This window comes from Pseudomonas sp. NPDC086278, assembly GCF_050280905.1.
In the GTDB taxonomy this organism is placed as follows: domain Bacteria; phylum Pseudomonadota; class Gammaproteobacteria; order Pseudomonadales; family Pseudomonadaceae; genus Aquipseudomonas.
The window spans coordinates 1-57272 of the sequence record NZ_JBNNWE010000033.1 but is presented as its reverse complement, the minus strand read 5'-3'; the positions used below and the strand labels follow the sequence as shown (position 1 = coordinate 57272).

45 protein-coding genes and 1 pseudogene are annotated in these 57272 nt (G+C 59.6%); 30 read left to right on the top strand and 16 right to left on the bottom strand.

The genetic code is table 11. The features are described 5' to 3' along the window. Positions 1-1474: maltose alpha-D-glucosyltransferase (gene treS / locus ACQKP4_RS12960; RefSeq protein WP_427633655.1), on the bottom strand; the 1474-nt coding region annotated here is incomplete at its 3' end. Positions 1475-1658: 184 nt separating this feature from the next. Next, positions 1659-3653, bottom strand: a complete 1995-nt coding sequence (locus ACQKP4_RS12955) for an alpha-1,4-glucan--maltose-1-phosphate maltosyltransferase (RefSeq protein ID WP_427633654.1) — start codon at positions 3651-3653, stop codon at positions 1659-1661. Between the two features lie 206 nt (positions 3654-3859). On the opposite strand from ACQKP4_RS12955, the gene ACQKP4_RS12950 reads away from it, so the two are divergent. The 6 genes from ACQKP4_RS12950 (at position 3860) to ACQKP4_RS12925 (ending at position 9162) form a co-directional block, all read left to right on the top strand. Beyond that, positions 3860-4036 (top strand): hypothetical protein, encoded by a 177-nt coding sequence (locus ACQKP4_RS12950; RefSeq protein ID WP_427633652.1) that lies wholly within the window; start codon positions 3860-3862, stop codon positions 4034-4036. A gap of 792 nt (positions 4037-4828) precedes the next feature. Further along, complete coding sequence (locus tag ACQKP4_RS12945) at positions 4829-5689, top strand: McbB family protein (RefSeq protein ID WP_427633650.1); 861 nt, start codon at positions 4829-4831, stop codon at positions 5687-5689. Further along, positions 5686-6480, top strand: a complete 795-nt coding sequence (locus ACQKP4_RS12940) for a SagB/ThcOx family dehydrogenase (protein WP_427633648.1) — start codon at positions 5686-5688, stop codon at positions 6478-6480. The genes ACQKP4_RS12945 and ACQKP4_RS12940 overlap by 4 nt, the downstream gene beginning before the upstream one ends. Beyond that, complete coding sequence (locus ACQKP4_RS12935) at positions 6477-7676, top strand: YcaO-like family protein (protein ID WP_427633647.1); 1200 nt, start codon at positions 6477-6479, stop codon at positions 7674-7676. Before ACQKP4_RS12940 ends, ACQKP4_RS12935 begins: the two co-directional genes overlap by 4 nt. Positions 7677-7687: 11 nt before the next feature. Next, complete coding sequence (locus ACQKP4_RS12930; RefSeq protein WP_427633645.1) at positions 7688-8431, top strand: ABC transporter permease; 744 nt, start codon at positions 7688-7690, stop codon at positions 8429-8431. After that, positions 8431-9162 carry an ATP-binding cassette domain-containing protein gene (locus ACQKP4_RS12925; RefSeq protein WP_427633644.1) on the top strand — a complete coding sequence of 244 codons (732 nt, stop codon included), beginning with the start codon at positions 8431-8433 and terminating at the stop codon, positions 9160-9162. Before ACQKP4_RS12930 ends, ACQKP4_RS12925 begins: the two co-directional genes overlap by 1 nt. Here the strand turns inward: ACQKP4_RS12925 and ACQKP4_RS12920 are convergent. Beyond that, positions 9140-9637 carry an MgtC/SapB family protein gene (locus ACQKP4_RS12920; RefSeq protein ID WP_427633642.1) on the bottom strand — a complete coding sequence of 166 codons (498 nt, stop codon included), beginning with the start codon at positions 9635-9637 and terminating at the stop codon, positions 9140-9142. The genes ACQKP4_RS12925 and ACQKP4_RS12920 overlap by 23 nt on opposite strands. Before the next feature lie 135 nt (positions 9638-9772). Here ACQKP4_RS12920 and ACQKP4_RS12915 point away from each other — a divergent pair, with 135 nt between their 5' ends. The 3 genes and pseudogenes from ACQKP4_RS12915 to mapR all read left to right on the top strand — a co-directional run bounded on the left by ACQKP4_RS12915 (position 9773) and on the right by mapR (position 13243). Further along, the gene (locus ACQKP4_RS12915; protein WP_427633640.1) at positions 9773-10006 is read left to right on the top strand and encodes a DUF3203 family protein; all 234 of its coding nucleotides are present in this window, start codon (positions 9773-9775) and stop codon (positions 10004-10006) included. A 196-nt stretch (positions 10007-10202) separates the two neighbouring features. Next, positions 10203-11642, top strand: coding sequence for a cytochrome c oxidase accessory protein CcoG (ccoG, locus tag ACQKP4_RS12910; RefSeq protein ID WP_427633639.1), 1440 nt, complete (start codon positions 10203-10205; stop codon positions 11640-11642). Between the two features lie 190 nt (positions 11643-11832). Beyond that, a pseudogene (gene mapR / locus ACQKP4_RS12905) lies at positions 11833-13243 on the top strand (GntR family transcriptional regulator MpaR). A gap of 164 nt (positions 13244-13407) precedes the next feature. On the opposite strand, the gene ACQKP4_RS12900 reads toward mapR, so the two are convergent. The 7 genes from ACQKP4_RS12900 to tpx form a co-directional block, all read right to left on the bottom strand. Next, positions 13408-14154 carry an SDR family oxidoreductase gene (locus ACQKP4_RS12900; RefSeq protein WP_427633637.1) on the bottom strand — a complete coding sequence of 249 codons (747 nt, stop codon included), beginning with the start codon at positions 14152-14154 and terminating at the stop codon, positions 13408-13410. Between the two features lie 105 nt (positions 14155-14259). Continuing rightward, a complete protein-coding gene (locus tag ACQKP4_RS12895) occupies positions 14260-16341 on the bottom strand; it encodes a putative bifunctional diguanylate cyclase/phosphodiesterase (protein WP_427633635.1) in 2082 nt (693 codons plus the stop codon). Positions 16342-16514: 173 nt separating this feature from the next. Then, entirely contained in the window at positions 16515-17996 is a 1482-nt protein-coding gene (locus ACQKP4_RS12890) for an efflux transporter outer membrane subunit (protein WP_427633634.1), read from the bottom strand. Beyond that, entirely contained in the window at positions 17993-21100 is a 3108-nt protein-coding gene (locus ACQKP4_RS12885) for an efflux RND transporter permease subunit (protein ID WP_427633632.1), read from the bottom strand. Before ACQKP4_RS12885 ends, ACQKP4_RS12890 begins: the two co-directional genes overlap by 4 nt. Before the next feature lie 226 nt (positions 21101-21326). Then, a complete protein-coding gene (locus ACQKP4_RS12880; protein ID WP_427633630.1) occupies positions 21327-24422 on the bottom strand; it encodes an MdtB/MuxB family multidrug efflux RND transporter permease subunit in 3096 nt (1031 codons plus the stop codon). After that, a complete protein-coding gene (locus ACQKP4_RS12875) occupies positions 24419-25732 on the bottom strand; it encodes an MdtA/MuxA family multidrug efflux RND transporter periplasmic adaptor subunit (RefSeq protein WP_427633628.1) in 1314 nt (437 codons plus the stop codon). The genes ACQKP4_RS12880 and ACQKP4_RS12875 overlap by 4 nt, the downstream gene beginning before the upstream one ends. Positions 25733-25910: 178 nt before the next feature. Further along, positions 25911-26411 carry a thiol peroxidase gene (gene tpx, locus ACQKP4_RS12870; RefSeq protein WP_258696018.1) on the bottom strand — a complete coding sequence of 167 codons (501 nt, stop codon included), beginning with the start codon at positions 26409-26411 and terminating at the stop codon, positions 25911-25913. Positions 26412-26592: 181 nt separating this feature from the next. Between tpx and ACQKP4_RS12865 the strand changes: the two genes are divergently transcribed. The 17 genes from ACQKP4_RS12865 (at position 26593) to ACQKP4_RS12785 (ending at position 48485) form a co-directional block, all read left to right on the top strand. Then, positions 26593-27018: a YciI family protein gene (locus ACQKP4_RS12865; RefSeq protein WP_427633626.1), complete on the top strand. Its 426-nt coding sequence runs from the start codon at positions 26593-26595 to the stop codon at positions 27016-27018. 287 nt (positions 27019-27305) lie between these two features. Further along, positions 27306-28097: a hypothetical protein gene (locus ACQKP4_RS12860; RefSeq protein ID WP_427633625.1), complete on the top strand. Its 792-nt coding sequence runs from the start codon at positions 27306-27308 to the stop codon at positions 28095-28097. 9 nt (positions 28098-28106) lie between these two features. Beyond that, positions 28107-29546, top strand: coding sequence for a DUF1254 domain-containing protein (locus ACQKP4_RS12855; RefSeq protein ID WP_427633624.1), 1440 nt, complete (start codon positions 28107-28109; stop codon positions 29544-29546). A gap of 12 nt (positions 29547-29558) precedes the next feature. Further along, on the top strand, positions 29559-30512 hold the full coding sequence (locus ACQKP4_RS12850) for a SphA family protein (protein WP_427633623.1): 954 nt from the start codon (positions 29559-29561) through the stop codon (positions 30510-30512). Between the two features lie 13 nt (positions 30513-30525). Then, the gene (locus ACQKP4_RS12845; RefSeq protein ID WP_427633622.1) at positions 30526-31566 is read left to right on the top strand and encodes a hypothetical protein; all 1041 of its coding nucleotides are present in this window, start codon (positions 30526-30528) and stop codon (positions 31564-31566) included. Between the two features lie 29 nt (positions 31567-31595). Further along, complete coding sequence (locus ACQKP4_RS12840; protein ID WP_427633620.1) at positions 31596-32576, top strand: AAA family ATPase; 981 nt, start codon at positions 31596-31598, stop codon at positions 32574-32576. Beyond that, positions 32573-33499: a DUF58 domain-containing protein gene (locus ACQKP4_RS12835; protein ID WP_427633618.1), complete on the top strand. Its 927-nt coding sequence runs from the start codon at positions 32573-32575 to the stop codon at positions 33497-33499. Before ACQKP4_RS12840 ends, ACQKP4_RS12835 begins: the two co-directional genes overlap by 4 nt. Further along, positions 33496-34023, top strand: coding sequence for a DUF4381 domain-containing protein (locus ACQKP4_RS12830; protein ID WP_427633616.1), 528 nt, complete (start codon positions 33496-33498; stop codon positions 34021-34023). Before ACQKP4_RS12835 ends, ACQKP4_RS12830 begins: the two co-directional genes overlap by 4 nt. After that, positions 34010-35002 carry a vWA domain-containing protein gene (locus ACQKP4_RS12825; protein ID WP_427633614.1) on the top strand — a complete coding sequence of 331 codons (993 nt, stop codon included), beginning with the start codon at positions 34010-34012 and terminating at the stop codon, positions 35000-35002. Before ACQKP4_RS12830 ends, ACQKP4_RS12825 begins: the two co-directional genes overlap by 14 nt. A gap of 1 nt (position 35003) precedes the next feature. Then, on the top strand, positions 35004-36584 hold the full coding sequence (locus ACQKP4_RS12820; protein WP_427633612.1) for a VWA domain-containing protein: 1581 nt from the start codon (positions 35004-35006) through the stop codon (positions 36582-36584). Further along, positions 36581-38017 (top strand): hypothetical protein, encoded by a 1437-nt coding sequence (locus ACQKP4_RS12815; protein WP_427633610.1) that lies wholly within the window; start codon positions 36581-36583, stop codon positions 38015-38017. Before ACQKP4_RS12820 ends, ACQKP4_RS12815 begins: the two co-directional genes overlap by 4 nt. After that, on the top strand, positions 38014-39036 hold the full coding sequence (locus tag ACQKP4_RS12810) for an HAD family hydrolase (RefSeq protein WP_427633608.1): 1023 nt from the start codon (positions 38014-38016) through the stop codon (positions 39034-39036). The genes ACQKP4_RS12815 and ACQKP4_RS12810 overlap by 4 nt, the downstream gene beginning before the upstream one ends. Positions 39037-39110: 74 nt before the next feature. Then, positions 39111-40700 carry an arylsulfatase gene (locus tag ACQKP4_RS12805; RefSeq protein ID WP_427633606.1) on the top strand — a complete coding sequence of 530 codons (1590 nt, stop codon included), beginning with the start codon at positions 39111-39113 and terminating at the stop codon, positions 40698-40700. A gap of 196 nt (positions 40701-40896) precedes the next feature. Beyond that, entirely contained in the window at positions 40897-43416 is a 2520-nt protein-coding gene (locus ACQKP4_RS12800; protein WP_427633604.1) for a fused MFS/spermidine synthase, read from the top strand. Between the two features lie 117 nt (positions 43417-43533). Continuing rightward, complete coding sequence (locus ACQKP4_RS12795; protein ID WP_427633602.1) at positions 43534-44904, top strand: J domain-containing protein; 1371 nt, start codon at positions 43534-43536, stop codon at positions 44902-44904. Further along, complete coding sequence (locus tag ACQKP4_RS12790; protein WP_427633601.1) at positions 44901-45878, top strand: DUF3829 domain-containing protein; 978 nt, start codon at positions 44901-44903, stop codon at positions 45876-45878. The genes ACQKP4_RS12795 and ACQKP4_RS12790 overlap by 4 nt, the downstream gene beginning before the upstream one ends. Before the next feature lie 243 nt (positions 45879-46121). After that, positions 46122-48485 carry a tetratricopeptide repeat protein gene (locus tag ACQKP4_RS12785; protein WP_427633599.1) on the top strand — a complete coding sequence of 788 codons (2364 nt, stop codon included), beginning with the start codon at positions 46122-46124 and terminating at the stop codon, positions 48483-48485. A 230-nt stretch (positions 48486-48715) separates the two neighbouring features. On the opposite strand, the gene ACQKP4_RS12780 is transcribed toward ACQKP4_RS12785, so the two are convergent. From ACQKP4_RS12780 to ACQKP4_RS12770, 3 genes are all read right to left on the bottom strand, one after another. After that, positions 48716-49684, bottom strand: a complete 969-nt coding sequence (locus tag ACQKP4_RS12780; protein WP_427633598.1) for a hypothetical protein — start codon at positions 49682-49684, stop codon at positions 48716-48718. A gap of 73 nt (positions 49685-49757) precedes the next feature. Further along, positions 49758-50567 (bottom strand): DUF6694 family lipoprotein, encoded by an 810-nt coding sequence (locus ACQKP4_RS12775; RefSeq protein ID WP_427633596.1) that lies wholly within the window; start codon positions 50565-50567, stop codon positions 49758-49760. A 127-nt stretch (positions 50568-50694) separates the two neighbouring features. Beyond that, positions 50695-51189 (bottom strand): hypothetical protein, encoded by a 495-nt coding sequence (locus ACQKP4_RS12770; RefSeq protein WP_427633594.1) that lies wholly within the window; start codon positions 51187-51189, stop codon positions 50695-50697. 247 nt (positions 51190-51436) lie between these two features. Between ACQKP4_RS12770 and ACQKP4_RS12765 the strand changes: the two genes are divergently transcribed. The 3 genes from ACQKP4_RS12765 to ACQKP4_RS12755 all read left to right on the top strand — a co-directional run bounded on the left by ACQKP4_RS12765 (position 51437) and on the right by ACQKP4_RS12755 (position 54647). Next, entirely contained in the window at positions 51437-52831 is a 1395-nt protein-coding gene (locus ACQKP4_RS12765) for a hypothetical protein (RefSeq protein WP_427633592.1), read from the top strand. 79 nt (positions 52832-52910) lie between these two features. Continuing rightward, positions 52911-53843, top strand: a complete 933-nt coding sequence (locus ACQKP4_RS12760) for a halovibrin HvnC (protein ID WP_427633590.1) — start codon at positions 52911-52913, stop codon at positions 53841-53843. A 111-nt stretch (positions 53844-53954) separates the two neighbouring features. Beyond that, positions 53955-54647 (top strand): aspartate/glutamate racemase family protein, encoded by a 693-nt coding sequence (locus ACQKP4_RS12755; protein ID WP_427633588.1) that lies wholly within the window; start codon positions 53955-53957, stop codon positions 54645-54647. Position 54648: 1 nt separating this feature from the next. Here ACQKP4_RS12755 and ACQKP4_RS12750 read toward each other — a convergent pair whose 3' ends face one another. The 3 genes from ACQKP4_RS12750 to ACQKP4_RS12740 form a co-directional block, all read right to left on the bottom strand. Next, on the bottom strand, positions 54649-55170 hold the full coding sequence (locus tag ACQKP4_RS12750) for a GNAT family N-acetyltransferase (RefSeq protein ID WP_427633586.1): 522 nt from the start codon (positions 55168-55170) through the stop codon (positions 54649-54651). A 177-nt stretch (positions 55171-55347) separates the two neighbouring features. Then, positions 55348-56268 (bottom strand): LysR substrate-binding domain-containing protein, encoded by a 921-nt coding sequence (locus ACQKP4_RS12745; RefSeq protein ID WP_427633584.1) that lies wholly within the window; start codon positions 56266-56268, stop codon positions 55348-55350. 86 nt (positions 56269-56354) lie between these two features. Further along, on the bottom strand, positions 56355-56795 hold the full coding sequence (locus ACQKP4_RS12740; RefSeq protein ID WP_427633582.1) for a carboxymuconolactone decarboxylase family protein: 441 nt from the start codon (positions 56793-56795) through the stop codon (positions 56355-56357). Positions 56796-57000: 205 nt separating this feature from the next. Between ACQKP4_RS12740 and ACQKP4_RS12735 the strand changes: the two genes are divergently transcribed. Continuing rightward, on the top strand, positions 57001-57272 hold a 272-nt coding region (locus ACQKP4_RS12735), incomplete at its 3' end, for a GntR family transcriptional regulator (protein ID WP_427633580.1).

Sequence of the window (57272 nt, the reverse complement as noted above, 5' to 3'; positions counted from 1 at the left end):
CCAGAATCCGTCGGTTACTCGGCGACAGCATCTTCAGGGTGCCGCGCCCAAAGGCCTTGGACTGGCTGCGCACCGCGAGCATCCGCCGCGTCCAGTTGAGCAGCGAGTGCGGATCGCCGGCCTGGGTTTCGACGTTGACCGACAGGTAACCGTATTGCGGGTCCATGATCGGCGGCAGCACCAGGCTGGCCGGGTCGGCGCGGGAGAAACCGCCGTTGCGGTCAATCGACCACTGCATCGGCGTGCGCACACCGTCGCGGTCGCCCAGGTAGATGTTGTCGCCCATACCGATCTCGTCGCCGTAATACATGGTGGGCGTGCCCGGCATCGACAGCAGCAAACTGTTGAGCAACTCCACCCGACGGCGATCACGCTCCATCAACGGTGCGAGACGACGGCGAATACCGAGGTTGATCCGCGCCCGACGGTCGGCCGCGTAGTAATTCCACAGGTAATCGCGCTCCTTGTCGGTGACCATTTCCAGCGTCAGTTCATCGTGGTTGCGCAGGAAGATTGCCCACTGGCAGTTGGCTGGAATCTCCGGGGTCTGGCGCAGGATGTCGGTGATCGGAAAGCGGTCTTCCTGAGCCAGCGCCATGTACATGCGCGGCATCAACGGGAAGTGGAACGCCATGTGGCATTCGTCGCCGTTCTGGCCCTTGGCGTCGGTGTCACCGAAATACAGCTGAGTGTCTTCCGGCCATTGGTTGGCTTCGGCCAGCAGCATGCGGTCCGGGTAATTGGCGTCGATCTCGGCCCGGATCTGCTTGAGGACATCGTGGGTCTCGGGCAGGTTCTCGTTGTTGGTGCCGTCGCGCTCGATCAAATAAGGAATCGCGTCGAGCCGCAGGCCATCGATGCCCATGTCCAGCCAGTAGCGCATCACCGACAGCACGGCTTTCATGACTTGCGGGTTGTCGAAGTTCAGGTCTGGCTGGTGCGAATAGAAGCGGTGCCAGAAGTACTGGCCGGCGACCGGGTCCCAGGTCCAGTTGGATTTTTCGGTGTCGAGAAAGATGATGCGGGTTTGGTCGTACTTCTGATCGTCATCGGACCAGACGTAAAAGTCCCGCGCCGCCGAACCGGGTTTGGCTTTACGCGCGCGCTGGAACCAGGCGTGCTGATCCGAGGTGTGGTTGATGACCAGTTCAGTGATCACCCGCAGCCCGCGTTTATGGGCTTCGGCGATAAAGCGCTTGGCGTCGGCCAATGTCCCGTAATCCGGGTGCACGCCACGGTATTCGGCGATGTCGTAGCCGTCGTCACGCCGTGGCGAGGGATAGAACGGCAACAGCCAGATGGTGTTGACGCCGAGGTCGGCAATGTAATCGAGTTTGGCGATAAGGCCGGGAAAGTCGCCGATCCCGTCATTGTTGGAGTCGAAAAAAGACTTAACGTGAACCTGGTAGATCACCGCATCCTTGTACCAGAGCGGGTCCTTGATGAATGTGGCTGCCTTGGGTTTCTTCGCCATTTGAAACTCCTGTTGAATTTGGTATAGCCCTGGGCCAGGCGCAGGGTCTCGTGGCGAGGGGGCTTGCCCCCGTTGGGCTGCGAAGCGGCCCCGCTTTTCCTTCAGTCACATCAAATTTGCCAGAGTACGACTGCTTCGCAGCCGAACGGGGGCAAGCCCCCTCGCCACAAAAGCCTGTTTGCATCTAGACAGTGATGCGCCAGATACCGAATGGCTGATGCGCCGGGTCGATCCGCATGAACTGGTACTTGCCGTGCCAGTCCCAGCGGTGGCCACTCATCAAGTCCTCGCCATGGGTAATGGCGTCGTCCGGGAGGCCCATTTCCCACAATGGCAACTCGAAATTCGCTTCCTGCACGTTATGCGGATCGAGGCTGACGGCCACCAGAATGAAGTTGCTGCCATCGGCGCTGCGCTTGCCGAAATACAGAATGTTGTCGTTCCAGGCGTTGTAGAGCTTCAAGCCCAAGTGGGTTTGCAACGCCGGGTTCTGCCGGCGGATACGGTTGAGCTGCGCTATCTCGGCAATGATGTTGCCGGGCGCGGTGAAATCCCGTGGGCGGATCTCGTACTTCTCGGAATTGAGGTATTCCTCCTTGCCCGGCACCGGCGCGGCTTCGCACAGTTCGAACCCGGAATACATGCCCCACAGCCCCGAACCCATGGTCGCCAGCGCCGCGCGAATGAGAAACCCGGCGCGACCGGACTCATGCAGAAACGCCGGGTTGATGTCGGGGGTGTTTACGAAAAAGTTGGGGCGGAAGCACTCGCGCCACGGCGACTCGTTAAGTTCGCTGAAATAAGTCGACAGCTCGTATTTGGTGTTACGCCAAGTGAAATAGGTATAGCTCTGGGAGTAACCGACCTTGCCCAGGCGCGCCATCATCGCCGGCGTGGTGAAGGCTTCGGCAAGGAAGATCACCTCCGGGTACAGCGCTCGCACATCCGCAATCAGCCATTGCCAAAACGGCAGCGGTTTGGTGTGCGGGTTATCGACGCGGAAGATCTTCACGCCCTCCTCGACCCAGCCGACCACAATGTCGCGCAACTCGACCCACAGGCTCGGAATCGCATCGGCGGCATAAAAGTCGACGTTGACAATGTCCTGGTATTTTTTCGGCGGGTTCTCGGCGTATTTGATCGTGCCGTCCGGACGCCAGTTGAACCACCCCGGATGTTGCTGCAGCCACGGGTGATCCTGAGAGCACTGGATCGCGAAATCGAGGGCGATTTCCAGCCCGTGGTCTGCCGCCGCCGCCACCAATCGACGGAAGTCTTCGCGCGAGCCGAGTTGCGAGTGAATCGCCTCGTGCCCGCCCTCTGCACTGCCGATGGCATACGGGCTGCCCGGATCTTCGGGGCCGGCAGTCAACGAGTTGTTCGGGCCTTTGCGGTGGCTGCGGCCGATCGGGTGGATCGGCGGGAAATACAACACGTCGAAGCCCATGTCCTGAATCATCGCCAGCCGCGAGTGCACGTCGCTGAAGGTGCCGTGGCGGGCGGGGTCGTCAGTGATCGAACGTGGAAACAGTTCATACCAACTGGCGAATTCAGCCAGGGGCCGTTCGACGTCCAACGGGTATTCGGCGCTGAGACTCAGGTAGGCACGGTGATCGGCCTGGGTCATCAGGTCGGCGCTACGCTGGTGCATAAACAGTGCAACCTGCTCGGTTTCGAGCAGGCCGGACAATTCGTGGTGCAACGCCGCGAGCGCTTCGCTCAGTTGACCGTCCGAGCGTTCGGCGGCCTGCTGCACCTGATTGCGCCCTTCCTGCAATTCCAGGCTGATCGGCACACCAGCCATGTGTTTCTTCTCGATTTCATACAAGAAACTGGCGAACTGATCGATCCACGCCTCGATGAGAAACACGTAACGGCCCTGATCCTCAACACGGAACTGGCCTTGCCAGCCGTTGTTACCCAATTCGCCCATCACGGCGCTCTGCCAGGTGTCTGCACCTTCGGCGCGCCAACGAATGCGCACGGCGAGTTTGTCATGGCCATCGGCAAACACTTTGCTGGTCACCACGACATCGCGCCCCACGACGCCCTTGACGGCAAACTGCCCGCCGTCGAGGGTCGGCATGACGTCTTCAATCGCGATGCGTGGCAGCAACAAGGCCTGTGACAGCGGCATGTGAGGGTTGTAGTTCAGCTCTGTCGGTTTTGCAGCAGTCATCGAGCATCTCTCCTTAACGCCCCAAGGACGCTCATGTGTCTGGTCAGCGTTCACATGAGGCGGTCTGCCCCGTCATGAACTCACTTAGGTTCCGAGCGACCGGCCCGGCGAAAAGTTCACGCCCATTTGCCGGGAATCAAATCTCGCGCGCAGCGGTCAACAGACTTAAGCACGAGTTACGCCATGTGCCACAAGGAGGCTTCACCATGAGTATTCCCATCCCCGCCGAGACGCCGGACCCGAACATCGACCAGCCGACCATCCCGCCTACCGACCCGCAACCAGTGCCGGAGCAAGAGCCACCGGGAACCACCCCGCCACCACGGGAAGAACCACCGACGACCATGCCGCCGGTGATTGTGCAGCCCTCCGATCAACTGTGAATCGAACAATGCGCCGACTGTGGGTTCTCCCTTTCGGCGCAATTGCTCACTACCAACCAGATCGGCTCAACGTCGAGGGTTTTAGAGACGCACCCAGAGACAACTGAAGCATCCTCTTCTTGCAACACCCTATAAAAAATTACCGTTCGTCGGCTCGCTCGCATTTATGCGAGGCGAATAATCAAACACGACTTACAAAAGATCAGGAAAAGGACTACGCCCCCCTCCCAACATCCCCAAAACAAAAAACCGCACAGTTGAATCTGGAATACGACACGAACAGGCTAAATATAGGAACCGTCTCAATATTCTTAAAAAAAATTGATGTTTATGCTATTTACAACAACTTAAGAAATACGCCATCGACTCGACAGACAAATCACATTTCGTCGAAGGAAACATCCTACGCGCAAATATAAAGCAAACTTGCAACCACACATACAAACACCTACAACAGGAGTGCCACCTAACTAAGGTGGCCAATTTCCAAGAAGGAGAATCACCATGAAAAATGGAAGTCTTACGGAAACTCTATTCAGCTTGAAAAATGACTTTGGCACCGGCTCATGCCCTCAAATTGCTGGAGGGTCTGGGGGCGCAGGTGGCTGCGGAGGTAGCGGAGGTTGTGGCGGCGGTGGCGGTTGCAGTGGTGGCAGTGGAGGGTCTGGCGGATCGGGAGGCAATGCCGTTTCACGTAACGTAGAGAGTGAAAAATCAAAATAAAAATCTGATCCATTCAATTGGAAACGAGGTTTTTTTGGTGTTGCCGAAAAAACCTCGACAAGGACGCCAATGAAGCTAAGCATACAAAATTACGAAATACTTAATTTTAATCAAGACCACATCGTTGTTTCCGACAAAGGTGTATCGCGGATCAAGTCCCCTTCTCTGCTTGAAGTACTTAAAAAACTCAAAGACAGGTCCAGCATCACCGACGACGAACTCTACAACTTATTCAATGAACATGATCTGAATAAAGAGGAAGCTTATTCATCACTTGAAGAAACCATTAATCTACGAGTGGAAAATCAGAGTAAATATTTTGACCATGTGATAGTGGCTCACGACTGGGACGACCCCTCAGGGTTTGAAAGGATGCTCAACAGCGAGTTAACAACCGACTCTCTCGTTTGCCCGTTGTCAGAACTGCAACAACAAATCGTCAAAAACAGCAGGCAGTTCATTGCCATCGTATGCAATAACTACAATTACAACACGTTAAAAGCACTCTATTTCCGGATTGCATCAGATGCACCTGAAAGCGCTATAAATGTCAGTTATGTCAATGGCCAGCACTATATTATTGGACAACCGTTTATTCCTGTTACGGGAAGCCCCTGTCATTTCTGCACCATTGATAGACTTGTCAGCCATGAAATGTATAAATCAAGTCAAAATACTTGGTCACGGTTGCTAAATTTTTGCCGAGAGCGATACATGCCGATACCGGCCTCTCCACTCAACTTATATCAAAAATCGTTGGTAATCGGAGTCTTGGCACAGAAAATCAAGCTAATGACCGGCACCAGCGACAGTTATCGCTACCAGGATAATATACTTCACCAGACCACTATTTCTCTGAGCAATGGACAAATCGCAGAGTCTACGATTTCGCATTGGAGTATGTGTGACTGTCTGAGGGCAGGCACATGAAAAACATCCCTCATGATTACTATCTTAGATTCATTGATCCGGTCGCTTACGACGAGGTACTCGATTTTCACACAAAAGGTAATTTTCTGATTCATGAGGCATTCAAGGATTCTACCGCCTTATACTTCCTTAACCCCAAGGATCTGGCCTGTCTAACAGGAAACGAACTGCACCTGTATCCGGACATGCAAAGGTGCCTGCCGCTGAACTACACCAAAAAAGCGCAAGGCGATTTGAATCGCAACGAATCATGCGAGCGTTTCTCAGAAAGCGTCATATCGTTTGATGTGGTCGAAAGACTCATGACCCCCCTCATTTCAAAAAGCAAAAAAACCTATAAACGTGGCTACCCTAGTGGCGGTGCGCTGTATCCAATTGAGGTGTTTGTCTGTTCACTCATGCAAGACCACCAAACATGGCCGTGCCCCGAAAAAATCTTGCACCTGCTGCCTCAAACCGCCCAATTCGAAATCATTCAAGGGTCGGAGAATACTGACGGATTACGTTCTGCAATTTTAGCGGCACCCGCGGATATCGGATCGCCGAGTGTGGCCATTGTTTATGCAGCCTATCTACCTAAAACATTTTTCAAGTATCGATACCGCGGTTATCGCCTGGCGTTAATGGAGGTTGGCTCTATCTACATGCTGATAGAACTTCAGGCTAAAAAATTAAAACTTCGAAGCCGGCTGTGGTCCGCGTACAGTGACACAATGTTATGCAAGGCAATAGGATTAAACCCGACGCTTTTCTTACCTTTATGCGTGCACTTTTTAGGGGGATCGGAATGAACATTCTCCATCAACACAACACAGCTGCCTTACCTACAAAAATCGTCTATCAACCGGCGTGCATCGGCCCCATGCCCCTCTCAGTGGAAATCGGAGACCTCTGGAACAATGGAGGTTCTGGTATTGGTTATGGTTCGGAGGCAGCCAAGTCAGCTTTAGGTGAATATTTTGAACGGCGTCATTTCTATATGGAAATACTACCCGATAAGACCGGAACCCTTGATACCCACCTCTCCAACGATGAAACAGGCGATTTTATCAACGCCTTTGCACAAACACGGGACAACAACATTCCGGCCAATGATATTGCTCAGCACAACTACCACCTGACAAAAGTTTGTCGCACCACAGACTTTTCCATCTGCCATGTTCCAACCGTCTGCATATCCCTCAGCGCCCATCACATCGAAAGTGATTGTGCCATATACCCAAGAAGAGACACTTGTGGGTGCAGCTTTCACTGGGATCCCATGTTGGCTATATTTGGATCCTTAAAAGAACAACTGGAACGACAATTTCTTTTAAGATTCTGGCTGACAAAAAAGTGTCGCAAGGTAGTCGAGTCCGCTGAGGTGCTTGAACAGTTAAAAAGCAGCAAAACATTGAAACTCTATACCGCGCTTACGCAAGCAGGAGAACTTACCGTCATTGATATTTTGGACCGCGACTTTCCAGGCACCTGCTTACTCACGGTCTACGGAAGCGACGATTGCACAAGGCGCGTAAAGTATTGCGCAGGCATGGCATATGCCGAAACAACTGAAGCGGCGTTAACCAAATCAATACTTGAGCTTTGGCAGACTTATCGATTCATGGACCTCCATCACGCAACGCTATGTGATACTGATGAAATAGAAGATCCTTACCTTGTTCATTTTTTAAATTGTAATACTCACCAGACCTATCAAGACATCTGTAACACCCATGTTTCACATACACCGAAAGCCAATCAAACAACACCCTTTACTACAAATGGTCTGTTAGACGTTCTAAGCAAACTAAATATCCACGGATTCGTGTACATCAAGATGATCACGTTCGACAGCGACCATTATTTTGCCAGCAAATACTTTTCGCCCCATTTGTTCTTGCACATGAACAACTCACAAAATATAAATTTCAATAATACGTATTCCGCACAATTCAGCCATGAGGTTTACGTCGAACGCCGAAACATGATGGTTCCGTTTCCCTAAGGAGCAAAACGATGCAAAGACATATAACTCGTCGCGCCATCATTCTTGCGTGGGTTTTCATCAAAGAGCAGGCAAAAGAACCTTCTACTTTTTTCTGGACCCTCCTATCGCCCGCCGCGCTATTTTATCTATTGGCTTACTCCAGAGGACAAACGCCACCCTATCAATCAAGCTATGGTGAACTGACGTCCTGGTTCTACGCGTACATTTCTTCAAGCGTTGCTTTTTTTGGTTTCTCGTTTTATATCATTGGGCGCAGAGAAAGCGGCTTTACACGCTCATTCATTTACAGGTTCGAGGCACGGTGCATCTTTCTGCTTGCTCAGTTTTTCGCCTACTCGATAATTGCTCTGGCTTATTGTTTGATTTTCTACGGGCTGACCAGACCTGCCTTCGGACCGGTCCTCTTGAGCGAAGTATTTATTATCATGGGCCGATTCTATGTATGCTTTTTGCTGTTCAGCATTCCCGGTCTCTTATTAACACTCCCCCCCCTGACATTTCAGAACGCCAACACAGGTTATTCAATTATCTCCTTCATAATGCTTGTCTTTGGAATTTACGACATGAATACGTCATCGACAGAGGTGGATTTCCATCAAATTTTTAATCCCTTATGGTTAGCCAACAGAATTATTTATCACGGACTTGAAAACAACTGCATGTTGGCGCTCTGCACGGCAGCATTGTTTGTTGGCATTTTTCTACTGACGCTCCGTTATCTCAGAGTCAACCCGGTATGGAGTCGTTATTAATGAGCGTGTTACAAGTCAAAAACCTGTCCTTTAAATACGAAACCAAGCCCCTGTTCATTAATGCATCAATGCGCATTGAGTCAGGCTCGATTGTGGGGTTGCTAGGACCAAACGGCAGCGGTAAAACGACATTTTTCGATATAGTATGCGGGCTTACAAAAGAAAAGAACTCAGACATTACCAACTCCTTTAAATACCCACTCTATTTATCACAACACCTCACCACCCCGCACACGCTTCGCATGTTTGATATTTTTCGGATAACAACTTTGCTTTGTTCGTCCGAGCGTACAACCCAACAGCGCGCCGTGGAAAAACTGGCTCGCTGGAGCCCTGAAATCATTGAACGCTACAAGGCCATCTGGAATAAAAAATCATCGATTTGCAGTTACGGTGAAAAACGCTGGTTCTTCACATTAACATTGCTGACTCTGAATTCAGAGTTAGTCATCCTTGACGAACCCAGTGCAGGTGTTGATCCAGAGTTTCGTCATTATATCTGGAAGTGTTTGAACGGCGCGGCAAGGGACGGTGCAGCCATTCTTGTGTCATCGCACAACATAGAAGAAATCTCCACTAACTGTGATTACTTTTACATGATAAGCAACCACATGTTTAAGCTGTTTCATTCAGGCAGTGAGTTTATTCAACACTATCAAGCCGACAGTCTCGACCAGGCATTTATCAGTGCGGCGTCATCGTCAGCCATTAGTCTTTCCCCTTCTCCATAAGCCTGACAATCCTCGGCATCACGCTAAACACCGCCAGGGCCAGCAGCGTGCTGAGCACCGCCGTCGATTCACGGCCCATGCCCGCCGCGACACCAATCGCGGCGGTCATCCACAATCCGGCGGCGGTGGTCAGGCCTTTTACGTGGCCTTCATCGCCCTCGTTGTTTTTCAGGATCGTGCCGGCGCCAAGGAAGCCGATCCCGGCAATGACGCCCTGCACCACCCGGCTCATCGCATCGGCTTGCGAACCCGACATCTGTGGCACCAGCACAAACAGCGCCGCGCCGAGCGCCACCAGCATGTGGGTCCGCACCCCGGCGGCTTTGCCTTTGTGCTCGCGCTCGAAACCGAGAATCGCGCCGAGAAGCGCCGCAATCAGCAGCCTTACAGTAATTCGTGTCACTTGTGCGGCGTCGCCGATGTCGGCGAACTCCGCTTGCAGCGTTACCCAGACTTCATGCCACCACGCGTTCATGCTGCGGTCCTTATGAGTGTTGTCAGAGGATGGACCGCGCCGACCATTAATCGGTTGCATCGAACGATGGCCGTGGAATGCGCCCTAACGCTCAGTACCGAAGAAAAACAGCAGCCGCAAAAAAAGGATCAGCCCATGACCGTGCGTATCGAAAACCAGACCTGCTTTTTCACCATCGAAAACGGCGAGGAAATTCTCCTGTGCCCCGACGTGACCATCATCACCGACTCGGACAAAGCCATGTCGGCGGTAGAAATCAACGGCGAGCGCATTTACATCACCGAAGCGGAAGCCGACGCATTGACCGTAGCAGGCGCTGTCGACGGTCGTAAGCATTTGAAGGCAACCGACAGTGATTCGGTGATTTGACCGAGCTGGGTCGGCACCTCCCGCGCACCGCTGCGATAGCGGCGGCCACCGTGCTTTGACGGGGTGCTTCAACCTGTCGCAGGCAGCGGATCAGCGCCCATCTGATCCGCTTTTTATTGCAATACCTGAGTCTGTTATGCAAACAGATCGACGCTCATAGTGCTCCGGCCTGATGGAGGCTGATGAGCGACAGACCATGAGCGAAAGAATCCCCGTCCGAACCGTAGATGAACTACTGGAAGCGCCGCTGGTTAAAACCTATGAGCCTTTGCGTCCCAAGACAAAGGCCAAGTCCAGCGACCACCTGATCCACACCCGCAGCTTTACCGGCCTGTTCCGCACCTTGCGCCTGAGCGGTGCAGGGTTTCTGTTTCTGCTGTTTTTCGGCACCGTGTGGCTGAACTGGGGCGACCGTCAGGCGGTGCTCTGGGATCTTTCCGAAAGCAAATTCCACATCTTCGGCGCGACCTTCTGGCCGCAGGACTTCATCCTGCTTTCGGCGCTGCTGATCATCGCCGCGTTCGGCCTGTTTGCGATCACCGTGTTCGCAGGCCGAGTCTGGTGCGGCTACACCTGCCCGCAGAGTTCCTGGACCTGGATCTTCATGTGGTGCGAGAAGATCACCGAGGGCGAGCGCAACCAGCGGATCAAACTCGACGCGGCACCCTGGGGGCTGAACAAACTGGTCCGGCGCTCGGCCAAGCACACGCTGTGGCTGGCGATCAGCCTGCTCACCGGGCTGACCTTTGTCGGCTACTTCACGCCGATAAGACCGCTGGCCGAAGAACTGCTGACCTGGCAAATGGGCGGCGTCAGTTTGTTTTGGGTGCTGTTTTTCACCGGTGCGACGTACATCAACGCCGGTTGGCTGCGCGAAGCGGTGTGCATGCACATGTGCCCGTATGCGCGGTTCCAGAGCGTGATGTTCGACAAGGACACCCTGACCATTTCCTACGACGCCGCCCGAGGCGAAAACCGCGGCCCGCGCAAGCGCGAGGTGATACCGGCCGATGTCGGCCTCGGCGATTGCATCGACTGCCAGGTGTGCGTGCAAGTTTGCCCGACCGGCATCGACATCCGCGACGGCTTGCAAATGGAATGCATCGGCTGCGCGGCGTGCATCGACGCCTGTGATTCGATCATGGACAAAATGGGCTACGCCCGTGGCCTGATCAGCTACACCTCGGAGCGTGAATTGCAGGGCGGCAAAACCCGCCTGCTACGGCCACGGCTGATCGGTTACACCGCCGTGTTGCTGCTGATGATCGGTGCGCTCGTCCTCGCGCTGGTCGACCGGCCGATGGTGTCGCTGGACGTCAGCAAGGACCGTGGGCTGTTCCGCGAAAACAGCCTGGGGCAGATCGAAAACATCTACAGCCTGAAAGTCATCAACAAGACCCAATTGCGCCAGGACTACCGCCTGACGCTAGTGGACGCCGATGGCTTCCAGTTGCAGGGCAAGACGGCACTGAGCCTGGCGCCGGGCGAGATTGTCGATGTGCCGGTGTCAGTGGCAATGACCGCCGAACGGCCGAGCAGCAGCTCGCAGACGATCAGTTTCAAGGTTGAAAACCGCGATGAGCCGGACATCTATAGCGTGGCCGACAGCCGCTTTGTTGCGCCGATGAATCGTTGATCCCTTAGACTGCGGTCCTGTGGCGAGGGGGCTTGCCCCCGTTGGGTTGCGAAGCAGCCCCGCTTTCCCCAATCGGCACCCGTTATCCGGATTTACAGACTTACAGACTTACGACTGCTGCGCAGCCGAACGGGGCAAGCCCCCTCGCCACAAAAGCGCATCATATGAACTCTTTTGATCCAGGCACTCGATGAAACGCTACGAAAAATTCGCCGACGACATCGCTGAACTGATCCGCTCCGGCGTGCTCGGCCCCGGTCAGCGTGTGCCGTCGGTGCGCTACGCCAGCCAGACGTATGGTGTCAGCCCGTCCACGGTGTTCCAGGCTTACTACCTGCTCGAACGCCGAGGCCTGATCCGCGCCCGGCCGCGCTCCGGCTATTTCGTCAACGCCCATACACCGAGCCCTTTCTCGGAGCCGGTGATCAGCAGCCAGGTCAACGAGACCACCGAAGTCGACGTCAGCGAACTGGTGTTTTCGGTGCTCGACTCGATCAAAGACCCGAACACCGTGCCTTTCGGCTCGGCGTTCCCCAGCCCGATGCTGTTTCCATTGCAGCGTCTGTCGCGGTCACTCGCCAGCGCAGCCCGGGAGATGGACCCGCGCATGGTCGTCACCGACATGTCGCCAGGCAACCCGCAACTGCGCCGGCAGATTGCCCTGCGCTATATGGTCGGCGGCTTGATGCTGCCGATGGAAGAACTGCTGATCACCAACGGCGCGCTGGAAGCGCTGAACCTGTGCCTGCAAGCCGTCACCGAACCTGGCGACCTGGTGGCCATCGAAGCCCCGGCGTTTTACGCCTGCCTGCAAATTCTCGAACGCTTGAAGCTCAAAGCCGTGGAAATCCCCGTGCACCCGCGCGACGGCATCGACCTGGGCGTGCTCGCGCAAACCCTGGAGCGATACCCGATCAAAGTCTGCTGGTGCATGACCAGTTTCCAGAATCCGATGGGCGCAACCATGCCCGAGGCCAAGAAGCAGGCGTTGGTCGAGCTGCTGCGCAGCCATCGGGTGCCGCTGATCGAGGACGACGTCTACGCCGAGCTTTATTACGGCCAGCAGGCGCCGAAACCGGCCAAGGCGTTTGATACCGAAGGCTGGGTGATGCATTGCGGCTCGTTCGCCAAGAGCCTCGCCCCCGGTTACCGCATCGGTTGGGTCGCCGCCGGGCGTTTCGCGCAGAAGATCGAGCGGCTGAAACTGATGACCTCGCTGTGCGCCTCGATGCCGGCCCAGGCCGCCATTGCCGATTATCTGCAACACGGCGGCTACGACCGACACCTGCGCAAATTGCGCTACGCGCTGGAAGAACAGCAAAACGCGATGCTCGCGGCCATCGCGCGCTACTTCCCGGCGCAAACGCGTGTCAGCCAACCGGCCGGCGGCTACTTTTTTATGGCTGGAGCTGCCGCCACAGATGGATTCGTTGAAGTTGTTTCAGATGGCGCTGGCGCAAGGCATCAGCATCGCACCGGGGCCGATCTTTTCACCGGCGCAGCGGTTCAGGAACTGTATCCGGCTTAATTACGGCAGCCCGTGGGATGAGGCTTCGGAAAAAGCGATGGAGACGTTGGGGCGGATCATTCGGTCGTTCTGATGGTTCGATGGCGTCTGGCCTGGCGCCTTCGCGAGCAAGCCCGCTCCCACAGGAAAGATGGTGTTCACAAATAATGTGATCACACTCAAGCCAATGTGGGAGCGGCGGTGCGACGATTCGACTTGCTCGCGAAGAGGCCCGCACCAACAAAGAACATCCGGAGGCTATCGCCCGCCACCCAAGTCGACAAACGTCCCGGTCGCATACGAAGCCTTGTCCGACAGCAACCAGACGATCGCCTCGGCCACTTCATCCGGCCGCCCGCCCCGGGCCATCGGGATCGCCGATTCCAGTTTGCTCACCCGATCCGGATCGCCGCTCAGCGCATGGAAATCGGTGTAGATGAACCCCGGCCGCACCGCGTTGACGCGAATCCCCTCGCCCGCCACTTCCTTGGACAGACCGATGGTGAAGCTGTCCAGCGCGCCTTTCGAGGCCGCGTAGTCCACGTATTCGTTGGGCGAGCCCAGACGCGAAGCCACCGAGGACACGTTGACGATGCTGCCGCCCTGCCCGCCGTGTTTGGGCGACATGCGCAGGATCGCGTGCTTGGCGCAGAGGATCGGTGCCAACACGTTGGTTTTAAGAATTTTGAGAATGCGGAATTCGGACATTTCGTCGACCCGGGACTTGTGCCCCACGGTGCCCGCGTTGTTCACCAGCGCGGTGACCCGGCCCAGTTCGGTGTCGACCCGGTGAAACATCGCGACGACTTCGTCTTCGATGCTGACGTCGGCGCGTACGGCGATGGCCGTGGCGCCCAGTGCGCGAACCTGTTCCAGCACACCTTGTGCCGCCGCTTCGTCGGACTGGTAGTTGATGCAGATCCGATAGCCAAGCTCGGCGGCCAACAGCGCTGTCGCGGCGCCGATGCCACGGCCGCCCCCGGTGATGACGATGACTTTGTCCATGCTGACTCTCCCCATTTCACGCGTAAGCCGTCGGGGGCAAGAATAACCGCCATCTCCATTTTTTGCATGGGGTCTGTGGTGCGTGGGAAACGCCTTCGCGGTCTGTCAGGCCGTGGTTTGCTGCTCGGCGCGCAGGATATCCCGCATGAAGCGCTCCGCCGGCAATGGGTGGCCGAGCAGGTAGCCTTGCAGCGAGTCGCACCCGAGCTGGGTCAGGAAGTCTTGCTGCACATCGGTTTCCACGCCTTCGGCAACGATGCGCAAACCGAGTGCCTGGCCAAGGGCGACGATGGCCGACACAATGGCCGCGTCGTCGCTGTCGCGCTCCAGATCACGGACAAAACCACGGTCGATTTTCAGCTCGTTGGCCGGCAAGCGCTTGAGGTACATCAAGCTCGAATAGCCGGTGCCGAAGTCATCGATGGACAAGTCCACGCCCATGGCGGAGAGCTCTTTCAACACCGTCATGCTCGCGTCGGCGTCGCTCATGGCGGTGGTTTCGGTGATTTCCAGGGTCAGGCTGTTAGCCGGCAACTGATGCGTTCGCAGCGCAGTGGCGACACTCTGCACCAGGCCCACATGGCAGAACTGCAACGCCGACAGGTTCACCGCCATGCGCCAATCGGTGTAGCCAAGCAGGTACCACTCGCGCATCTGCCGGCAGGCTTCGTTGAGCACCCATTCGCCGATGGGAATGATCAACCCGGTCTTCTCGGCGAGGTCGATGAACTTGTCCGGCAGCAGCATGCCCTGGCTCGGGTGCATCCAGCGCAGCAACGCTTCGGCACCGACCGGCCGACCATTGCTCGCGTCGAACTTGGGTTGGTAGTACAGGCTGAACTCCTGCTGATCCAGCGCATTGCGCAGGTCTTGCAGCAGTTGCAGCTGTTTGCGCGCGTTGCTGTTCATCGAGGCGTCGAAGAAGCTGTAGCCGTTTTTGCCAGCCCCCTTGGCGTGGTACATCGCCGCGTCGGCGTTCATCAGCAGTTCCTGGGCGGTCTGGCCGTTGCCCGGATACAGCGCGATGCCGACGCTGGCGGAAATCTGCAACTCATGCTCGCCGACCCGGAACGAACGCCCGATCAGCCCGACCTGGCGCGCGGCCAGCCCCATCGCATCATTGGGCTCGATCAAGCGCACCAGCAGGACAAATTCATCGCCGCCGATGCGCGCCAGGGTGTCCCGACTGCGCAAATCCTCGCGCAGGCGCATACCGACTTCGCGCAACAGCTGATCGCCCATATGGTGACCAAACGCGTCGTTGACCGGTTTAAAGCCATCGAGGTCAATGAACATCAGCGCGAAACACCCGCCCTGCTCCTTGACCTTGGACATGGCCTGCTCGATCCGGTCCGCCAGCAACGTGCGATTCGGCAGGCCCGTGAGGGTGTCGTGCAGCGCCAGTTGCGTCAGTTCGCGGTTGGCTTCGGTCAGCGAGCGTGCGAGGTCGGCGGTGCGCGCTTCGAGGCGCGCATCCAGCACCGACGTCAGCAAGGCGATGCTCAACACCGCCAGCGTGGTGATCAACACCAGATTATCCAGGCCTTTGCCGTTCAGGCCTGTCAGGGCGGCGCCGCAGAAACTGCCGTCGGGGAAACGCGCAGCCGCCATGCCGGTGTAATGCATACCGACAATGGCGACGCCCATGATCACCGCCGCGCCACCCCGGAACAGGCCCACGTACGGCGTGTGTTGGCGCAGGCGGAAGGCAATCCATAACGCCGCGCCGGATGCGCCGACGGCAATGAACAGGGAGGCACTGAACAGCGTCGGGTCGTAATCGATGCCCGGTTGCATGCGCATCGCGGCCATGCCGGTGTAGTGCATGGCACTGATGCCGGCACCCATCACCAGCGCGCCGAAGCCCAATTGCCACGCCGGCAACCGGGCCTGGCTGACCAGCCACAGGGCGAAACCGCAGGACAATACCGCGATCAGCAGCGACAGCAGGGTGATGTGGAGGTCGTAACCGAGGTCGATGGGCAAGTCGAACGCGAGCATGCCGATAAAGTGCATCGACCACACGCCAACCCCCATCGCAAACGCGCCGCCGGCCGTCCACAAATGCACCGCGCGGCCCCTGGCGGTGGCGATGCGTCCGGTCAGATCAAGCGCGGTGTATGACGCGAGAATGGCCACACACAGCGAGATAAAAACCAGGGTGGAGGAATAGCTACCGATGAGCATGGGACTTCTCGCGAGCGCCCGCCGCAGAGCGTTCGTAGTCGGGGGAAAATGCGAGCGATTGTACTGATTCCCGCAACGAACGCACTGACAAAATAATCAAATAGCCATCAACCCGATGAAACGCTTGTTTGCCGATGCAGCCACCCTCTCGGCCACTGCATCGGGCGTGACAATCATTGGTTTTCGCTGACCTGGACCTGTCCATTCCAGCCACCGCCCAGCGCGGCAATCAGTTGCACACTGGCAATCAATCGGCTCTGCAACAAACTCAGGACGCTGCGCTCATTGCTCAACGCGGTGGCCTGCACCACCACCACATCGATGTAGGCGATCAGGCCGGCCTTGTACTGATTCTGTGTCAGGCGCAACGACTCACGCGCCGCGTCCAGGGCTTCCTGACGCACGCCCGCTTCGTCCTCCAGCACCTTCAGCTGCACCATGTAGTTTTCCACTTCGCGCAAGCCATCGAGCACGGTCTGGCGGTACTTGGCCACGGTTTCGTCGTACGCCGCTTCGCTGCGGTCCACTTCCGCCGAGCGCTGGCCACCGTCGAACAAGGTCATGGCCAGTTGCGGGCCGACCGACCAGAAGCGGTTCGGCACGCTGATCCAGTTGGCGTAGGTGCTGCTGCTGTAACCGCCGTTCAGGCTCAAGGTGAAGTCCGGGTAATAGGCCGCTTTGGCGACGCCGATATTGGCGTTGGCCGCCATCACCGAACGCTCGGCCGAGGCGATGTCCGGGCGCCGCTCGAGCAATTGCGAAGGCACGCCCAACGGCACCGCCGGCAATGCCGGAATGTTTTGGCTTTCGGCGAGGCTGAACTGCGCCGGCGGCAAGCCGATCAGCACCGCAATCGCATTTTCAAACTGCGCGCGCTGCCAGATCAGATCGACCATGTCCGCCTGGGTGCTTTTGAGCTGGGTCTGCGCCTGAGCCACCGCGTCCTTGCCCGACACGCCGGCGCGGTACTGGTTTTCGGTCATTTTCAGCGAACGCTGATAGGCCTCGACCGTCGCTTCCAGCAAGCGTTTCTGCTCGTCGATCACGCGCAATTGCAGGTAGTTCTGCACCAGCTCGGATTGCTGGCTCAGGCGCATCGCCGCCAGGTCGGCAAAACTCGCTTCGGCATTGGCGCTATCGGCTTCCAGCCCCCGACGCAGCTTGCCCCAGACGTCCGCTTCCCAACTCACGCCCGCCTGCGCGGTGTACGTGTCACGAATCCCGCTGGAGGAACTGGTCAGGCTCGAACTGCTGCTGCCGGTGCCCTGGCTGGAGCGGTTTTTGCCGACGGTCAGGTCCACCGTCGGGAAGAATGCACCGCGTGCGCTGCGCACCAAGGCCTGGGCCTGACGGTACTGCGCTTCCGACTGGGCGACGGTCTGGTTGGCGCTATTGAGTTTCTCGATCAGGCCATTGAGTTGCTGATCGCCATACAGCTCCCACCACGCGCCGCGTGCCAGCGAATCGCTCGGGCTGGCCTGGCGCCAACCTGCCGCTTCCTTGTATTGCGCCGGCGCGGCGGCGGGCGGACGCTGATAGTCCGGGCCGACGGCGCACGCGCTGAGCATCGCCACGCACAACGCCAGACTCAACAAACGCGAGCCCCGGGCCGCGGCCAACGGTGTGGCCAGATTGATAAGCGAACGGTCAGTCATAGCGGAGTTTCCAGAGCAGCATCGGTACGCACTCCACGCCATTTGTTGAAGCGATGGCGCAGTTTGTCGAGATAGAGATAAACCACCGGGGTGGTGTAAAGGGTCAGCACCTGGCTGAAAATCAGCCCGCCGATGATGGTCAGGCCCAGCGGCTGGCGCATTTCCGCGCCTTCGGCCCGGCTCAGCAGCAGCGGCAACGCGCCGAGGATCGCCGCCAGCGTCGTCATGAGAATCGGCCGCAGACGTTGCAGGCAGGCGCTGCGGATCGACTCCAGCGGCGCCATGCCGTGATGGCGTTCGAGTTGCAGCGCCAGGTCGATCATCAGAATCGCGTTTTTCTTCACCACCCCGATCAGCAGGAACAAGCCAAGCAACGAGATCAGGCTGAATTCACCGCCCAGCGCGTAAATCGACAGCAACGCGCCCACCCCGGCTGACGGCAACGTCGAGAGAATGGTCAGCGGATGCACGTAACTTTCATACAGCACGCCCAGCACCAGATACACCGCCACCAGCGCGCCCAGAATCATCCACGGCTGGCTCTTTTGCGTCGCGGCAAAGGCGTCGGCGGTGCCGGCCATTTTCACGATCACGTCTTCGGGCATACCCAGTCTGGCAATCGCCCGCTCGATGGCGGCCGTGCCCTGCTCCACGGTGACGCCTTCGGCCATGTCGAACGAAATGCTTTCGGAGGCGAACTGGCCTTCGTGACTGACGCGGTCGTCTTCCAGGCTGTTTTCGTAATGGGCGATGGCCGACAGGGGAATCCGCGCGCCGTCAGCGGTAATGACCTGCACTTGCTTGAGCGTGATCGGGTCCTGGGCGTATTTCGGGTTGACCTCCATCACCACCTGATACTGGTTGAGGCTGTCGTAGATCGTCGAAATCTGCCGCTGGCTGTAGGCGTTGTTCAACACGGCGGTGACCATGTCCATGTCGACGCCCAGGCGCTTGGCCTGGTCGCGGTCGACAATCAACGTCACCTGCTGCGCGCCGCGCCCTTCGCGGGCGTCGATGGCAGTCAGTTCCGGCAAGGCCTTGAGCGCCGCCACCACTTTTGGGTACCACACGCGCAATTCGCCAAGGTCGGCGCTTTGCAGGATGTAGGAATATTGCGAGGTGGTCTGCTCACGGCCGCCACCGAATTGCAGGTCCTGATCGGCCATCAACATCAGTTGCGCACCGGCGACCTTGGGCATTTCCTTGCGCAGGCGTTCGATGACCTTTTGCGCGGAAATATTGCGTTCCTTGATCGGTTTCAGCCGCACCAGCATGAAGGCATTGTTGGTGCCGTTGGTGCCGCCAATGAAGCCGGCAACGCTTTCCACCGCTTCGTCCTTGAGGACCGCGCGGCGGAAGGTTTCCATTTTCGGCTGCATCACGCTGAATGACAGACCGTCGTCCCCGCGCACGAAACCGATCAGTTGGCCGGTGTCCTGCTGCGGCATGAATGTTTTAGGAACAACCACATACAGCGCAACGTTGACGCCAATTGTCAGGAACAGACTGAACAACGTCAGTCGACGGTGACGCAGCACCCAGTCGAGGCTGGTGGCGTATTTGCCGACCATCCAGTCGTTGGCGCGTCGGCTCCAGCGCTGCAAACGGTTCTCCTGCCCCGGCGTGTGCGGCTTCAGCCAACGCGCGCAGAGCATCGGCGTCAGGGTCAGCGACACCACCAGCGAGACCACGATGGACGCTGCCAGCGTGATCGAAAACTCGCGGAACAGGCTTTCGATGATGCCGCCCATGAACAGGATCGACAGGAACACCGCCACCAGCGACACGTTCATCGACAGCAAGGTAAAGCCGACTTCCTGGGCGCCGAGGTACGCCGCTTTCATCGGCGGCACGCCTTCGTCGATGTGCCGGGAAATGTTCTCCAGCACCACGATGGCATCGTCGACCACCAGCCCTGTGGCCAGGATCAGCGCCATCAGCGACAGATTGTTCAGGGAAAAACCATAGAGGTACATCACGGCAAAGGTGCCGACCAGCGACACCGGCACCGCCAGCGTCGGAATCAGCGAGGCGCGGAAGTTACCGAGAAACAGGAACACCACCAGAATCACCAGCGCCACGGCGATCAGCAAGGTCATTTCCGCTTCGTGCAGCGTGGCCTTGATCACTGGTGAGCGGTCCATCGCCAGGTTCAGTTTGACGCTGGCCGGCAGCACGGCTTGCAGCGCCGGCAACTGCGCCTTGATCTCGTTGACCGTCTCGATGATGTTGGCGCCGGCCTGGCGGTTGATCACCAGCAAGACCGCCGCGTCGTCGTTGAAGAAACCGCTGTTGTAGCGGTCTTCGACGCCATCGCTGACCTTGGCCACGTCTTTCAGGCGCAGTGCCGCACCACCGTTGTAGTGGATGATCAGCGACTCGTAATCCTTGGCCTTTTCCAGCTGATCGTTGGCCTGCACCTGCCACAAACGCTGTCCGTCCTCGACTGAGCCTTTTGGCCGGCGCACGTTGGCGTTGGCGATGGTGTTGCGCACATCGTCCAGCGCCACGCCGTACTGGTTCAGCGCCTGGGGTTCGAGTTCGATGCGCACCGCCGGCAATGAACTGCCGCCAATCTGCACTTCGCCGACGCCTTGCACCTGGGACAGGCTCTGGGACAGGATCGTCGATGCCAGATCGTAGAGCTGGCCTTTCTCCAATACGTCGGACGTCAGCGACAGCACCATGATCGGCGCCTGCGACGGGTTGACCTTCTTATAGGTCGGCATGCTGCGCATCCCGCTCGGCAGCAGGTTGCGCGAGGCGTTGATCGCCGCTTGCACTTCCCGCGCCGCACCGTTGATGTCGCGGTCGAGGTCGAACTGCAAAATTACCCGGGTCGAACCCTGACTGGAGCGGCTGCTCATGGTGTTGACGCCGGCGATGGCGCCGAACGAGCGCTCCAGCGGCGTGGCCACGGTCGAGGCCATGACTTCAGGGCTCGCCCCCGGCAGGCTGGCCTGGACCACGATCACCGGGAAATCCATCTGCGGCAGCGGCGACACCGGCAACAGACCGAAGCACACGCCGCCCAGCAGCATGATTGCCAGGCTGAGCAACATGGTCGCGACCGGGCGCTTGATGAAAGGTCCGGAGAGGTTCATCGACGACCGCTCCGCACATCAAAACCTGTGAGAGCCACCTGTGGTGAGGGGACTTGTGGTGAGGGGGCCTGTGCTGAAGGGACTTGTGGCGAGGGGGCTTGCCCCCGTTGGGTTGCGAAGCAGCCCCCAAATCTCGGATATACCCACAATTTTGTGAGTGCTACGCACTCAAACGGGGGCAAGCCCCCTCGCCACGGGGAGCTCACATTTCCGTCGATGCGAGGCGTCATACCGCCACCTCTTGAGCGTCTTTCTTGCCGAAGCGGCGCCCCATCCGATCGAAATACAGGTAGATCACCGGCGTGGTGAACAGCGTCAGCACCTGGCTCACCAGCAGCCCGCCGACCATCACCAGACCCAATGGCTGACGCAATTCGGCGCCGGAACCGGTGGCGAGCATCAACGGTACCGCGCCGAACAACGCCGCCAGCGTGGTCATCAGAATCGGCCGGAAACGCAGCAGCGCCGCCTGATAGATCGCGGTTTCCGGGTCCATGCCCTGGTTGCGTTCAGCGTCGAGGGCAAAGTCGATCATCATGATCGCGTTTTTCTTGACGATACCGATCAACAAGATGATGCCGATGATCGCGATCATCCCCAGGTCGTTGCCGCTCAACAGCAGCGCCAGCAAGGCACCGACGGCCGCCGACGGCAAGGTCGAGAGAATGGTGATCGGGTGGATGTAACTCTCGTAGAGCACGCCAAGCACGATGTACATGGTCACCACCGCCGCCAGAATCAGCAGCAGCGTGCTCGACAGCGATGCCTGGAACGCTTCGGCCGCGCCCTGGAACTGGGTCTGCACTCCAATCGGCATGCCGATGTCCTTCTGCACCTGATCGATGATGTCCACCGCGTGCCCCAGCGCCACGCCGGGCGCCAGGTTGAACGACATCATCACCGCCGGGAACTGGCCGATGTGGGTGATCGCCAATTGCGCCTGACGCTCCTCAATGTGCGCCAGGCTCGACAGCCGCACCTGGCCGCCGTCGGTGGTCTTGACGTGAATCTGGTTCAGCGCATCCGGGCCGATCTTCTCACCGGACTGCGCTTGCAGGACCACCCGGTATTGGCTGGCCTGGGTGTAGATGGTCGAAATCTGCCGCTGGCCGAAAGCGTCATACAACGCATCGGTGATGTTGGAAACCGACACCCCGACCCGTGACGCCGCATCGCGGTCGATCACCAGGTAAACCTGCAACCCTTTGTCCTGCAAGTCACTGGCGACGTCCGTCAGTTCCGGCCGTTGTGCCAGCGCTTCCACCAGGCGCCCGCTCCACAGGCTGAGCAGCTCGGAATCCGGCGAGGACATGCTGAACTGGTATTGCGTGCGGCTGACACGGTCTTCGATGGTCAAGTCCTGCACCGGCTGCATGAACAGGCGGATACCGACCAGTTTGTTCAATTGCGGTTGCAGCCGCGCAATCACCTCGGTCGCACTCAAATCGCGCTGGCTGTGGGATTTGAGGTTGATCAACAGACGCCCGCTGTTCAACGTCGAGTTGTCGCCGTCGACGCCAATGTAGGACGACAGACTCTCCACCGCCGGGTCTGCCAGGATCACCTTGGCCAGCTCCTGCTGCCGCTCGCTCATCGCGGCGAAGGAAATCGACTGCGGCGCTTCGGAAATACCCTGGATCACTCCGGTGTCCTGCACCGGGAAAAAGCCCTTGGGCACGATCACGTAGAGGAAAACGGTCAGCGCCAGGGTGCCGACCGCGACCAGCAGGGTCAGCGGCTGATGTTTGAGCACCCACTGCAATTTGCGCCCGTAGGCGGCGATCATCCAGTCGATGGTCGCGCCACTGGCCCGGTAAAAACGGCCCTGCTCTTCTTCCTTTGGCTCACGCTTGAGCAATCGCGCGCACATCATCGGCGTCAGGGTCAGCGAGACCACCAGCGAAATCAGGATCGCCACCGCCAAGGTGATCGCAAACTCGCGAAACAGGCGCCCGACCACGTCGGCCATGAACAACAGCGGAATCAGCACCGCGATCAGCGACAGGGTCAGGGAAATCAGGGTGAAACCGATCTGCTTGGCCCCCTTGAGTGCCGCATTCAGCGGCGTTTCGCCCTCCTCGATATACCGGGAAATGTTCTCCAGCATCACGATCGCATCGTCCACCACAAAACCGGTGGCGATGGTCAGGGCCATCAAGGTCAGGTTGTTGACCGAAAAGCCCGCCAGGTACATCACGCCGAACGTGCCGATCAGCGACAGCGGCACCGCCACCGAAGGAATGATCGTCGCGCTGGCCCGGCGCAGGAACAGGAACGTCACCATCACCACCAGCGCGATGGCGATCAACAGTTCGTGTTGCACGTCGGTGACGGAGGCGCGGATGGTCTGGGTGCGGTCGGTCAGGACGGTGACGTCGAGGCCGGCCGGCAGGTTATCGGTGATGCTCGGCAGCAACGCCTTGATCCGGTCGACCACTTCGATGACATTCGCGCCGGGCTGGCGCTGAATATTCAGCAGCACGGCCTGGTTTTCATTGGCCCACGCCGCCAGCCGTTCGTTCTCGGCGCCATCGACGATTTCCGCCACGTCCTTGAGCCGCAACGGTGCGCCGTTGGCGTAGGCGAGGATCAGGTTGGCGTAGTCCTTGGGCGACGTCAGTTGATCGTTGGCGTCGAGCATCGAGACCCGGGTCGGGCCGTCGAAGTTGCCTTTGGGCTGGTTGACGTTGGAAGCGCCGATCAAGGTGCGCACGTCCGACAGGTTCAAACCATTGGCCGCCAAGGCCTCCGGGTTGACCTTGATCCGCACGGCCTGACGCTGACCGCCGGCAATGCTGACCATGCCGACGCCGCTGATCTGGGCAATCTTTTGCGCCATGCGCGTATCGACCAGGTCATTGAGCTTGGGCAGCAGCATGGTTTTGGAGGTGATGGCCAGGGTCAGCACCGGGGTGTCCGCCGGGTTGACCTTGTTGTACACCGGCGGTGCCGGCAAATCCTTGGGCAGCAAATTGGTCGCGGCGTTGATCGCGGCCTGCACCTGCTGCTCGGCCACGTCCATGTTGATGTCGAGGCTGAAACGCAGGGTCAGCACCGAGGCGCCGCCGGAGCTGGTCGAGGCCATTTGGGTCAGGCCGGGCATCTGCCCGAACTGGCGCTCAAGCGGTGCGGTCACGGCGCTGGTCATCACGTCCGGGCTGGCGCCGGGATAGAGCGTCATGACGCGGATGGTCGGGTAATCGACCTGAGGCAAGGCCGACACCGGCAGCAGTCGATACGCGATCAGGCCGGCCAACACGATGGCCAGCATGCTCAGGGTCGTGGCGACCGGGCGAAGGATGAACAGCCGCGAGATGTTCATGCGCCGCCCTTTTTCGCCTTGTCGGTGGTCGCCGGCTCAGTGGTGCTGGCCGCCGATTTGCCTTGCAGGTGCCCGGTCGGCGTGGTCGGCACGTCCTGAGCGTCGTTGACCACTTCCACTTCGCTGCCTTCCTTGAGGCGGTCGGTGCCTTCCAGCACCACGCGATCACCGGGGGCCAGGCCTTCGGTAATCACCGTGTTGTCGCCATCGCTGGCGCCGACTTTCAGCTGTTTGATCGTGACTTTCTTGTCACCGTCCAGCGCATAGACGAACGTGCCGTTGGTGCCGAACTGAATCGCCGCCGAGGGCGCGAGCACCACGTCTTTGAGGGTGTCGGCCAACAGGTGCACGTTGACGAACTGATTGGGGAACAGCGTTTGATCGCGATTGTCGTAGCGCGCCTTGAATTTCAGGGTGCCGGTGGTCACGTCGATCTGGTTGTCGAGGCTCTGCAATACCCCGGTGGCCTGCAATTTGCTGTCGCCGCGGTCCCAGGCTTCCGCCGGCAGCTTGGCGCCGCTGCGGTAGCGCGCCAATACGACGTCGAGGCTGTTTTCCGGCAAGGTGAAGGCGACGCTGATGGGTTGGGTCTGGGTAATGATCGCCAGCGCCGTGGTGTCGTTGGCCGCCACCAGGTTGCCGACGTCGAGTTGACGCAGGCCTACGCGGCCAGCAATCGGCGCGCGGATTTTAGTGAATTCAAGGTTGAGCTTGGCGTCGTTGACCGCTGCCTGGTTGGTCTTGACCGTGCCCAGATACTGGCCGACCAGCGCTTCGGCGGTGTCCAGCGTCTGCTTGGCGATACTGTCTTCCTTGAACAGCCCGCGATAACGCTCGACATCGACCTGAGCGTTTTTCAGTTGCGCCTGATTCTGCAGCAAGGTGCCTTCAGCCTGGAGCAAGGCGTTCTGGTACGGACGCGGATCGATTTCCGCCAGCAGGTCGCCGGCCTTGACCATCTGCCCTTCTTCGAAGGAGATCTTCACCAACTCGCCGCCGACACGGCTGCGCACATTGATGGTGTTCAGCGCCGTCACCGTCCCCAGCGCCTTGTAATACAGCGGGAAGTCACCCTTGACCGCTGGCGCCACGCGCACCGGAATCGGCCCGGTAGCGCCGCCAAAACCGGGACGCATGCCACCGGCCTTGCCCGTATGCCCGGCGACGGCTTTCGGTTTTTCGCCTGCTTTGTGCTCAGTGCCGGCGGGCCAGAATTTCCAGCACAGGCCGGCGATGACCAACAGGACAAGCAGGCCGAACAGCCAGCGACGGGGACTACGGGAGGAGGCTTGCATTGAATGATCAACCATTGGGCGCGTGGGCTTCTTTTACGGGAGGCTGAACGATAAGCACTGGCGGGCATTAAGCAAAGCGGCTTTACCGGCAATTTACCTTCGGCTTACGTAACAGGATGTTAGGCCAAGACACTGAATCACAAATGAAAACGGCCCAGCGAGTGCCAGGCCGTCAACAATTGTAAACGTCAGCTTATTTCAGAACAGCGAGTGCCGCGTCGTAGTTCGGCTCTTCAGCGATCTCTTTGACCAGTTCGCTGTGCAGCACGTTGTCGTTCTCGTCCAGCACCACCACGGCACGGGCGGTCAGGCCTTTGAGCGGGCCGTCGGCAATGGCGACGCCGTAGTTCTCGATGAACTCGGCACCGCGCAGGGTCGACAGATTCTGCACGTTTTCCAGGCCTTCGGCGCCGCAGAAGCGGGCTTGGGCGAACGGCAGGTCAGCAGAGATGCACAGCACAACGGTGTTGGCGACATCGTTGGCCTGAGCGTTGAACTTGCGCACCGACGTGGCGCAGGTCGGGGTGTCGACGCTTGGGAAAATATTCAGCACTTTGCGCTTGCCGGCGAAGCTCGCCAGGGTCACGTCGGACAGATTGCCGGCAACCAGGGAAAAGGCTGGCGCCTTGGAACCGGCTTGTGGCAGTTGGCCGTTGACTTGAACCGGGTTGCCTTTAAGAGTGACTTGAGCCATGGAAGGAGTCCTTCTGTACGTTGTTGTGGAAAATTCTGAAGAGGCCGAAGTTAACCATGAAACGGGCCGTCGACCTATCCCGGATAGAAAACTTGTATACAGCAAAATTCCCGGCATCCCTGTCGATTGGAGGTGAGGCCATTCGACTAAACGGTGAATCACTCACAGCGGAGATACCACCATGCGCTTCATGATCATTGTCAAAGCCAGCCCGGATTCCGAGGCCGGGGTGATGCCCAGCGAAGAACTGCTGACGGCCATGGGCAACTACAACGAGGAACTGGTCAAGGCCGGCATCATGCTCGACTGCGACGGCTTGCACCCCAGCAGCAAAGGCGCCCGCGTGCGTTTTTCGGGTGACAAGCGTTCGGTCATCGACGGTCCGTTCGCCGAAACCAAGGAGCTGATCGCCGGCTATTGGATCTGGAAAGTGAAGTCGAAGGCGGAAGCGATCGAGTGGGTCAAGCGTTGCCCCAACCCGATGCCGGGCACCGAATCGGAAATCGAGATTCGCCAGATATTCGAGGCCGAAGATTTTGGCCCCGAGTTCACTCCCGAACTTCGGGAGCAGGAAGAACGGCTGCGCGCGCAAGCGAAGAAGGGCTGAAAATTAATCGGGATCGAATTCCCCCTTTAAAACCCGCCCTCGCCCCTTCGGAGCCGGCGGGTTTTCTCGCTTAAGCGTCCAACCTGCTGATTACTACTAACTTTTTAGTACACGAAAATAACGAGAAACTGGACACAAAACGAAAGAATTAATCCCTTCGACTGGCTAACTCGTGGTTCAGTGCTAGCTTCAAGTGACGTGTCCTACGTCTTGATAGGAAAAGGATTACGCAGTAAAGGCCGATAAGTGCCGAGTTTTCCGGTGAGCCACGAAGGAACGGGGGAGTCATGTCAAAGAAGGTAAGTGCGCACGCCTTGTTATTGGCGGCATCAATGGCGTCTGCGGTTTGTGCCCACGCCGATAACGCCGAAGAAGCCAACAAAAGCAACAACCCGCTGAACCTGGCGCCCGGCGCCAACCTGCAGGATTACTACACCCCAAGACTCTACGACAGCAACGTCCACACCAACGACGCGTTGCTGCGCGGCACGCTGCCGGTCGCATCCAACGACTTCATTGGCGTCCCGCAATTGCTGCGTGCCACCCTGCCGATCAGCACCCGTCCCGATCCGCATGGCGGCTACAGCACCGGCATCGGCGACCTGAACCTGTTCGATATTTTCCTGCTCAAGACTGACGGCGTGCAGCTGGGTATCGGCCCGCAAATCACCGCGCCGACCGCCGCGCAAGATGAGCTGGGCACCGGCAAATGGCAAGCTGGCCTCGCCGCCATTGCGATTGAGTCGTCACCGCGCGGTTTGCTCGGCGCGCTGGTGCAATACCAAAGTTCCTTCGCGGGCGACCATGATCGCGCCCACGTCGAAACCGCGACGATGCAGCCGTTCATCATCCATAACCTGGAAAAGGGCTGGTATTTGCGTTCGACCGGCACCTGGACCTTCGACCTGAAGAACGACACCCATTACATCCCCATCGGTCTGGGGGTGGGCAAGGCCTTCAAATCCGGCACTAACATCATTAACGCCTTCGTTGAACCGCAGTGGACCGTGGAGCGCAAGGGCGATGGCCTGCCGCAATTCACCGTGTTCACCGGGATCAACGTCACCTTCGGCAAATAAGGATTTTTTATGCACGGTGCCATTCGCATTGCCGGTTTCAGCCTGATGGCCACGTTCGTCAGCTGCGGCGTCGGCGCCCAAGCGCTGAAAAACGCCACGGCGGCTGACTTCACCGCCACCCCCGAAGAAGCCCGCGGCATTGCCAAGGAAGCCTACCTGTACGGCTTCCCGGTGGTGGAAATGTACAAAACCCTCTACACCCAGGCCGTGGACAAACAGAGCCCGAACTTCAAGGCACCGTTCAACCAGATCGGCAACACCGCCAAGGCCTTTACCGCCAAGGACACCGCGTTCGTCACGCCGAACGCCGACACGCCCTATTCGTTTGTCTGGATGGACCTGCGCGCCGAACCGCTGGTACTGACCCTGCCGCCCATCGAAGAACACCGCTACTACTCGGTGCAGTTGATCGATGCCTATACGCAGAACTTTGCCTACCTGGGCACTCGCAGCACCGGCAACAACGGCGGCCACTTCATGATCGCCGGGCCGAACTGGCAAGGTCAGCAACCGGTCGAGATGGACCGCTTGTTGCGCAGCGAAACCAACATCGCCTACGCGCTCTATCGCACACAGCTGTTCGATGAAAAGGACCTGAGCAAGGTCAAGGACATCCAGAAAGGCTACAAGGTCGAAACCCTCAGCCACTACGTCAAGCAGAAGGCCCCGCCCGCCGCGCCGAAGATCGCCTGGCCGAAACCGACGCCCACCATGAGCGACACGCCAGACCTGTTTCGCTACCTGAACTTCATTCTGTCGTTTGCCCCGGCGCAGGATGCTGAAAAAGACCTGCTGGCGCGCTTCAAGACCATCGGTATCGAAGCGGGCAAGCCGTTCAACGTAACCGAACTGACGCCCGAACAACGCCAGGCGCTGGAAGATGGCATCAGCGATGCCAAGGCCGAGTTCGCCCAGTTCAAGAAGGACAAGGTCGATACCCACCAAATCACCAGCGGCGACTTCTTCGGCACTCGCGATCATCTGAACGGCAATTACCTGTATCGCTACGCCGGCGCCAACATGGGGATCTTCGGCAACTCCGCCGAGGAAGCGAATTACATCGGTTACTTCGTCGACAAGGACGGTAACCCGGTCGATGCCTCGAAAAACGATTACACCCTGCATTTCGACAAGGGCGCCCTGCCCCCGGCCGACGCGTTCTGGTCGCTGACGATGTACGACGGCAAGAACAAATTGCTGGTGGCCAACCCGCTGAATCGTTACCTGATCAATTCGCGGATGCTGCCCGACCTGAAGCGCGACGCCGACGGGGGCCTGACCCTTTACGTGCAGAACAAGGCCCCGGCCAAAGACCTGCAAAACAACTGGCTGCCAGCGCCGAAAGGTCCGTTCTATGGAGTCTTGCGCCTGTACCTGCCGAAACCTGAAGTCACCAACGGCCAATGGCAAATTCCGCCGCTGACGCCGGTCAATCAACAAAAACAGTAAGTGGAGTCAGTTATGGTCAGGCCTTTTGTAGTACGTCCTTTACTGGCCCTGTGCGTCGTCGGCGCAAGCCCGATGGTCCTTGCGACCGAGGGCGGTGTCGGGCGGCCGATCACCGGACAACAGGTATTTTCCAACGCGGGGATCGTGCCGCCGGAACCGGGCTGGGTCACGTCCTTCACCAGCATCTGGTATGACGGCAGCCTCAAGGGCAGCAAAGGCGTGCCGATTGTCGGCGAGATCGGCGCGGACCTGGACATGAAAGTCTCGTACACCATGGCCAACTTCACGCATATCTGGGACACCGGCAAGGGTCGCTGGAACTACGCCTCGGCCATCGGCGTACCGGTGCAATACACCGACATCAATATCAGCATCACCGGCCCGCGCGGTCGAACCCTCGGTACGGAAGACACCGGCACCCAGTTCGCCGACATGCTGGTGACACCGATTGCCGCCGGTTATCACATCGACGAGGTCAATCACGTCTCGTTTTCCCTGCCGATCTACGTGCCGACGGGCGCCTATAACGACGATCGTCTGGCCAACCCAGGCCAGAATACTTACACGTTCATGCCGACCGTCGCGTTCACCCACCTGGACGGCAAGGGCGGCGAGTTCACCCTGTCGAGCGGGCTGGAGTTCTACACCGAGAACACCGCCACCGATTATCGCAACGGCAACATCTTTACCCTCGACGCCATGTGGACTCACGGCTTCGGCAACGGCTGGAGCGCCGGTCTGGTGGGCGGCTACGTCCAGCAGATCACCGACGACAAAGGCGATACCGCTGACGCACTCAACGGTTTTCGCGGTCGCTCGGTCGGCGCCGGCCCGATAGTCGGCTGGGCCGGCAAATTCAACGATGCGCAGGCCAGTGTCAGCGCACGCTGGGTGCCGGAGTTCGACACCAAGAATCGCCCCGAGGGTAATGGTTTTGCCGTCAACCTGACGTTGGCATTTTTCTGAGGAGTGCCCAGGGATGGCAATCGGTTCCAGACTGACTTTATGCAGCGTGCTGTTCAGCGGCTTCGCCTGCGCCAGCGGCGACTTGCCCGCCCTCGGCACACCTGCGCAACCGGCGGCCAAGGGTGATCCCGAAACCTGCCATCGCCTGCAACAGGATTTCGACATCGACCTGAAAAAGGTCGTGGCCGCCGGTTGCGACCCGTCCACGGAACAGATCGCCAAGTTGATGGACAACCCGGTGGGCAACCTCGTGCTGTTGTTCAACCAGTACGACTACACCGCGCTCAAAGGCCCGAACAGCAACGGCACGCGGATGCTCGGCAAGTACAGCTTCATGCCGACCTTCCCGATTTCCCTCGGCGAAGACTGGAACCTGATCAACCGCTTGCCCATCAGTTACGTCAGCGCGCCAGTCAATCACCGCGCCGGCAACCTGATCGGCATGGGGCCGAGCGACATCCTCAGCGACCGTAGCGACTTTGCCTCGGTGGTGCAGGACCCGTTCGACCGCACCAGCGGTTTTGGCGACCTGGCGTACGTCGGCGTGTTCTCCCCCAAGGAACCAATCCGTTTTGCCGGCGGCGGCAAGATGGTCTGGGGGTTCGGCCCGACCGCAATGTTCCCGACCGCTTCGGAAGACGTATTGGGCACCGGCAAATATTCCCTCGGCCCGGCGTTTGTCGCGGCGTATCTGGGCGAAGACTGGACCTTGGGCCTGTTCCCGCAACACTGGTGGTCCGTCGGCGGTGACAGCACGCGCAAAGACGTGAGCCTGACCAATATTCAGTACTTCATTCAGCGCAACATCCCCGGCCCCGAGCAATGGCGCGTCGGCATGACTCCCAACGTCACCGTCAACTGGAAGGCCGAAGGCGGCAATAAAGTCACATTCCCCATCGGCATTGGCGCCGGACGGATTTTCAACTTCGGCAAGCTGCCGGTGCGCATTTCCGGGGAGATCCAGTACTCGGCGATTCACCCCGACGACCTGATCAGCAGCCGCTGGAATTTCCGTCTTTCGTTCATTCCCGTCATTCCGACATTCATGTTCTGAGCCATGCCTTTGTGAAAGGGACCGCATAAATGACCGCACTCAACGACCTCAATGCCCTGCAAGCCAGCATCGCCGAATCGGTGCTCGGCCAGGACCAGGTGATCCGGCAAATCATGCTCGGCCTGTTGGCCAACGGCCATTTGCTGCTGGAAAGCTTGCCGGGGCTCGCCAAGACCCGCACGGTCAAGGCGCTGGCCAAGCACCTGGACGCGAAGATGAGCCGCATTCAGTTCACCCCCGACCTGCTGCCGTCGGACATCACCGGCGCCGAGGTCTTGCACCAGATCGATGGCAAGAATGAAATCCAGTTCCAGCCCGGCCCGCTGTTCGGCAACCTGATTCTGGCGGATGAAATCAACCGTGCACCGGCCAAGGTGCAGGCGGCGCTGCTGGAAGCGATGGAAGAACGGCAAATCACCGTGGCCGGCAACAGCCATGTGCTGCCGGAGCTGTTTATCGTGGTCGCGACGCAAAACCCGATTGAACAGGAAGGCACCTATCCGTTGCCCGAAGCGCAGATGGACCGTTTTCTGATGAAAGTGCTGCTCGATTATCCGAGTGCGGAAAACGAAAGCCAGGTGCTGCGCTTGTTGCGCGAAGAAGAGTTTGCGCTGGGCGCCAAAACCGCTCCGGTCAAAGGCTTTGCGCTGTCGCAGGAGGTCATCTTCGCCGCGCGCCGCGAAGTCAGCGGGATTCACGTATCGCCCGCCATCGACAGTTACCTGATCGACCTGATCAACGCCACCCGCCACCCCGCCGACTACGACGCCGACCTGGGTCGCTGGATTGCTATCGGCGCCAGCCCGCGCGGTGGCATCGGCCTGGACCGTTGCGCCCGCGCAGATGCCTGGTTGCAGGGGCAGGATTTCGTCTCGCCGGACAACGTGCGCGCCGTGGTACACCCGGTGCTGCGGCATCGTTTGCAGCTCAGTTATGACGCGGTGGCCGATGGCGTGACCGCGGATCAGGTGCTGGATCGGTTGCTGGACAAGGTGGCGATTCCGGCATGAACGCCGATGGCCTGGTTTATGTCTCTCTCGCGCAATTGATGGCGCTGGAGTTCAAGGCCCGCGACCTGAGCTTTCTGGCGCGGCAGCCGCAAGGCAGCATTCTCGCCGGCAACCATGCGTCGCGCCTGCGGGGCCGTGGGCTGAATTTCGATGAATTGCGCCGCTACCAGCCGGGGGACGACTTGCGTCACCTCGACTGGCGCGCCTCGTTGCGCACCGGCAAACCGGTGGTGCGCACCTTCACCGAGGAGCGCGACCGCCCGGCGTTGATTCTGGTGGACCAGCGCATGTCGATGTTCTTCGGCTCGCAGCGCAGTTTCAAATCGGCCATCGCCGCCGAACTCGGGGCGCTGGCGGCGTGGATGACCTTCAACGCCGGAGATCGGGTCGGCGGCCTGGTGTTCAACGATCAGCGCATCGACAGCATCGCGCCGCTGCGCAGCCGCAAGCGGATCGAAGCGTTTTGCAGTCGGATTGCCGAGCTCAATCAGCAACTGAACGCCGCCAACCCGGACGCTGAAGGCGAAGACCAGCTCGACAAGGTGTTGCAGCATTGCCTGGCGGTGGCCGGGCACGATCATCTGATCTGCATCGTCAGCGACTTTGCCGGCGCCGGTGAGCGCACCTTGCAACTGATGCGGCAGCTCGCGGCGCACAACGATGTGATCGCGATGCAGGTGTACGACCCGCTGGCGCTGAACCTGCCGAAAAACGGGCGTTTGCTGATCACTCAGGGGCAACTGCAAGTGGAACTGGCGGTTGAGCAACACAGCGTGCACCAGCCGTTGGGCGACTTTCTCAGTGGTCGGCTCAAGGACGTCGCGACCCTGCTGCGCCGCAGTCAGGTGCCGCTGATGATGTTCAGCACCGCGACCGATGCCCAGGAGCAATTGCGCGCGGAACTGGGCAGGGGTCGGCGATGAACCCGAACATTCCGAGCATCGACCAACTGCAAGAAATCGCCCTGCCGGCGCCGGTCAGCTACGCGCCGCAGACGTGGGGTTGGTGGGTGCTGCTCGGCCTTTTGCTAGCGACGGTAGTGTTGATCAGCGCGCGACGGTACTGGCAATGGCGCCGGGATCGTTATCGACGCGAGGCGCTGGTGCGGCTGGCTGAATTGCAGAGTCGCAGCGATGACCTGCGGGCATTGCGTGAACTGCCGGAACTGCTGAAAGGCGTGGCGCTGTCCATGCCTTCCCCAACCTGGAAGACAAAACCTGCCGCAACCTCGCTGCCACAGGGGAATGCGGGGGCGCTTGGGGGGGAGGACTGGCAGGTGTTTTTGCAGCGGCACATTGCGCAGCCGTTGCCCGCCGATCTCAGCCAGCGCCTGGCGCAACTGGCGTACGCACCCGATGCCACATTGCAGGCGCTGCCGACTGCGCAACGCCAGCAACTGTTCGACACCTGCAAACTCTGGGTGGAGCGTCATCATGTGGCAGCTTGATTACCCGTGGTTGCTGGTCCTGTTGCCGCTGCCCTGGTTCGGTTACCGCTTCCTGCCCGATTACCGCGAGGCCCGCAGCGCCGTGCGCGTGCCGTTTTTCGGGGCCATGAGCCGCGCGGTCGGCCAGGCGCCGAGCCAGACCGGCACGCGCAACAATCGCTGGCAATTGCTGCTCAATCTGCTGGTCTGGACACTCATCCTGGTGGCCGCCGCACGCCCGGTGTTCGTCGAAAAACCGATCGAACGTCAGCAACCGGTGCGCGACCTGATGCTCGCCATCGATATTTCCCAGTCCATGGAAACCACCGATTTCACCGACGCCAATGGCCAGAAAATCAATCGCCTGGCGGCCGTCAAAGCAGTGGTGCACGGCTTTATCGACAAACGCAAAGAAGATCGCCTGGGCCTGATCGTGTTCGGCAGCGGCGCCTACCCGCAGGCGCCGTTGACCCTGGATCACGCCAGCCTGTCGCTGTTGCTCGACGACACCGGCATTGGCATGGCCGGCCCCAACACCGCCATTGGCGACGCGATCGGCCTGAGCCTGAAACTGCTGGAACAGGCCCACGAACAGGAAAAAGTGCTGATCCTGCTCACCGACGGCAATGACACCAGCAGCGCGATCACCCCGGATCACGCCGCACAAATGGCCGCCGCCAAAGGCGTGGTGATTCACACCATCGGCATCGGTGACCCGACAGCCGAAGGCGAGGCCAAGGTCAACCTGCAAGGCTTGCAGCAAATCGCCGAGGCCACGGGCGGCAAGTTCTTCCGCGCCGAAGACCGCAATGCGCTGGATCAGGTCTACAGCACCCTCGACAAACTGACCCCGCATCAAGTGAAAACCCTGAGCCATCAGCCGAAAAAGGATCTGTTCTGGTGGCCGCTCGGCGCGGCAATCGGGTTGCTGGCGCTGTATCACCTGGGCGCCCTGCTCCGTCCGCACCTGGCCCTCGCGCGTCAGCGGCAGGAGGTCTGAGATGGAGATCAATCTCAGCGACTTCCATTTTCTGCGCCCGTTGTGGTTGCTGCTGGTGCCGTTCGCCGCGCTGCTGCCGATGCTCTGGCGCCGCAGCCGCGACGTGCAACGGCGCTTGCGCAGCAACATTGCCGAGCACCTGCTGCCACATTTGCTGATCACCCCGCAGGATCAACAACGCCTGCGCCCGGTGCATCTGGTGTGTGCGCTGTTGATTCTGGGCGCCGTCGCGGCGGCCGGGCCGACCTGGGAACAGGACCGCCCGGACTTCCTGGAGAACCGCGCCCCGCTGATTATTGCCATCGACCTGTCACCGTCGATGGACGCCAGCGATGTACCGCCGAGCCGTCTGGAAGCGGCCAAACACAAGATTCACCAGTTGATCCAGCGTCGCGCCGGCGCGCGCAACGCGCTGATCGCCTACGCCGGCAGCGCGCATCTGGTGTTGCCGCCGACGGACGACCCGGCGCTGCTCGACACGTTTATTCAAGCGTTGAGCACCGACCTGATCGTCAAACAAGGCAAAAACGTCGGCGCGGTGATCGAGCAGGCCAAACACCTGCTAGCCGCCGAGAAAACCCCGGGCACGCTGCTGCTGATCACCGACGGCGCCGACACTTCGCAACTCGCCGGGCTGGACAAGCAACTGGACGACAGCGCGCTGCAAGTGTTGATTCTGGCGGTCGGCAGTGAGGACGGCGGGATCATTCGCGACGCCAACGGCCAGCCGCGCACCGACAGCAACGGGCGCCCGGCACTCGGCAGTTTCGACCAGGCGGCGCTCAAGCAACTGGCCTCGGCCGTAGACGCGCCGTTGGGCAGCCTGACCCTGAATAACGATGATCTGGACTGGGTCGAGCTGCACGCGCAGCAGCATTTCCAGAGTGCCAGCGATGAACAACGGGAACTGCACTGGAAAGACGCCGGTTACTGGCTGTGCTGGCCGTTGCTGCTGCTGGCGTTCTTCAGCGTGCGCAAGGGCTGGAGCCTGAACTGGATGGCCGGTTTATTGCTGGCGCTGGGCATCGGGTTGCAGCCGACCAGCGCCGAAGCCAATTCCCTGACCGATGCGTTTTTCACCCCCGACCAACAAGGGCGCTGGGCCTTTGAACATCAGCACTTTCCGCAGGCGGCGGCGCATTTTGTCGATCCGTACTGGAAAGGCATCGCCGCGTATAACGCTGCGGATTTTGACCTGGCGCTGGCCAGTTTTGCGCGGCTGGAAACGCCGCAGGCGTACTTCTATCTGGGCAATATCTACGTGCGCCGCTTCAAGTTCGATCAGGCCATTGCCGCCTACACCCAGGCGCTGAAGTTGCAGCCGCAGTTCCCGCAAGCTTCGGCCAATCTGGCGCTGGCCATTGCCTTGCAGAAAGACACCGACAGCGCCGAGCAGAATGCGCCCGAGGTCAAACCGGACGAAATCAAGATGGACAAGGCGCCGGGCAAGGGCCAGAGCAAACCGGTGCAGACCGAACAGGCGGCTTCGGATGAGGTGTGGTTGCAGAACCTGAGCACGTCGCCGGCGAAGTTTTTGCAGCAGAAATTCAATTTGCAGGATCAGGTGGGGGGCAAGCCATGAACCAGGTGGACTGTCTGGTAAACCGCGTCGCGGCCTTCGCGAGCAAGCCCGCTCCCACATTGGATCGGTGTGCGCCGCCACCCCCCTGTGGGAGCGGGCTTGCTCGCGAAGGCGTCCTCCCCGGCATCACAAAACTTTCAGGCTTATTGCTGTGCCTCATCAGCATCAATGCCCTGGCCGCCGAACCCGACCTCAGAGTCCAGACCCGCCTGCAACCCGCCAATTCAGTAATGGTCGGCGGCATGCTGGAACTGCAACTCGACGTCCTCACCGACAGCTGGTTCACCGACGCGCCCACCCTGCCCGACCTGAAGCTGCCCGGCGCGCTGGTGCTGCCGCCGGACGGTCACGCCGAACACATCAATCAGACGCTGGACGGCAAATCGTTCAACGGCATGCGCTACAGCTACCGGATCACCCCGAACCTGGCGCAGGGTTTTGACATTCCGCCGCTGACGGTGCACGCCACACCCGGCCAGGCCAACGCACCACTGAGCGCGCAGAGCCAACCGCTGCACTTCACCGCCGCGCAACCGCCAGGCTTCAAGCCCGGCGAACCGGTGCTGGTGGCGCAGGGGCTGCGCTTCACGCAAAAAATCATCCCTTCAGCGACGCCGTTGAAAGTCGGCGACAGCCTCACCCGGCAACTGACCTTGCAGGCCGACAACGCCATGGCGATGTCGCTGCCGGCACCGGCGCTGGGCGATGTCGATGGCTTGAGCCGTTACCCGAAGAGCCCGCAGATCAGCAATCTGGATGACGGCCGAGGCAACTTCAACGGCGGTCAGCGCATCGACACCGTGACCTATCGCATTGACAAAGAAGGTAGCCACAGCCTGCCTGCCATCGAGCTGACATGGTGGGACGCCGGCAGCCAGCAAACCCGCACCGCGCAGGTCCCGGCCGTGACGTTCGAGGCTGCCGCCAACAGCACCTACAAACCGGTGTTCTCGATCACCGAAGACCTGAAAAAACTCGGCCAGCAAAGTCGCGTGCACCTTGGCGGGCACTGGCTGGTGCTTTCGGCATTGCTGCTGGTGGTGGTGTTGCTCGGCTGGTTCGCCCGCCCTTTCGTGCAGCGTGCCTACGTTGCCGCGCAGACCCGGCGCCGTGCCCGGCACGCAGCCTGGCTGGAATCCGCCGACTACGCCTGGCGGCAGATTCCCGGGCAAATCGATGGCAAACCGGCGCAACTGAGCGCGCTGTACCTGTGGCTCAGACGCAGCCGCATGGGCCTGAAACTGAGCGATCTCGGCCCACGCTTGCAGACCCTGCTACGCGCCTGTTACGGCCGTACGCCGACCGAAGATCAGGCGCTGCGGCAACTCAAGCATTCCTTGGCTACGCTGCACAGTCAGGCCAAGCACCGCAACGCCATGCGCCCCTCTGCATTACGGCCTCTTAACCCTGTACACGAGAAGGACTTCCCATGACGAACCCGATATCGCTGCGCAACCGCTTCGGGCTGACCCTGTTTTTCGCGCTGGCCCTGCCGTTGCTCGCACACGCGGCAGAACCGCTGCCCTCGTGGAACGATGGTCCGTCGAAGAAAAACATCATCGAATTCGTCCAGGCCGTCACCGATCAAACCAGCAAGGACTTCGTCAAACCCGAGGACCGCATCGCCGTGTTCGACAACGACGGCACCTTGTGGAGCGAGCAACCGATGTACTTCGAGTTGCTATTCGCCCTCGAAGAAGTCAAACGCACCGCGCCACAACACCCGGAATGGAAAACCACCCAACCGTTCCAGGCCGTGCTTGAAAACGACCACAAGGCGCTGGCTGCCGCCGGCATGGACGGCATCCTGAAAATCTTCGGGGCTACCCACACCGGCATGACCACCGAAGCCTTCGATGATTACGCCAAGACCTGGCTGAGCCAGGCCAGGCACCCCAAGACCGGCAAGCCGTACACCGAGATGATCTTCCAGCCGATGCTGGAAATCCTCGACTACCTGCGCGAGCAGGACTTCAAGACCTACATCGTCTCCGGCGGTGACACCGCGTTCATGCGCGCCTTTGCCGAGAAGGTCTACGGCATTCCGCCGGAACAAGTGATCGGCACCACGTTTGTCACAGCGTTTCAATACAAGGATGGCAAAGCGTCGATCCTGCGGACCCCGAAACTGGCGCATAACGACGACGGCCCGGGCAAACCGGAAAGTATCGATGCGGTGATCGGCAAACGGCCGATCTTCGCCTTTGGCAACTCCGACGGCGATTTGCAGATGCTGCAATGGACCGCCGCCGGGCCGGGCAAACGCTTCATGGGGCTGGTGCATCACACCGACGCCAAACGCGAATGGGCCTACGACCGCAAGTCGGACATCGGCCGGCTGGACAAAGCGCTGGACGAAGCAAAATCACGTGGCTGGACCGTCGTGGACATGGCCGCCGAATGGCGCCGGATCTATCCGTTCGACGCCGCCGCACCCGAGCAAGTGCAGTAAAAAAAAGCGTGACGCAGGACCGCAATAAACGTTTGTCGCAATCAGCGACGTAGTGAGCAAAAGGAGCAAGTCAGATGACTCGCATACGCAAGTGGCTACCGAAACTCGCCCTGGTGGCAGCCTCGGTCATGGCGATCTCGGCAACGGCCGGAGCCGCCGAAAAACCCAACATTCTCGTGATCTTCGGCGACGACATCGGCCAGACCAACATCAGCGCCTACTCGATGGGCGTGGTCGGGTACAAGACTCCGAACATCGACCGGATTGCCAAGGAAGGCATGATGTTCACCGACTATTACGCGGAGAACAGCTGCACGGCAGGACGCTCGTCGTTCATCACCGGTCAGACCCCGCTACGTACCGGGTTATCGAAAGTCGGCATTCCGGGCGCCCCGGTCGGCCTGCAAAAACGTGACATCACTATCGCCCAGGCGCTCAAGTCCCAGGGTTACGCAACCGGTCAGTTCGGCAAGAACCACTTGGGTGACAAGGATGAATACCTGCCGACCAACCACGGTTTCGACGAGTTCTTCGGCAACCTGTACCACCTCAACGCCGAAGAAGAACCCGAGCGTCCGTACTGGCCAAAAGACGATGCCGAGTTCGTCAAGGCCAACACCCCGCGTGGCGTGATCCACAGCTTCGCCGATGGCAAGATCGAAGACACCGGCGCGCTGACCGCCAAGCGCATGGAAACCATCGATGACGAAACCACCGCAGCGGCACAGGCGTTTATCGAGAAACAGGTCAAGGCGGACAAACCATTCTTCGTCTGGATGAACACCACCCGCATGCACGTGTTCACTCACGTGCGCGACTCGATGAAAGGCCAGAGCGGCATGCCCGGCAACGAGTATGCCGATGGCATGCTTGAGCACGATGCCGACGTCGGCAAACTGCTGAAAACCATCGATGACCTGAAAGTCGCCGACAACACCATCGTGGTCTACACCACCGACAACGGCCCGAACCAGTTCTCCTGGCCGGACGCGGCGACCACGCCGTTCCGCAACGAGAAGAACTCCAACTGGGAAGGCGCCTACCGCGTACCGGCGATCATTCGCTGGCCGGGCAAGATCAAGGCCGGTGAAGTGTCCAACGAGATGTTCTCGGGCATGGACTGGTTCCCGACCCTGCTCGCCGCTGCGGGCGACGCCGACGTGAAAGACAAGCTGCTCAAAGGCTGGGCACCGACCGCTGGTGGCACCAACTTCAAAGTGCACCTGGATGGCTACAACCAACTGCCGTACCTGACTGGCCAACAGCCTAAAGGCGAGCGTAAAGAGTTCTACTACTTCAACGACGACGGCGTGCTGGTGTCGATGCGCTTCGACAACTGGAAAGTCGTGTTCTGCGAACAACGCGAGCCTGGCGGCTTTAAAGTCTGGAGCGAACCGTTCGTGTGCCTGCGCGTACCGAAAATCCTCAACCTGAGGATGGACCCGTACGAACGCGCCGACGTGGTTTCCGATCAGTATTACGATTGGCAAACCAAAAACGTCTACCTGGCTGCTCAAGCAGTACAAAAGGCAGCGGGCTTCCTGCAAACCTTCGTCGAGTATCCGCCGAGCCAGAAACCGGCCAGCTTCAGCATTGACCAGATCCGTGCTGCAGTGGATGCGAAGATCGCAGAAAAAATGAAAGCGGCACCGGCTGCACAGTAAGATCGCGTGACCGCCGCTCGCCCTGACCGGCGAGCGGCCCTGTTTTTTTGACTTGAGACCGTAGCGACTTCATCGCGAGCAGGCTCGCTCCCAGAGGAATTTGTGCCGGCGCGCAGATTCCATGTGGGAGCGAGCTTGCTCGCGATGCAGCCAGCAAGGTCGCAGGCTTTATTGAACTGAAACAAGGCAACCCGCAATGTCCTCACGTGTCGCCAGCAAGTCGTCGGCCATCCCCGCTGCCGCTCCCGCCGCCTCCCCGGCCCTGCTGATCCCCGCCCTGTTGTTGTTCGTCTCCGGCGCCGCCGCGCTGGTGTATCAGGTGCTGTGGATCAAACAGTTGTCGCTGGTGGTCGGCGTGGAGGTGTATGCGATCACCACCGGGATCAGCGCGTTCTTTGCCGGGCTGGCCTTGGGCGGTCTGCTGTTTGGGCGCTGGGCGGACCGCTTGCGGCGACCGGTGTTGCTGTACGCGGGGCTGGAAGTGCTGGTGGCCGTGCTGGGCGTCGGCGCGACGTTTGCGCTGAGCCTTGCCGCCAGCCCGTTCGCCTGGCTGGAGCAACACGTCGGCGTGGCCGCGTGGCTGTTGCCGTTTGCGCTGGTGGGCATTCCCGCGCTGTTGATGGGCGGTACGCTGCCGGTGCTGGTACGCTCGTTGGCCGCCGACCCGCAGCACCTGGGCAAGGCTGGCGGCCAACTCTATGCAGCGAACACCGCAGGCGCCATCGCCGGCACCCTGCTTGCCGCGTTCGTGCTGATCGCCACCCTCGGCGTGCGCGGCAGCGCCCTGGCCGCGGCGATGCTGAACTTGCTGGCGGCTGCCGGTGCACTGTGGTTTCAACGCCAGCGTCCGGAATCGGTCGAAGCGCCGACCAGGCACCACCCCGGCGTCAAGGCGCCTGATCGCCTGGCGCTGTGGCTGTACTCGATCGCCGGCGGCGTGGCGCTGGGTTACGAAGTGGTCTGGTCGCAATCCATCGTGCAGTTCATGAGTACGCGCACTTACGCGTTTGCCGTGGTGCTGGCGACTTACCTCACTGGCCTGTTCCTCGGCAGCGTGTTGCTGGCCCGTCGGGTTGATCGCCTTCGCGATCCGTGGGGCGTATTCGGTTTGCTGATTGCCGGCGCGGGTCTGATCGCGTTGCTGGAAGTGGCCTTTCTCGAGCGCTGGCTGGTGTTTTTGCAATCCCGGGCCGAAATCGCCGCGCTGGCGATGGGCGGCAGCGAATTGCTGGGCATGAGCGCACGTTTTGCGGTGGCGGCACTGAGCATCGTGTTTGTGCCGACCCTGTTGCTGGGCGCCGCGTTTCCGCTGGCGTTGCGCCTGAGCGTCGGCCAGGACCACGTCGGCAAAGACGTGGGTGCGGTGGTCGCGTTCAACACCCTCGGCGGGATCATCGGCGTGATGCTTTGCGGGTTCCTGCTGATCCCGCTGCTGGGGTTAGTGCGCACGCTGGGACTGTTGGCGATCATTGCGGCCGGCGTCGGTTATTGCGCGGTACGCAAAGGGCATCACGTCAAGAAGGGCCGGCGTCAGGCGGTGATTGCCATTGGCATGCTCGCAGCGCTCGTCGCGGTGTTGACCCCGGTCGACAAACTCGCCGGTCTGCTGCCCGGCGCACGCAACGGCACGTTGGCGTTCTACGAAGAAGGACGCGGCGGCACCGTCGCCGTGGTCACACAGGGCAAGGGCCAGAAAACCTTCCAGCGGTTGTACATTCAAGGCGTGTCAAACACCGGCGACGCCATGCCGTCGCTGCGGTACATGCGCATTCAGGCACTGTTGCCGCTGCTGATCCACACCGGCGAACCGCGCTCGGCGCTGGTCATCGGGTTCGGCACCGGCATCACGGCGGGCGCGTTGACTCGCTATCCGGGGCTTGAGCACCGCGTCGTTGCCGAATTGCTGCCCTCGGTGGTCAAGGCCGCGCCGCTGTTCAAGGGCAATTTCAATGCCGCTGCCGACCCGACGGTGGAAGTCCGGTTGCGTGATGGCCGCCAGGAACTGCTGCGCAGCCCGCAGACTTACGACTTGATCACCCTCGAACCGCCACCGCCCTCCGCTGCCGGCGTGGTCAACCTGTATTCGCGCGATTTCTATCAACTGGCCGCCAGTCGCCTTGAGCACAATGGCCTGGTCGCCCAGTGGCTGCCGCTGCCGACGCAGAACATCGACGATTCACGCTCGCTGGTGCGCAGCTTCCTCGATGTGTTCCCTTACGCAACGCTGTGGACCAGCGAGTTCCACGAAATGCTGCTGGTGGGCTCGATGCAGCCGATTGAGCTGGATGCCGCGAAAATCACCCAACGCTTCCAGCAAGAAAGCGTGCGCAGCACCTTGCAGGACGTCGGCATCGGCTCGGCCGCCGCGCTGCTGGCGACATGGGTGACGGACCGCGCCGGGCTCGAACGTTTCGCCGCCGATGCACTGCCGGTGACCGACGATCAGCCGCGCATCGAATACGCGCCGTGGGTTCGCGCCAAGGAAATCAGCCGCGTGCTGCCCGCCCTCCTCGACCTGCGCCAGCCACCGCCGCTGCTGAATGCCGACGCCGGGCTCATCGAGCGCATGAACGTTCACCAACAGCGCCTGATGCAGTTCTACCGGGCGAGCCTGCATGCTTACGACGGTGACCGCGATGCGTGGGCCAGGGACATCCGCGAAGTGATGCGCGGTGACGGCGGCAATCCGTATTACCGCTGGTTTGTCGGCGACTGAAGCAGACCCGAGGACTTTTCGACGCGAAACCGGTAGGGTGCGCAAAATCAAATGGCCATCACCCTCCCGGCTTCAGGGAAGGGCCGCCTCGCAGGTTTTCATGGAGTTGCACACGCAATGAGTTGCTGGACCATCCTTGGCCTGCCGGCCGACGCTGACATGCGCCGTATCAAACGCCAGTACGCGGCCCTGCTCAAACAGACCCGCCCGGACGAAGACCCGGAGGGTTTTCAGCGACTGCGCGAGGCTTACGAGCAAGCGTTGCGCATCAAGGACCGGGAGCAATCGCGCGAGGACGCCTGCGAAGCTGACGAGTCGTGGGATCTCACTGGCCTGACGGTGCTAGAAGTCGACGCGCTGCAAGTGGTCACTCGTCCGTTGCATCAGGTCAGCCGCAGCGAGCTTGAGCAACGTTATGCAATTGCTGTGGAACACGGTGCGGTCAACGTCATGGAAGACGCGGTGTTGCAGCATTGTGTCGAGTACACCGACACCTGCGATGACCTGATCGAGTGGGCGATTGAGACCTTTCACTGGTTCACTTACCGGCAACGGCTTGAGCTCGACGAGGACTTGATCAAGCAGTTGCAGGTGCAGCGAAAGCGCCTGTCGGAGCTTCGTGCCGCGCCGGTTTTTCTCGCCCGGCAGCAACAACTGGCCCTGCAACCCGCCGCCACCCCGGAACATCGCGCCGCCCGCCTGTTACTGGCGCCGTCCACCTTCAGCCAGCGCCGCGCCATGGCCCGGCGCCTGCGCGAAGACGATTGGGCACAGTGCCGCACATTGAGCTCGACGCTGTACGCCAACCACCCCGATGTCTGCGCCAGCCTGCCCGGCGGCACGCCGTTCTTCTGGCGTGAATGGGAGCATGCCTATGACAGTTGGCCGATGTATGTGGGCATCGTCCTGGCCTGCTTCGTCAGCAGTTTTGTGCAATTTGCGCCCGACGGTGCCCGGCTGGGGAGTCTGATCAGTCTTGCGGTGTTCTGGTCGGTGATATTCGCAGTGGGCGGCTGGGTCGTGAACTGGCTGATGCATCAATTCGCCCATCGTTGGTGGCTGCTGGACGACCGACTCAGTGCGCGCGTGTTGCCCCGGTTCAGCCCTGACCACTTACCGTTCGGAGTGCTGCGAGACCTGGTGCCTTGTGCCGTCATGGCGGCCGGCCTCGGTTACTTCCACGGCCCGCTGGCGAGCGCCATTTATGTCGCTACTTTGCTGGGGGTCGGCCTGATACGCCGGCGGCAGAGCAAACCCCGAACGTCCTCCAGCCCAATACTCAAATATTGCCTGATGGGCGTGGGCGTCCTGGTATTGGTCGCGCTGCTGGGCGTGTTCAAAGCGATCGCCAACCAAGGCACGGTCAATCGCAATCAAGGCCTGCAACAGTGGACCGAACGCTTTTGCAGCCGCATGCCGGCCAGCGCCACAGCGTGCAGCGCACCGGCCACGCATGAGCAGTGGTACGGCAAGGAGGCCGGGCGATGAGTCAGCAGTGGATGTTCCCCGTGGGGATATTTTGGGGGGTGATGGTTTTGGGGCTGGTCGGTTCCGGCAAACCCCTGACGACGTTCGACTTGTGGCTGGACAGACATGACGCGCCCGTCACCGCGCAGGCCAACGCCTTGAGTCCGGTGATCGACTGCATCAACCGGGTCGACGTGCCATGGCGCATCGCTTATGAGCGCTATCAATCACCGGAAAAATCCGCGGAACCGGCCCGGGACTGGATGGCCGACAAACGTGATTTCAGTGACGTGCCCTTTTACCAACAGGATGTCTGTTCGGCAAAAATCAGCGAAAAGCTCAATATCCTGGACTACGACAAACCCTTGGCAGAAATGGCTGAGCGTTACGTGCAGGCCCTGGAACAGGTGACGCCCCTGACGCTGAATATCAGCGCTTATCAGAAAGTACGTTTTTCATCGGCTAGCTACGCATCGCCGGCAGATACAGCCGCGCAGTTTCAGCCCAGGACTGAGGACTATCTCCGGGCCTCCACGGCACTGAGACAGCACGTCGAGTCGCTGGACCTCGAACAGCGACAGGCTCAGCTCAAGTTGATCGAAGCGCGTCTGGGCAAGGACATTCATTGGACCCTGCTGGCTTACATGATCCAGGCCAGGGACACACTGAACCTGATCAGCGAGGGGGTAAAAACCGCCAGCCTGACGCCGCAGGCACTGGCGAAAACCACGGCCGACCTGCAACGGGCGTGGGACGCAAGGCAGCCATTCATTCACGTGCAATTTCCCGAACCGGAACGCAACAAACTGCCGCGCGAACTCTGGTGGCAGATTGACGAGCCGTCGCAACGGTATCTCGATGCCTTGAACAGGCTGCACAGGGATTGGCAGAACAAGGCTGAACCGCAGCGCTTGAGTGCTGATTTTTATGCGGTGACGCGGGGTTATGACTCGGTGCTCAACCATTACAACCGGCTGGCGCGTGCTGAATATTGAGAGGTGTAGCGCCGGCCAGGCCGCCTTCGCGAGCAAGCCCGCTCCCACAATTGATCTCGGTCTAATGTGGGAGCGGGCTTGCTCGCGAAGAGGCCAGCCTATTGGTAGCCGAACGTACAAAATTCATCTATCGATGCCGGTTGGCTCACAACCGTGAATTGACAGACGCCGAGCATCCGTTAAAGCTGCATCGAGCTTGAACGCGCGCCTGATGGCAAACGCACCTCGACCACGGAAGTCGCAATGCCAAAAGATAAAAATAAAGCAGCAAACCCCAACCCTGATGCGTCCCCGAACCTGATTCATCGCTACCTGTTTTCCGTCACGATCACCGTATTGCTCCTGGCCGTGGCGGGCATCGGCTGGTTTCTGTTCAGCAGCGCACCGGCGCCGCTCAAACCGGCGCCGACGCCCGTCAGCACACCAACAGTGCAACCGGCCAAACCGCAACCGGTCGCCCAGGCGCCGGCAACGATGGTCGATGAGCAACAATGCCAAGGCTGCCACAGCGAGCAGGTCAAGGACTGGAAAGGCTCCCATCACCAATTGGCGATGCAGCAAGCCACGGCTGAGACCATGCTCGGCGACTTCAATAACGTCACCTTCAAAGCGGAAAACGAAACCACCCGTTTCTCGCGCAAGGACGACGGTTTCTGGGTCAACACCCCCGGCCTCGACGGAAAGAATGCCGACTTCAAAGTCGCCTACACCTTCGGCATCGCGCCGTTGCAGCAATACCTGATCGAAGTCGGTGATGGTCGGCTGCAAGCGCTGGGCGTAGCCTGGGACACCGAGAAGGGCCGCTGGTTTCACCTCTACCCCGGCCAGGGCGTGAACTTCAAGAATCCGCTGCACTGGAGCAAGCCGAGCCAGAACGCCAACTTCATGTGCGTCGAGTGCCACACCACAGGCTACAAACGCAATTTCGATGCGCAAAAAAACACTTTCGACAGCCACTGGAACAGCCTCGGCGTCGGCTGTCAGGCCTGCCACGGTCCGGCCTCCAATCACCTGGAATGGACAGCAAAAAAAGTCGACTTGATTCACGCCGGTTTTGCGGTCGACCTCAAGGATAAAAACGCCACTGTCGAAATTGAAACCTGTGCCCGCTGCCACTCGCGCCGTGCGCCGCTGGACGACGGCTACACCGTCGGCAAGCGCTTGATGGACGACTATCTGCCAAGCACCCTGACCCGCGAGTTGTATGCGCTGGACGGCAAGATCAAGGATGAAGTGTTCGAACACGGCTCCTTCGCCCAAAGCAAAATGTTCGACAAGGGCGTGCGCTGCAGCAACTGTCACAACCCCCACAGCACCGAACTCAAGGCGCCGGGCAACGGCGTATGCCTGCAATGCCACAACACTGCCGGCAAAACCTCGGTGGCAGGGGTCGACGGTAAAGGCTTGCAAGCGAAGAACTACGATTCCATCGAACACACCCGCCACACCATGGGCCAGCCCGGTTCGCAATGCGTGGATTGCCACATGCCCGGCAAGTTCTACATGGGCAACGACTTCCGCCATGACCACAGCTTCAGCATTCCCAACCCGGAGCGGGCGAAAAAACTTGGCACGCCGGACGCCTGCCTGACCTGTCACCAGGGCAAGGCCGGCGACAAGGTCACCGAGCAATTCAAACTGTGGAGCAACGCCTCGCCGCTGCAAGCCGCGCCCCGTTACGACGAAAGCCTGTGGCTGATTCGCAACGGTCAGCCCGGTGCCGCGCAAGCCTTGTACGAGCAATTGCAGCGCAGCAACTTGCCGGCGATTCAGCGGGCGACGCTGCTCAGTGAATTGCCGCTGTACCCGAGCGAGCAAGCGCTGAAACTGGCGACCAAAGACCTGAGCAACCCGGCGCCGCAAGTGCGTGAAAGTGCGGTGCGGGCGATCAGTGCGTTCCTGCCGCCAGCGGAACGTGCGCCGCTGTTGACGCCGTTGCTGGGCGATCCGGTGAGGGCGGTGCGGATTGTCGCGGCGCGGGATCTGCTCAGCGTCGCCCGCAACGGTCTGGGCAGCGCCCAGGCTAATTGGCAATCGGCCATCGGCGAGTACGAGGCCGTACAGAAAAGCCTGCTGGAACGCGCTGAAGCCAACCTCAATCTGGCGATGCTGTATCAGGCCAGCGGTCGCGCCGACGAAGTCGAAGCGCAACTGCGTACCGCCCTCAAACGCGACCCGGACTTTTACCCGGCACTGGTGACGCTGGTGCAATGGCTGGAAGCGAACGGACGCGGTCAGGAAGCGCAGACCCTGTTGGCGCAAAGCCTGAAAGAGCATCCCGACGCGGCGCTGTTGCAGCACACTCAAGGCTTGTCGCTGATCCGTGCCGGCAAGGCGGACCAGGCCATGCCGGTGCTGCGCAAAGCAGCGCAACTGGAGCCGGCGAACGCCCAATACGGTTATGTGTACGCGGTGGCGTTGCACGACAGCGGCAAAATCGACGAAGCCTGCGCAGAGCTGGAACGCCTGCTGAAAATGCAACCGGCGAACCGCAATGCGCGGTTGTCGCTGATCCAGTATTACCTCGACAACGGCCAGGAACCCAAAGCGCAGGTGCTGTTGCAGGGCTGGAAGAAAATGAACATGGGCGATCCGGCGTTGAAATGACCGAGGGCTGATCCGAAGCCCCTTCGCGGGCAAGCCACGCTCCCACAGGTTATTCGCAATCCTTGTGGGAGCGGGCTTGCCCGCGAAAGCCTCAGCGCAGTCTCAAGGATCGCGAATAACCTGTGGGAGCGGGCTTGCCCGCGAAGGCATCAGCGCGGTCTCAAGGATCGCGAATAACCTGTGGGAGCGCGGCTTGCCCGCGAAGGCGTCGACGCGGTCTCAAGGATGAATCACCAGGACGACCCACTCTTCAACGCCAACTCACGCCGGCTGTTGGCCCGCATCGCCTTGATCAACGACACCGTGCCCACCAGCAGAATCGCCGCGGCAAACAGAAAGTCGATCTTGTACAGCTCGAAATCCTGCATCGGTCCCACCAGCAACACTCGAATCGCCCCGACGCCCACCAGGGTCGCCAGAAAATCGATGCCCGGTTCGTCGCGGTAAAACACGTGCAGCAACGGCAGGCAGATCACCAGCAACAACAGCAGCACGATCACCTTGAACGACCCCTTGCGCTCGATGCTGAACGCGCATTCGTTGGCGGCATACGGCTTGTAATCTTCCTCACGCACCATCGAGTTCTTGGTGCCGATGTACTCGGCCGGGGTGTATTTCTGGATCGGGGTAAAGGTGTTCGACATCTCCATGCTGGTGGTGATGTGCCTGAACTTCAGATCGATGCGGTCATTGCCCTTGAGGTAATACAGCACCGGTTTGTAGCCGTAGCGGTAGGTGTCGAACGGGAAGTCCGTCGCCCTGCCCTGCACGCTGATGGCGCGCGGCTCAAGTTCCGCGTAGGCGCTTTTGTTGAGCGACGACAGGTTGCGGCTCAGCGGCTTGATTTTGACTTGTTCGAGAACAATCGGCGTGGCACCGGCGGACCATTGCAAGGGCTCCAGGCGCAGGCGCAATTCATTGCGGCCCAGGTCGTAACGATCAAAAGTCCGCTCGGACACTATGACCGCGCCGGCCAGCATGAACTCGCCGCGCACGTTATTGGTGACGCGCAGCATCAATCGATCCTTGCCCAGCACCGCGCCATCGCTGGCCGGTGGCGTGCCGCACCACGCGGTGCTGTCGAACGTGCCGCCAAGCCGCCCGTCGCGATTTTCCTGGAACAGATAAACGTAACTGCCCCACAGGGCCAGCATCAGCAACAACGCGATCAACCCTAAAATCTTTTTGCCTACACCCACAACCCGACTCCTTTCCCGATTTCGTCCATGCAGCCGAAAACCCGCTGGCGCGGGTCATCGGTTCGTTCCTTGATTAATTGGCAGCGTATTTGTTTTGCAGCGCTTGCAGGCGCTCGGTTTGCTGCGGGGTCAGGCCGCCGGCATCAAACAGCACGGTGCCGTCAGCGCCGACCAGTTTGATGATTTCGAGGCTGAACAGCGCTTCTGCCGGCGCATCAAGCTTGCCCCAGTCGCTGAACTGATTCGGCGTGATTTCCCAGGTCGGCGACTCGCCCGGCTCGATGCCACCCGGAATCGGCAGCTCGACCGTGCCAACGAACCACGGCGTGGCGCGGCCCGGGCTGGCCACGGTGCCCTTGAAACCGACACGGGCCACGGAATACGTCGTGCCGTTCTTGACCTTGGCGACCACCACCGGTTGCCCGTGCGGTGCGGCGACGTTCTTGTTCTTCTCGGTGAAATAAAATTCCGACTTGAGAATCTGGAACTTCGCCATCTCGACCTTGGCGTTTTCGGCCGCCTGTTGGATATCCAGCAGTTGCTTGATCTCGGCCAGGGCTTGCTGTTTTTCCTTGAGGGCACGCTCGGTGCGCAGGTTGGCGGCGATGACGGCGACGTCTTCCGCTGTTTTGCCATTGAGCGTGGTGCGCACGTTGTTTTTGGCCTGCTCGGCCGAGATTTGCCCCGTCAGGGCCTCGCCGATGTTGCTGAAGGTGATGAGTTTCAAGTCTTCAAGCAGTTGGGCTTTCTTGTCCTGGGGCAGGTCCGCCGTGACTTTATCCAGGGATGCCGTGAGGCTTTCGTCGCTGCTGCCATCCAGTTTCGGCCCACCGCAACCTGCCAACATCAACGTCACCACACCCACCGCGAACATCCTGCGCATAACCCGACTCCTTTTTGAGAATGCGCGGACTCTACCAAAATGCCATCACCGACCCAAATAAACTTGCATCAGGCAACGGGACTGACGAAGCACCGATCCCACAAGGTCATGCCTCAGGCCAGCAGGTTCAGCCACGCTCGCGCGGGATCAGACTCTGCAACTGCAACGCGAGGAAGTTGGCGTCAAACGCGAAGGTGTCCGGGTCTTTCAAGCCATTGGTCTTGCGCCATTGCCAGCTATTCGACGGCGGCAGACACACCAGCGAAACGCTGCCATAGCGCGCGGCCGTCAACCCCATTACGGCCAGCGAGATCTGACCGCCCGCGCCCATCACGTCCGGCACGAACTCCACCGGTTTACCGGCGATCACCACCGTCAGCTTCTCGGTCTTGAAGGTCGATGTCTCGACCGCAACACTCGGCCCGAAAGCGACGTACGCTTCGCGGCTGACATCCAGCAGGCTCGGCGACTGGACCGGTTCCAGCCACCGCTGGATCTGATCGAACAGTTCGCCAATACGCGTCGCCCACACGGCCGATTGCGACTCAAACATTTGCTTCTTGTGCGCTTCGCTTTCTGCGTAGTGGCGAAGCATCTCGCCCAATTGCTGTACGTCGTCCATTGCGGTGTTCCTTTGGTTGAAGCAGTGCTGCGGACTTCGAGCATGGCAGATTGGCTGACGGCCCGTTCATTTAATACCGTGACCGATGGGCGCGCGGTGCCGGAAATTACGACAGACGGTATCGATTACTCCGGCATTGATGGTTTTACCTGTCAAATCTGACAGTAGCCAGGGTGCTTGGTGAGGTGTCTCATACGCTCACCATCCACTGATTAGTGATGTGAGAAACACGCTAGGGAGGCAGACCGTGGGCAATGACCGCACTACCAGAGTCCTTTATCCGGTGATAATTCCGGGGCTGAAGACCCCCGTCATTCATGATGCCAAACCTGATGGCGGCATACCGCTGGCGCTCTTTGATGATTTTCCTGAGGGACTGTTATGCCTGATTGACCCTTGGGGCCGTGGAACATCCCGGTCTGTTGCCCTGGCAGTCAACGATCGGGTTGATCTGTTCGTCAACGACCGGGTAACGGCGGTAACGGGCAAAACCATTGGCCCGGGAGAAGAAAACGATCGTGTGCGGCTGTACCTACCCAAAGGCACGCTCAGGGACGGTATTAACGAGATTTTCTACCGAGTGTTGAGACCCGGTCAGACGACACCCACAGAGTCGCTGAAACTGGCGGTGCTCTTCCATACTCTGGCACCGGGAGCACCCGGACATTCAGCGCACAAAGTTCAGCTTTCATCCGATGTGCTGACGAAGGGCGTGGACAGAGACCAGGCAGCCCGTGGCGTCGTCGTCGGACTGGGCTATTCCAACCGACGCGCTCATGACCAACTGCAGTTGAGCGTCGGCGCGGCGAGCGTTGAGCATAAAGTTACCCCTGCTGAAGCGGCTCCAGGCAGCCCAGCGGTGACAAAAACGGTCTTTACTCCGCTGTTCGAACAGATTGGCGATAACCCGCGTACCCCCTTCCAGTTCCGCATCCATGATCAACTTGGTAATCAATCCGGAACCTCTGCGACCGTCGAGGTCGACGTCCATCTCAAAGACAAGCCGGTGCCGATTGACCTCTTGAAACCCAAAGTGCTTGAAGCAAAAGAGTTGGGCGGAACACGCCTGAACTTCGTGAAAGATTTTTACGAAGCGCCATTTGCCACGGTCCAGGTGGCTTACCAGGGTTCCTATCCTGGACATACGGTCAAAGTATATTGGCTGGGTCGCAACAACACTTACGGAAGCGAAATTCAAACAGTCCGGCAGGCAGGACAAACATTGAATTTTAATATTCCACGCCTGGAAGTCGTGGACACGATTGGCAGCGGCGCGGAAATTTATTACACCGTCAGACTGCAAAACACCACCCAGGACCTGCCTTCAAAAACACTGGACATTACGATCACCGGACAAAAACACTCACTCCCGGAGCCCACTTTATCTACTGACAAACTTAACGCGAGGACCTATTACCCCGCACTTGACGGCAACTATGAGGTGCGACTGGCACTGTTCGGAGTGGTGACTCGCTACAGCAATGAAATACCGATTACTCAACCGAACTACACCAACATAGCCGTTCCGCAAGCGTGGCTGACCGAAAACAAAGGACGCCCAGTGCTGTTCAACTACACCTTGAAAAAAACAGGCAGCAGTGAGCCGATTATTTTTTCATGGTGTTTAAGAGTCGTTCTGTAACGAGCTACGTAAGTCCTCATCCAATTTACCTGTCTTAGCGCGCCAAACACTGTCCTGCTCACTCAACAGGTGTTTAATCATGCGTAAAACAATTGTGTTTTTTTTAATGGCAATCATGGCGGGTTGCAGCCAGGTCGGCTCTTATTCCACCCATGATAGCGACGTCACAACTCAGTCCAGCGCGGTGAATGGGCAACATATTGCAACTCAACTAACGACCCTTTATAACCGCCAATTTCCAAACTGCAACAAGGTGGATTCGCAACCGGGCTTTCTCTGTTCTGGAGTGACATTCAGGGTCACCGTAAGGGACCCGGCGGGCCAGTATAAAGTCTGGGACCCGAGCCCCACCTCGACGAAAAGCGGTGGTATTTCGTTTTCATACCTCAGGAAAGACGCGAACTTCGGGCGTCTCGCATGGGGTTATGGAAATGGCTACATCCTTTATCCCTTCCTCGAACAACCCGCCGGCAAGGATCAATTGCAATACCTGTGTTCATACCCGATGGACGCATGGGGCTGGCATCGCAGCGAGACAGAAGTTTGCGGCCCCTCACCTCTTTACCCTGAGCAAAGCAAACGCTGCCAAGATGCCGGAGTCACCACTGCCGCCCAGGCGGTGGCCGTATGGAACATACCCGGCGGCAACCGCAACCTGCGCCAATGTGGTTTTGACGTGGAAGACAAGCGCAATACGTTGGCAGGACCTGCTTTCTATCAGTCATTGCTGGCGAAATCCTTGCTCGGGACCACTGGCTTCAACGAACACAACGAAATAATTGTGAAAACCTGGCCTGCCGGTCGCGCCAATACTCTTCCGATCATGGCGTTCTTTTTCGTTGCTGGCGGTTCAAACCAGGGGTTGGCCGACGCGCAATATAACCAGCGAGATTTCTACAATTCCACCAATCCAAAGATTGTCGTGCCGATCATCCGCCTGACGCCTGCCGCCAGTGCTTCCGAGTCAGCCAGTTTCAGCTACGTTGCCGCAGATCAGGTAGTGAGCCAATGACTCTTCTCCAACCACTGTTTCCAAGATCAAGCGCATCAAACCGGATAAGCCACTGGCGTCCTCTACCCCAAACAAAGGACACTCCGGTGACTCATATGACAGGAGAGCATGATGCGCACCATCGGCCTTATCGGCGGCATGAGCTGGGAGTCCAGCGCCGAATATTATCGCCTCATCAACCAACAGGTTCGCGACCGGCTCGGGCCTTTGCGCTCGGCGAAACTATTGATGTACAGCGTCGACTTCGGGCCGGTCGAGCAGGCTCAGCATGCCGGGCGCTGGGACGACGCGGCGGCAATTCTGGTGGATGCGGCGCGGCGGCTGGAAGCTGGCGGCGCCGAGTGCGTGGTGCTGTGTACCAACACCATGCACAAAGTGGCCGGGCAGATTCAGGCCGCGATCAATATTCCGTTTTTGCACATTGCTGACCCAACCGGACAGGCCGCCGTCGATGCCGCTGCGCTGAAGGTCGGTTTGCTCGGGACCGCGTTCACCATGGAACAGGACTTCCTCAAGGACCGCTTGAGCGCGATGGGTTTGACGGTGCTGGTGCCAGAAGCCGCTGAACGTCAGGCCGTGCACCGGATTATTTACGACGAGTTGTGCGTCGGGGTGATCAGCGAAGCGTCACGCAAGACGTATCAGCAGGTCATCGAATCGCTGACCCGCCGTGGAGCCCAGGCGATTATCCTCGGCTGCACGGAAATCGGCATGCTGATCAAACCCGAGCACAGCGCCCTGCCCTTGCTCGACACCACCGAACTGCATGCGCAGGCGGCGGTGGCGTTCGCGCTGGGCGACTAGCTCAGCCGACCCTGGGCGTTCGGCGCAGACGCGCCATGCTCAAGGTGTCGACGAATACGCCGTCGCGCACGGCGTAACCACGGAACAGGCCTTCGGTCTCGAAACCGAACTTGCGGTACAGACCGATGGCCGCCTCGTTGTCGGCGTACACCGACAGCTCGACCCGGTGCAGGTTCATCCAGTTGTCGGCGATGTCCAGCGCCGCCGCCAATAGCATCGAGCCCACACCTTTTCCTTGCCATGCAGTGGCGACGCCCATGCCAAAACTGCCGGCATGACTGCGGCGTATCCGCGAAAACTGCTCCAGGCCGATGCTGCCGATCACCGCGCCTTGGTGCATTGCCATCAATTTCACTGAGCGTTCGTCGTCGCAGGCCAGGCGCTTGCGCCAGACCTCGGTGGATTGAAACGGCATTTGCAGCACCTGACGGGTAACGGCCGGCTCGTTATAGAGCGCGGTGATGCCCTCGATGTGGGACTCGTTGAAACGTTCGAGGGTGATGACCGGTTCGTTGGCGGGCATGGGTGACTCATCCTTGATGCAGACATGGCTGCGTACTCTACAACGCAATCTCCCTGTACGGCGATACTCCCCTCCCTGTGGGAGCGGGCTTGCTCGCGAAGGCGTCGTGTCAGTCACCATCTATGTTGAATGTAACAACGCCTTCGCGAGCAAGCCCCACACATTTTTTGCTCGTGGTCAGCCTTCGAACCACTCCCGGCGCTCGTTGAAGGTGTTGTGGATCAACTCGACAATCATCTGCACGTCGACCTGCCCTTGAGTTTCGGCATTCACCGCCATCCAGACCTGACGCTGCATCGGCTGTTCGAACATTCCCGGCAGCGCAATCAACCCCCGATCGAACTGGCTCATATAGTGCGGCAACAAGCCAATGCAGCCGCTGCAACGGATCATTTCCAGCATCAGTTCATAGGAATGCAACTGCACTACGCCGGCCAGACGCTGATCCACCACGCTGTTCCACGGCCGAAAACTCTCGACCTGACGATCGTGCTGCCACTGCACGAGCATGAAATCGGCCAGATCATCAAGGCTGTCCGGTCGTGCCGCGACCCGTGAATAGCGTTTGGCAATGTGCGGAAAATACTCCAGTCGCGCCAGCCGTTGCGGCGCACTGACCGCAAAACTCGGCCCCGGCGGAGGCGATTCGGTGTCCGCCAGCCACAGCACCACGTCCGCACTGACCGCTTGCAGCGACAACTCGCTGTCAAGGGTGATGATGTCCAGGCGCACGCTGGCGTTGCGTCGCAATAACGCGACCAGGTCGCGGCCGAGGATGTCGTGCAGGATCGACTCGGCGACCGCCAGACGAATCAGTGGTTGTTCAATCACCGGGACGTCGTGCTCATGGGCCAGGGAGATCAGTTGCGCTTGAAGCGCCAACCCTTCGCGACTGAGGGCCAGGCCATTGTCCTGATGGTTGAACAGGGAGCACTGCAACTGCGCTTCCAGCTGTGCAAGGTGTTTGCGCAATTGCGTGGATTTGATATTGAGGCTGCGCGCAGCCTGCATGAAGCAGCCGCAACGGGCGCTGACCCGAAAGGACTGCGCCAGCACCGGATCGAGGCCGGCGGCGCAAGTGGCTGGTGTGAATGACATCAAGACTCCTTGTCGATCTATCCTTGAAAACCTCATCCTGCGCAGCGTTTATGAACCTGCCGTGACACGCGGCCAGGAAAATCGATTCAGCCACTGGGCGACTGCCGAAAACTCACGGCCAGGCGATTCCAGCTATTGATGGTGGTCACGGCCACCGTCAGGTCGACCAGTTCCTCTTCGCTGAATTGCTCCCGCGCCAACGCAAAGACATCGTCCGGCACCTGGTTTTCGGAGAGCAGCGTCACCGCTTCGGCCCAGGCCAGCGCAGCCCGTTCGCGCGGGTTGAAGAAGCCGCTGTCACGCCACACCACAATTGAATACAGGCGCCGGTCGGTCTCGCCGAGGCGCCGGGCATCCACCGAATGCATGTCGGTGCAGAACGCGCAGCCATTGAGCTGCGAGGCGCGGATCTTGATCAAGTGCAACAACGCCGGCTCGATGCTGAGGTTGCTGGTCAGGGCTTCCATGGCAATCATCGCTTTCATCGCTTTGGGCGACGCGTTGTAGTAATCCAGGCGGGAACTCATGTTGCGACCTCAGGGATCGGACAGTGACCTCTACGTTAGGCGGTGAAGCGCTGACGTTACAGAGCCAATTCGACGAAAAACCCGTGGACCATCGGCGATCAGGCCAATTTGCTGTTTTTTGCCTGCGCAACTTCTGCGCCGCAGCGCATGCGGGTAATCTGGCGCGACGCACACGCGCCTCAACCCCCGCAGGAGCCCCGTCGGTATGGAACTTCACGTTGTCATTAACGGACGCAAGGACCTGACAGGCCAGCTGTACAGCCAACTGCGCAGCGCCATCGAATCCGGTCGACTGGCGGCGGGCACGCAGTTGCCGCCCAGTCGCTTGCTGGCCGAGCAGTTGGGCATCTCGCGCAAGACCATTTCCGATACCTACGCGCAGCTGACTTACGAAAACTTTCTCACCGGGGTGATCGGCAAAGGCACGTACGTCAATGCGCGGGCGGCCAAAGGCCTGCCCAAGCAAAGCCATTCACA

Excerpts from the sequence above, each read along its gene's own strand:
- ACQKP4_RS12955 (WP_427633654.1), bottom strand. The coding sequence starts at position 3,653 with ATGACTGCTGCAAAACCGACAGAGCTGAACTACAACCCTCACATGCCG.
- ACQKP4_RS12950 (WP_427633652.1), top strand. The coding sequence starts at position 3,860 with ATGAGTATTCCCATCCCCGCCGAGACGCCGGACCCGAACATCGACCAG.
- ACQKP4_RS12945 (WP_427633650.1), top strand. The coding sequence starts at position 4,829 with ATGAAGCTAAGCATACAAAATTACGAAATACTTAATTTTAATCAAGAC.
- ACQKP4_RS12940 (WP_427633648.1), top strand. The coding sequence starts at position 5,686 with ATGAAAAACATCCCTCATGATTACTATCTTAGATTCATTGATCCGGTC.
- ACQKP4_RS12935 (WP_427633647.1), top strand. The coding sequence starts at position 6,477 with ATGAACATTCTCCATCAACACAACACAGCTGCCTTACCTACAAAAATC.
- ACQKP4_RS12930 (WP_427633645.1), top strand. The coding sequence starts at position 7,688 with ATGCAAAGACATATAACTCGTCGCGCCATCATTCTTGCGTGGGTTTTC.
- ACQKP4_RS12925 (WP_427633644.1), top strand. The coding sequence starts at position 8,431 with ATGAGCGTGTTACAAGTCAAAAACCTGTCCTTTAAATACGAAACCAAG.
- ACQKP4_RS12920 (WP_427633642.1), bottom strand. The coding sequence starts at position 9,637 with ATGAACGCGTGGTGGCATGAAGTCTGGGTAACGCTGCAAGCGGAGTTC.
- ACQKP4_RS12915 (WP_427633640.1), top strand. The coding sequence starts at position 9,773 with ATGACCGTGCGTATCGAAAACCAGACCTGCTTTTTCACCATCGAAAAC.
- ccoG (WP_427633639.1), top strand. The coding sequence starts at position 10,203 with ATGAGCGAAAGAATCCCCGTCCGAACCGTAGATGAACTACTGGAAGCG.
- ACQKP4_RS12900 (WP_427633637.1), bottom strand. The coding sequence starts at position 14,154 with ATGGACAAAGTCATCGTCATCACCGGGGGCGGCCGTGGCATCGGCGCC.
- ACQKP4_RS12895 (WP_427633635.1), bottom strand. The coding sequence starts at position 16,341 with ATGCTCATCGGTAGCTATTCCTCCACCCTGGTTTTTATCTCGCTGTGT.
- ACQKP4_RS12890 (WP_427633634.1), bottom strand. The coding sequence starts at position 17,996 with ATGACTGACCGTTCGCTTATCAATCTGGCCACACCGTTGGCCGCGGCC.
- ACQKP4_RS12885 (WP_427633632.1), bottom strand. The coding sequence starts at position 21,100 with ATGAACCTCTCCGGACCTTTCATCAAGCGCCCGGTCGCGACCATGTTG.
- ACQKP4_RS12880 (WP_427633630.1), bottom strand. The coding sequence starts at position 24,422 with ATGAACATCTCGCGGCTGTTCATCCTTCGCCCGGTCGCCACGACCCTG.
- ACQKP4_RS12875 (WP_427633628.1), bottom strand. The coding sequence starts at position 25,732 with ATGGTTGATCATTCAATGCAAGCCTCCTCCCGTAGTCCCCGTCGCTGG.
- tpx (WP_258696018.1), bottom strand. The coding sequence starts at position 26,411 with ATGGCTCAAGTCACTCTTAAAGGCAACCCGGTTCAAGTCAACGGCCAA.
- ACQKP4_RS12865 (WP_427633626.1), top strand. The coding sequence starts at position 26,593 with ATGCGCTTCATGATCATTGTCAAAGCCAGCCCGGATTCCGAGGCCGGG.
- ACQKP4_RS12860 (WP_427633625.1), top strand. The coding sequence starts at position 27,306 with ATGTCAAAGAAGGTAAGTGCGCACGCCTTGTTATTGGCGGCATCAATG.
- ACQKP4_RS12855 (WP_427633624.1), top strand. The coding sequence starts at position 28,107 with ATGCACGGTGCCATTCGCATTGCCGGTTTCAGCCTGATGGCCACGTTC.
- ACQKP4_RS12850 (WP_427633623.1), top strand. The coding sequence starts at position 29,559 with ATGGTCAGGCCTTTTGTAGTACGTCCTTTACTGGCCCTGTGCGTCGTC.
- ACQKP4_RS12845 (WP_427633622.1), top strand. The coding sequence starts at position 30,526 with ATGGCAATCGGTTCCAGACTGACTTTATGCAGCGTGCTGTTCAGCGGC.
- ACQKP4_RS12840 (WP_427633620.1), top strand. The coding sequence starts at position 31,596 with ATGACCGCACTCAACGACCTCAATGCCCTGCAAGCCAGCATCGCCGAA.
- ACQKP4_RS12835 (WP_427633618.1), top strand. The coding sequence starts at position 32,573 with ATGAACGCCGATGGCCTGGTTTATGTCTCTCTCGCGCAATTGATGGCG.
- ACQKP4_RS12830 (WP_427633616.1), top strand. The coding sequence starts at position 33,496 with ATGAACCCGAACATTCCGAGCATCGACCAACTGCAAGAAATCGCCCTG.
- ACQKP4_RS12825 (WP_427633614.1), top strand. The coding sequence starts at position 34,010 with ATGTGGCAGCTTGATTACCCGTGGTTGCTGGTCCTGTTGCCGCTGCCC.
- ACQKP4_RS12820 (WP_427633612.1), top strand. The coding sequence starts at position 35,004 with ATGGAGATCAATCTCAGCGACTTCCATTTTCTGCGCCCGTTGTGGTTG.
- ACQKP4_RS12815 (WP_427633610.1), top strand. The coding sequence starts at position 36,581 with ATGAACCAGGTGGACTGTCTGGTAAACCGCGTCGCGGCCTTCGCGAGC.
- ACQKP4_RS12810 (WP_427633608.1), top strand. The coding sequence starts at position 38,014 with ATGACGAACCCGATATCGCTGCGCAACCGCTTCGGGCTGACCCTGTTT.
- ACQKP4_RS12805 (WP_427633606.1), top strand. The coding sequence starts at position 39,111 with ATGACTCGCATACGCAAGTGGCTACCGAAACTCGCCCTGGTGGCAGCC.
- ACQKP4_RS12800 (WP_427633604.1), top strand. The coding sequence starts at position 40,897 with ATGTCCTCACGTGTCGCCAGCAAGTCGTCGGCCATCCCCGCTGCCGCT.
- ACQKP4_RS12795 (WP_427633602.1), top strand. The coding sequence starts at position 43,534 with ATGAGTTGCTGGACCATCCTTGGCCTGCCGGCCGACGCTGACATGCGC.
- ACQKP4_RS12790 (WP_427633601.1), top strand. The coding sequence starts at position 44,901 with ATGAGTCAGCAGTGGATGTTCCCCGTGGGGATATTTTGGGGGGTGATG.
- ACQKP4_RS12785 (WP_427633599.1), top strand. The coding sequence starts at position 46,122 with ATGCCAAAAGATAAAAATAAAGCAGCAAACCCCAACCCTGATGCGTCC.
- ACQKP4_RS12775 (WP_427633596.1), bottom strand. The coding sequence starts at position 50,567 with ATGCGCAGGATGTTCGCGGTGGGTGTGGTGACGTTGATGTTGGCAGGT.
- ACQKP4_RS12770 (WP_427633594.1), bottom strand. The coding sequence starts at position 51,189 with ATGGACGACGTACAGCAATTGGGCGAGATGCTTCGCCACTACGCAGAA.
- ACQKP4_RS12760 (WP_427633590.1), top strand. The coding sequence starts at position 52,911 with ATGCGTAAAACAATTGTGTTTTTTTTAATGGCAATCATGGCGGGTTGC.
- ACQKP4_RS12755 (WP_427633588.1), top strand. The coding sequence starts at position 53,955 with ATGCGCACCATCGGCCTTATCGGCGGCATGAGCTGGGAGTCCAGCGCC.
- ACQKP4_RS12750 (WP_427633586.1), bottom strand. The coding sequence starts at position 55,170 with ATGCCCGCCAACGAACCGGTCATCACCCTCGAACGTTTCAACGAGTCC.
- ACQKP4_RS12745 (WP_427633584.1), bottom strand. The coding sequence starts at position 56,268 with ATGTCATTCACACCAGCCACTTGCGCCGCCGGCCTCGATCCGGTGCTG.
- ACQKP4_RS12740 (WP_427633582.1), bottom strand. The coding sequence starts at position 56,795 with ATGAGTTCCCGCCTGGATTACTACAACGCGTCGCCCAAAGCGATGAAA.